Below are 57,347 nucleotides of genomic sequence, written 5' to 3' on the forward strand. Positions count from 1 at the left end.
AAGCTTTCTTACCTAGGTAAAAGTTGTTTTTTACTGGTTACTTCTATTTTGTTTTACCGTGAAAAAATTTTCACCCGTGAGGGAGACAAAAAACTGTTTCAGCTGCTCATGGCTGATTTACGCGATCGATCAAGCTCTGTTTTTTGAATCGCTCTGGAACTCACCGAACGGGAGTCAGAATCCCATTTTTTTGACTGCTTTATTAAATAATTTTTTTGAATCAAGGCAGGCCCTTTTATCTTTTATAGAATTAAAAAACCCTAAAAACCCTGAAAAAAACGACTTTTGGTGCGATCGTACAAATATAATCAAGATCGAAATTGACTGTAAATTGAAATTACCTCTTGCCGCAAAAAATCCACTGTCATAACCTAGCAACTGAGTCGCCGTTTCCAAGGGGCGAGAAAGTGATCCCGTTTCAAGTAGATGAGATCCAAACGAAGAGGAATAGTCATGCTGGAGGGGTGCAAAACGGCCAGAGAACGTTGGGGTGGCGTATCGGAAATCATTGACCGCTGGCTAAACGAGCGGCAAGCGCTGATCGTTCTCTACTGCTCAATCAATGGAGTGAATCAATTTCACGATGATAAAAGACCTGTTGCAAACAAACTGAAAGAAATGTGCCAGATTCTGGTTGATTATGTTTCAGCGGGTCATTTCGAAGTTTACGAACAACTGATTCAGGAAGGTATTGATTTTGACGATGGGGGAGTAGAAATGGCACAGTCCATTTTGCCGAAACTGGAAAAAAATACGCAGGCTTGTCTGGATTTTAATGACGGTTGTGAGTCCCTCAGCAGTGTCATTATGCTGCAGACCCACCTGTCCGAACTGGGTGAAGCTTTAGAAGAACGGTTTTCTCTGGAAGACCAGATGATTGAAGTGCTTCACGAATCCCACAGAGAATTGCTTGCCTCGCAATAATACCGCTGGCAGATAGTCCGAATATCTGCCAGCAGTATTAAGGAAACTGCTCAACCTGCGGTGGTCTGATTACTTCTTTTTCCCTTCTTTTCCCTGCGAGTCTTTTTTCACACTCAGCAACTCAACTTTAAAAATCAGCACCTCATTAGGCCCAATCCTTCCGGGAATACCTCCGGGACCATAAGCAAGCTCTGATGGAATATAAAGCTCCCAAACGGAACCTTCCTGCATCTGTTTCAGACCTTCAGTCCAGCCTTTGATGACCTGATTCAGTTTGAACGTTGCCGGTTGGTTTCTGCTGTAAGAACTATCAAAGACTTTGCCATCCAGAAGGTGTCCTTCGTAATGGACAGTCACTTCACTGTTCTCTGTTGGTTTGATGCCTCGACCGCTCTTAATCACTTTGTACTGAAGGCCACTTGCCAGTGTTTTGATACCCGACTTTTTGGCGTTATCTTTCAGGAAAGCCTGACCCTTTTCAAGGTTCTTTTTTGCCTCCTCTGCCAGTTGAGCCTGATGCTTTTTCTCCTGATCCTTACGAGCCTTTTCGATCAGCCTGAACATTTCCTGCTTGTCAAAAGCCAGTGGTTTGTTCTCCAGAGTATCCTCAACTCCCCGGGACAATGCGTCCGCGTTAATACCCTCAAACTGCTTAAGTTGCTCGGCTAAAATTGCACCCAGACTGTAGCTTAGTTTGTCTGCTTCTGTTTCCAGAGCAGCAATTGACTGCAGGGAAAAGGACATCAGAACGATGCCAGTAAGCACTTTTAGTGTCATGAAGTTTCTCTTTTTATTTTGAAAGTGCAGCTCTTTCTGACGTTGCAGTTATTGGTGTCATGTTCCGACCAAGCTGCACTTCCGGCTCATGGCTATTTGTGTTAGCTCGACTCACGAAGGGTCAGATTTTTTTTTGGTACAAGTGTTTCTCTATCTTTCTGCAAACACAGAGAGATAGCAAGTGTTATGGAACATTACTTTTACAAAAAGGCCTTAAATTAAAGGGTTAAATGACTTTCGCCGATGATAAAACGAAAGACGACAAGTTTTTTTTGAAGGAAAAAAAATAATTTTATATAAAAAAATGCATAAAAAAATTTGCAGTCGTGTGATAAGCACTCTATTTTCTAATTAAAACTGGATATAAATTATTCAGCTTTTATATAGAAGTACTTCTAAAGGCAATGACGAGGGATGACCAAATGCCTGTAGCTAAAAGGAAACCAGCCGCTAAGAAGGCTGTAAAAAAACCAGCCGCTAAAAAAACTGTGGCAAAAAAGCCAGCAGCTAAAAAACCAGTCGTTAAAAAAACTGCAGCGAAAAAAACCACTCGCAAGGTAGATCCGGTTAAGAAACTGGAAAAAGAAATTGAAGCACTCAAGAAGAAATTGGATAAGGCTAAGGAGTCTTTGAAGAAAGCAAAGACAAAAGCCAAAGCTGACGCCAAGAAAAAAGCTCCGGCTAAAAAGGCTGCTGCTAAAAAGAAAACGGTAGCGAAAAAAACCACTGCCAAGAAAAAGGCCCCAGCTCGTAAAGCAGCTGCCAAAAAAACGGTTGCTAAGAAAAAGGCACCGGCTCGTAAAGCAGCAGCCAAGAAGGCTGTAGTTAAGAAAAAAGCCCCAGCTCGCAAGACCGCTGTTAAGGCTCCAGCCAAGAAAAAAGCCAAGAGCTAATCGCTACAGCGGTATATGCAGGAGAGGGAGCCTCTCCTGCAATAATTCTAAATATCTCTCTCCCTCTCGCCATCTGTCTGCGAGTACTTTTTTGTGGCAATGATTCCGTTGCCACTTTTTTGGAAATAACCTGACCCGAATTTTGACCTCGAATTGCCTGATCACTCTGCATGATATTAACGTCTCGTTGTATAGAAATCCCTGTATCCGCAGTGGTTTGATATTCCCGTAGGAATGCCAGTGAAACAGTGTTTATAATGCGCGCCATGATTAATTTGAACTCAGTCAGTTTATTGCGCTCTGGCAAGGTTTTGCTGGAAGAAACCAGTGCAATAATTCATCACGGCCAGCATGTTGGGCTGGTAGGAGCCAATGGGTGTGGCAAGTCGAGTCTGCTGGCCCTGATTATGGGAAACCTGCAAGCGGACAAGGGCGATGTCAGTATCGACACCGGTCGCGGGATTGCTCACATGGCTCAGGAGGTTCTGGCTCTGGACCAGAGAGCCGTCGATTATGTGTTGGATGGAGATGAGACACTTCGGAAAATAGAAAAAGCCATTGAGCGTGCCGAACGAGACGAAGAGCACGGCAATCTTGCTGAACTTCACGAAAAGCTGCTTCAGGCAGATGGCTATACGGCGCGTTCTCGCGCTGAACAATTGCTCCATGGTCTTGGATTTTCCCATGAACAAATTGAGCGTAGCGTAAAAGATTTCTCTGGTGGTTGGAGAATGAGATTGAATCTGGCTCGTACCCTCATGTGTCCTTCAGACTTACTGTTCCTTGATGAGCCAACCAACCACCTTGACCTGGATGCCATTGTCTGGCTGGAAAGTTTCCTTAAACGTTATCAGGGCACACTGATTATTATCTCTCACGACCGTGATTTTCTGGATGCAGTGATTGATATCACCCTTCATATCGAGCATCAGAAACTGAATACCTATCGTGGCAATTATTCTGCTTTTGAACGCATGCGTTCTGAACGTCTTCAGCAACAGCAGGCTGCTTTTGAAAAGCAACAAAAGCAGCGTGCTCACATGGAGAAGTTTGTTGAACGGTTTCGTGCTAAAGCGACCAAGGCCAAACAGGCACAGAGTCGCTTGAAAGCGCTGGCCAGGCTGGAAGAAATAGCACCGGCTCATGTCGATTCGCCTTTCAGCTTCAGCTTTCCTGATCCTGAAAAAATATCTTCACCGCTGTTGACCCTGGAAAAAGCCGAACTGGGTTATGAAGGCAGCACACTTATCAAACTGAAAATGAATATCCTGCCTGGCAGTCGCATCGGTTTGTTGGGGGCTAATGGCGCGGGTAAGTCAACCCTGATCAGGACACTGGCAGGAGAGTTACCCCTGGTAGCTGGCCAGAGGCATGATGGAGAGCACCTGAGAGTGGGATACTTCGCCCAGCATCAATTGGAAAAGCTGGATGCCGATGCCAGCCCATTGCTTCATTTACAACGAATGTCGCCTGAGGCGCGGGAACAAGAGTTGAGAAACTTTCTGGGTGGCTTTGGTTTTCATGGTGACAAGGCCCTGGAAACGATTGCAGGCTTTTCTGGCGGTGAACAGGCGAGGCTGGCATTGGCAATAGTAGCCTGGCAAAAGCCTAACCTGTTATTGCTTGATGAACCGACCAACCATCTTGATCTTGAGATGCGTCATGCCCTGACTATGGCTCTACAGACGTTCGAAGGAGCCGTGATACTGGTGTCGCACGATCGTAGTCTCCTGCGCAGTACTACAGATGATCTTTTTCTGGTTCATGATGGCCGGGTTGAAGCTTTTCAAGGTGATCTGGAAGATTACAGCCTCTGGTTGACTCAGCAGCGCCAAGAAGATAAATCAGAAACCCTTTCTGAAACGGTTCAATTGGCGCACTCTGCACAAGCCCGCAAAGAGCAGAAGCGTCTTGAGGCAGAGCGTCGCAAACAACTCAGGCCGATGAAAAAGAAAGTGGAGTTTCTGGAGCAAAAACTGGAGAAGCAACAATCTTTGCTGGCGGATTTGGAGTCTGAGCTGGCCAGTCCGGAACTCTATGAAAGTTCAGAAAAAGAGCGTTTGAAATCTTTGTTGGATCAGCAGGCTCAATACAAAAAAACGATTGCACAAATCGAAGAAGATTGGATGGAAATGCTGGAGCAACTGGAAGCAATGGAAAGTGAGTAGGCATCTTTTGCCGCCTGATAATCATCAGGCGGCATAATCAGGGAATGTCATACAGAGGAGCAGGAGTTTTCAGAGATCGATCGTAGTCTTTCTCGCAACCCTTTTTGCCTGGCGCAAAATGGGCAGGGACTCCATTCCGGAAAAGCGGGTCATGAATCTGAAGTATGACCTTATTATGCTTGCTCGTATGCCACTTCTTCAGCTTCGTCGGATACACTGTCCAGTTTGCCCAGCAAACTACCCACCCTTTCGCTCCAGGAGCTCAGTTCCTGTTTGAGATGAGTGTTTTCATCTTCCAGACGGGTATTGGTTGAACGCAATTCCTCTAGCTCCATTCGAGTGAGTTCAAGTTTGTCGATCAGGTTCTGAAGTTTGTTTTCAAGTTGGCCTAAGGATTCAATGGACATAATTGTTACTTTTTCACCAGGAATAGTTCGGACGAAATCAGCTTGTCTGTAACCAACAGCCGCCAGCCTGTTTTGTAAGCAGCAGTCCGGCAGGCACCTGTGCAAGTTAAGGGTGGTTTTTGCACTGGCTCTACGATAGCACATACTTCTGGCTAAGTTCAGATAAGTTACTTATATGCAGGCTATACTTGCGAAGTAATTACAAAAGATTGCGAGTGATAGGGGAATGTTTATGACTCTGTTCTGAATTGAATCTATCGCTACTGAAATGCTTTAAAAACGACGATCATTTTATAATGCCCGGGCAGTCTGCTACCGACATACCGATCGTCTCTTCAAATTCTTTTCCAAAGAGGCTTTTGCGACAGCCTCCAAAGTCGGGACAGCAGGGACGTGTTCGCGGTAATTGAGACCTTGGCGTGGTCTAGCGGAGTTTTAATGACGCCAGTTAGAAATTTTGATGCTTTTCAGAGTTGCACAGGACAGCCAAGTGGGTCCTGTGCGATGAGGTGAGATGCCTCAAGGAGTTTTGCATGAGCGAAACTGCACTACCTGACGCAACCATTGTCTCTGTTCTCAATGTCGAAGACGAGGCCATGAGGGCCTTTTACATCTCCCTGACCTGTAATCAGAGTGTTGACGAATACATTCATGATCAGCATCTTTACTTTTCTTCACGTCAGGTAGAAGGTGTTTTTCTGAGTCATCTGCTGGCTTTGACGGAATTGGCCCTGGATCGCTGCTTTCTGCCCACTCGATGACGGCAATGAGTATTTTCAGGTTGAACTGACTCTTGTGATACCGGGCTTGCGTACTGACAACTACCCACCAAATAGATACACTTCCCAGCTGCGAATGTAAATGCAGATCGTGCTTTCGGGCTGACTGAGGTCAGTCTGATGTTCGTGCGTACCTGAGGACAATTTGCAAAAAGCACCATGAGCAAAAGAACCGTTTTTCATCACTTGATGTGCTGGAAAGTGTTTCACGGTAACAAGTGATAGATAAGTAACTATGCCAGAAACTATTCCCCCTGACTCGGTGGGCCTGGTCGAACCCGAAACGGTTCATTTTGATCAGCCCCTTCAGTTAAGTTGTGGCCAGACCCTGAACGAATATGACCTGGTAATTGAAACCTACGGTGAGCTGAATACCGAAAAGAGTAATGGTATTTTGATCTGCCATGCGCTCAGTGGCCATCATCATGCAGCCGGTTACCACAGCATGGAAGATCGCAAGCCTGGCTGGTGGGATAACTTTGTTGGACCGGGTAAGCCTCTGGATACCCGGCATTTCTTTGTTGTCAGTCTGAACAATCTCGGGGGCTGTCATGGCAGTACAGGCCCAACCAGTATCAACCCGCAAACCGGCAAACTTTACGGCTCTGATTTTCCCATAGTAACCGTAGAAGACTGGGTCGAGAGTCAGGCCAGACTGGCAGATCATCTGGGTATTCGACAATGGGCTGCCGTTGTGGGTGGCAGCCTTGGCGGTATGCAAACGCTTTACTGGTCTACGGCTTATCCTGAACGACTGCGTCATGCTGTTGTTATTGCTTCTGCACCGAAACTGTCGGCACAGAATATTGCTTTTAATGAAGTGGCTCGTCAGGCCATTCGCTCCGATGAAAACTTTCGGGATGGCCAATATCTTGAAGAAGGAACCCTGCCCAAGAACGGACTGGGACTGGCCAGGATGGTAGGCCACATTACCTACCTGTCGGATGACGCCATGGGACAAAAGTTTGGGCGTGAACTCAAGAATGAAGAGTACAGTTTCGACTATGGTGTTCAGTTCCAGGTAGAGAGTTATCTTCGCTATCAGGGAGAAAATTTCTCTGGCAGCTTTGATGCCAACACCTATCTGTTGATGACCCGGGCTCTGGATTATTTTGATCCGGCCCGGAAGTTTAATGATGATCTTGCACAGGCTTTGTCTCCGGCTAAAGCACGCTTTTTGCTGGTTTCATTCACTACCGACTGGCGATTCTCCCCGGAGCGTTCCAGAGAGATCACCGATGCGCTTCTCAAGGCGGGCAAGCAGGTTTCTTACCTGGAAGTGGATGCCCCCCAGGGCCATGATGCTTTCCTGATGAACATTCCCCGATACGTGAATGCCGTTTCAGGCTATATGAAACGAGTCGCTGACGAATGCAAGGAGACTGCCGTATGAGTACCCGTGTTGATTTTGCCATCATCAGTGACTGGATTGGCCAGGGCAGTCGGATTCTTGATCTGGCCTGTGGTGAGGGGGCTCTGCTGGCGGATCTGGGGAGAAACAAGCAGGTCAGGGGTTATGGACTGGAGATTAATCCACAGAATATCCAGAATTGTATTCAAAACGGCGTCAATGTTCTTGAGCAAAACATTGACCAGGGTTTGGGCAATTTTGGCGATCAAAGCTTTGATACCGTGGTGATGACTCAAGCTTTGCAGGCTCTGCAGTTTCCTCATCTGGCACTGGATGAAATGCTTAGAGTGGGTCGGGAATGCATTGTCACCTTCCCGAACTTTGGTCACTGGCGTTGCCGCTGGCATCTGGCTACCAAGGGCAGAATGCCGGTATCCAAATTTATGCCTTATACCTGGTATGACACGCCTAATATACACTTTTGCACGTTTAAGGATTTTGAAGATCTTTGTCGTCAGAAAAAGCTGAAGATCATCAATCGTATGGTAACCGATAGCGCCAACAGGGGAGGCTGGAGAACCCGCCTGCTGCCCAATCTGATGGGGGAAGTGGCTATCTATCATTTGACTCGAGGAGAGTGAAGTCATGGCTTGTGTAAGGCTGCTTAGTTTACTGTTGGCGCTTGCCGTTTTTTCAGGAGCCCATGCTGCCGGGGTGCCTGAAGCCCGTGTCATGAATGACAAACCGGCTCGGTTTGGCGATTATGAAGTCTATTACAGTGCCTTCCCCAGCACCTTTATTCAGCCGGGCATAGCCAAAACGTATGATCTGGAGCGCGGCCCAAAAAATGGTCTGGTCAATATGGTTATCAGAAACGTCAGGGACAGCGACGAAGGCAAGGCGGTAAAAGCCTCTTTTGATGGTAATGCCGTCAACCTTCTGGGTCAGCAGTCGGCTCTGAATTTCAAGGAAATAAAAGAAGGTGATGCCATCTATTACCTGGCAGGTTTCCGGTTCAGTAATGAAGAAATGCTAAAATTCACCATCAAAGTACACCCTGAAGGCTCCAGTCAGAGTCATACCATTCAGTTCAGCCAGAAATTTTACGAGGGCGGCCAGTGAGTTCGTTGGTAAAAAAAGAGCCAAAAAAAGTGGTATTGGCCAGTGGTAATCAGGGCAAGCTGAGGGAGCTTCAGCAGATGCTCTCGGGGCTCGACTTTGAAGTCTTGGCTCAAAGTGAATTCAGCGTAGATTCTGTTGAGGAAACGGGGCTGACCTTTGTGGAGAATGCTTTGATCAAGGCCAGAAATGCAGCAAAAATTTCTGGCCTTGCAGCCATTGCTGATGACTCCGGGATTGAAGTGGATGCCCTGAATGGCCAGCCAGGCATTTACTCGGCACGATTTGCCGGTGAAGATGCCACTGATAAAGCCAACAACCAGAAGCTCTTGCAGAGCCTGGACGGATTACCCAAAGAGCAGAGAACCGCTCGTTTTCACAGTGTGCTGGTTTACCTGCGTCATGCAGAAGACCCAACCCCTCTGATTTGTCACGGCAGCTGGGAAGGCTACATTCTGGGGGCGCCTGCAGGTAATCAGGGCTTTGGTTATGATCCGCTTTTTTATGTACCTGACCACAAGTGTGCAGCGGCTGAACTCAGTCGGGAACAGAAAAACAGTATCAGCCATCGGGCAAAAGCCATGGCGCAGCTTCTGGCGCAGTTAAAAGAACGCTGCTGACTGACGACTTTTTTCTTTATGCGGCCGGTGATGTCATCTGGCTGCTTTAATCATCTGACCTGATTTTCAATATGCTCGAACTCCCTCCATTGAGCCTTTATGTACACATTCCCTGGTGTGTCAAAAAATGCCCCTATTGTGACTTCAACTCCCATGCACTCAGTGATGGTATTCCTGAAGAAGCTTATGTCAACGCCCTGTTGGAAGACTTTGACAGCGAAGTGAGTTCTCTCCAGGGGAGAGCCCTGCATACGATTTTCTTTGGTGGCGGTACTCCCAGTTTGATGTCTGCCAAAGGCTTTGATCGTTTTCTCTCTGAGCTGGAAAAGCGAATCCGTTTCTCGCCGGGTATTGAAATCACCATGGAAGCCAACCCCGGCACCTATGAGCATGATCGGTTCAAAGATTATCGAAAAGCCGGTATCAACCGATTGTCATTAGGGGTTCAGAGTTTTCAGGATGAAAAGCTCAAGGCGCTGGGCCGTATTCACAGTTCGGAAGAAGCACGCAAAGCGATTGAGTCCCTCAGGGGGATGGGCTTTGATAACTTCAATATTGATCTGATGCACGGACTGCCCGGGCAAAGCATTCAGGATGGCCTGTCAGATCTGGAAAAAGCGGTTGCACTGGAGCCGACTCATATTTCCTGGTACCAGCTCACCATTGAACCCAATACGGTTTTCTATTCAAAAACGCCCATCCTGCCAGAGGATGATACCCTCTGGTCGATCCAGGAAGAAGGGTGGGATCTACTGGCAGAGGCGGGCTATCAGCAGTATGAAATTTCGGCCTACAGCCGACCCGGCAAGCAGGCAAAACATAATCTGAACTATTGGCAGTTTGGTGACTATATCGGTATTGGTGCAGGGGCCCATGGTAAGATCACCCAGCGGGAGACGGGCAGGATTTATCGAAACTGGAAAACCAGAATGCCCTCCGATTATCTGGCAATGGATAAGCCCTTTGAAGCGGGCAGCAGGATATTGGGTAGGGATGATCTGCCGATTGAGTTTATGATGAATGTTCTGCGCCTTAACCAGGGGGTTGATCACTCATTGTTTGTGCAGAGAACCGGAATGGCACTTTCTGACATAGACGTTCAATGTCAGCTGGCGATTGAAAAAGGTTTGCTGGAGCAGGATCGACTACAGCCAACAAAGCAGGGGCGACTCTTTCTGAATGATCTGTTGGCTTTGTTTACGGATGGGTGATTTTCCCGCTCGAATAACGCTGGGCGCGATTTTTTGGAATCTGTTGCGAATTGTTTACGCACTCAAAACGGAGGGTGAACTATGGAATGGATAACAGACGGCATTATTTTTCTGTCAAAGTTGGCTCGTGAACATCTTGGTGTCATCGCTATGGCCCTGACAGCGGTAGCCGTGGCATTTGTGGGGCGTTTTATTGCCTCATGGAGCAGTGGCTGGATGAATCGGCTGCATGCTGCAGTGAGAATCCCTGCAAGAGCTGTTTTGAATCTTGCCCTGTTTGGCGCCATCTTCTATTTTGTGCCTCAGTGGCTCGGCAATTTACTGGGCTACTTCAATCATTACACTCTCGCTCCGGTATTGCTGGTAATCGCAGTCTGTGTCGGGATATTGTCGGAGAAGCTGGGGCATTGAGAAGAGGAGCAGCGATTGAAACTCTGCCCCTTCTGCATGGGGTAAAGTTTATTCTGATCTCTCGAACAACAGATCCCAGACTCCGTGACCCAGCCTGTGACCGCGCTTTTCAAACTTGGTCAGCGGTCTGAAATCTGGCCTTGGTGCGTATTGACCTTCACTTTCCTGATTTTTAAACCCTTCAGCGGCCGTCATGACGTCCATCATTTGTTCGGCGTAGTTTTCCCAGTCTGTGGCCAGATGAATAACGCCACCCAACGCCAGTTTCGGTCTGATGGCTGCAATAAATTTGGGTTGAATCAGGCGACGCTTGTGATGACGCTTTTTGTGCCAGGGATCAGGGAAATAAATCTGAACTCTGGACAGGCTGCCGTCGGCAATGCAGTCGCGAAGCACTTCAACGGCATCATCGCAATAGCTGCGAACATTGGTGACGCCTGCCAGCTGGGATTCATTCAACAGACTGCCAACTCCCGGGCGGTGAACCTCAATACCGATAAAGTTTTTGTCGCTTTCGGCTTTTGCCATAGCCACCAGTGACAGTCCCATGCCGTAACCGATTTCCAATACGACAGGTGCCTCCCGGCCAAAGGCTTCACTGATGTTTAATGGCCCGTCTTCTTTCTGAAGACCCCACTTGTCCCAGCATTCATCCCAGCCACGACGCTGCCCTGTGGTCATACGACCTGCGCGCAGGACAAAACTTTTGATTTCCCGACGTTTAGTCGGATCAGGAGTGTGATCAGGATCAACTGAGCTGGTCATGAGAGGTACATAATCTGCAAATGAAAAAGTCGGCGTAAGATACCTAAACTGTGTTGACTTGGAAACCTTTGGCTACCGGATTCAGGTTTGCTCTTTATTGTCATCTGAATGGTCAGGCAGTAAGCCGTAATGGTGTTCAAGGTTCTCTGTGCCTTTGTTCGAAATATATAGCACAGTTTTTCCAACTTCTTCATAGGCAGTTTTGATTTCTTCAAGATCAGATTTGGCTTTATTTGACAGTCCTGATCCTCCCATGAGTACATGACCATTACAGTCAGGATTTCGCTTTATATCCCCAGCAAACTTCACTATGGTGTCAGGGGACAGTTTTCTATCCGTTGTTTTTACATCAATTCTTGTTTTTTCTCTTGGGGCTCTGGACAAGTCTGGCGATTGCAAATTTTCATCCCCGGCTGCAACTCTATGCAGATATGAGAGTAAGCCTTCAGGGTGCTCCAGGACTAAATCCGCACCACCATCGGCGGTATTCGTATTTGTGTGTCGGGTGACATCGCAGTCTTCTTCAGTTTTAACAATATTGGCGAGCGTTATAAGGACTCTCATTTCACCGTCCTTACCTTTATTTTTACTCATGAACCTTTATCCAACCTTGAGTACAGCGGAGTCATCCTTTCTGAACTGGTCGTGCTTTAACTTGAACACGTTTATCAAGTTGGTGAGTGTTCTAAAACGGCTAATTGAGTCTTCAATATCCTCTGAGCTAATGGGGTCAGAGTACTTGGAAGGGAGGTTTTCAGGAGCATCAGGCTCCATCTTGCCATGTAACTTTTTTCCATCTGATTTTAAAATGGATAAAAAAATTTCTTCCAGCTTTCTGATAGCGGCTTCAACATCTGAGTCATTAAAGCAGTCTATTGAATAGTGATCTTCAGAGCCCAAAGCTTCAAAGATATTCTTTTCTGTGAAGGAAAATTGATTCTTTAATTCCTCGAGTAAGGATGAAGTGACAAAAGCTGTTTCAATGAGGTCAGCATTGGTTTCGTAGAGCTTTCCATCATTGGCTGCCTCGTATTTAACGAGATTAATACTCAGTGACATGGTTGACCTCCTGTGGAGTCTGGATCAATCAAAAAGCAATGCTCACGTCTCCCTTCAACAACCGGATCAAGGCAGCCAGTCGTCTCCCATTATTTGCTCAAAAGTCCAGGGGCAATCATCCGGGAAGCTGCTGGCATTGAGTTTTCTGCTTTTTTGCTTGATGTACCTGTTCATTTGTTTGATGGCATCGATTCTGGCTTCTGCGTAAGCATCATGCATCAACTGGCTGGTTTTGGTCTGAAGAGACGGACTTTGTTTGAGTAATTTTCGGATTTCACGCCTGGGATTATCCATGCCGGGGTACCAGGTATGGACGACCATTTCAGCTATCCATCTATCCTCCAGTTGATAGGTTTGGTATTGATATTTCAATAAGTGAAGGAGAAGGGTAGTCAAGTGAGACTCTATCGATCTTGGCTCACTCTTACCCATATCCCCTACTTCCTCAATGAGGTTTTCCAAATCAAGCTGGTCAAACTGGCGGTTAATCAAGAGCTGTTTTTGCTTCTGAACCCATTGGTAAAAGTCTGTCTCGTAAAGATTATCCATAAATCACCTCCATGAACTTCCTAATGTAGGCAAAAAGTACGAGAGCATCAAAAACATTAATCATAAAGTTCGGTGACAGCAAAGATGGCCAGAAAAAGCCAACCCAGCATCAACGAGATGCCACCCAGTGGGGTGATCGCACCCAGCCAGCCAATTCCGGTGATGGCAAGAATATACAGGCTACCGGAAAAGAGGATGATACCCGCGAGAAACAGCCTGGCGCTCCATCTCAGCTTTCTGGAGTCTTTGAAGTGGAGGGCAAGAACGGCAACAAGAACCAGAGCCAGACTGTGGTAGAACTGGTAATCCGTCGCTGTTGCCCAAACGTCTATGTAGCGTTCGGACAGCTGATCTTTCAGAGCATGGGCCCCGAACGCGCCCAGAGCTACAGACAAAAAACCACAAAGGGCACCGGGTAACAGGTAGAGTCGGGTCATTTTTTATCCGTAACTTTTGTCGGCAACAGATCAACAACACTCCCCGCTGCAAGTCTCAATCCTTCCTGAAAGTACAGAGAGCTTTTTTCATGATCTTCCATATGAGCCATAAGGCGGCCCAACTCGTTATAGGTATCAATCCGTTTGCTGAGTCTCAGGCTGGCTTCAAAGTATTCCCTGGCTTTACCCCAGAGTTCATTACGGAGAGACAGACGACCCAGGGTCAGTAGCAGGTCGGCGTCGTTAGGTCTTTCATTGAGCATGGCTTCGGCAAAATGCAGCTGCTTCTTCACATCCCTGCCCTTAATCTTGCCGTAGAGCAGAGCCATGTCGCTGCAGTAGTGTTTCTTCAGGTTTTCTCTGAGCAGAGCTTCTGCTTTCTCTTCTGCTCCCAGATCTGTCAGGCACTTCGCATATCGATAGATCATGGCAGAGTTGTGTTTTTGACTGGACGACAAACTGTTCCAGATTTGAGTTGCAGGTTTTATTTTCTGCTCCAGAGAGGTAAAACTGCGGCCATTGTTAAAGGCTTGATTGAAAAGGGCCTCAAAGCACTGAAGCTCAGTGGTGCGATACTCTTTATCGGAAACGATTTTTTGCTTTTTCAGCTTGGGTAACAGGGCTGCAAGTGATTGCCAGTCATTCAGACGGGTATAAACCTGCTTCAGCATCTTCAGGACGTAGGCATGTCGTGGAACCTGCTTGTGCAGCTTGGTCAGAGTGGCCAGTGCCTGCTCCAGTTGACCCGATGACAGTTGCAGCTGAGCCTGGGTAATACCAATAGCCAACTCTGCACCGGGCTCCTTGTGATCGGCTCGGCGAAGGTATTCGGCAGAGGCTTCAGGGTCATCATTTTCATGAGCCGCTCGGGCGGCAGCAAGATAATTCAGTAAGGGTGACGAGCCGTAGTCCGCTGCCTGCGAAAGCAGTCGCTCAGCTTTTTTCCAGTGTCCCTGAGTGAACTCGACAAAGCCGCGGGTTGTTAATTTACGGGCTCGCCTTTCTTTGGCGCCCGAAGTCATTGGATAGATAAAACCAGTGACGTCGAAAATCAGTTTCAGGATAATCCAGACAAGCCATAACGCACCTATGGCAAGACCTATCAGTAGAAACAGTCCCCACAGTGTGCTTTCGAACGTAGTCGTGTTGTAAGAGATAAGCACATAGCCGCTGTCACTGATCATGGTATTTGCCAGACCAAAAGTAATGCCCAGAATCGCCAGGAAGATGATAAAACTCTTCATTTCCGGGGCTCCTCTGAAGAATTAGCAGGTGCTTCTGAGGGCTGAGAATGTTCTGTCCGGTTTTCTGTGGTTGTCTGGTCAGTCACTTCAGGTGCTTTTTCGGCTGGACTGATCTGGACAGTCTGAGCACTCTTTGCAGATTCAGTTTGTCCTGTCGTATTTTTTTTATTCTCCGGGGTATCGTTCAACTGGCTGGATTTCAGCAAGCTCAAAGCACGGCTGATATTGATGGTTACAGGTTTTACGGTGATTTTGTCTAAAACCTTCAGCTCGTCCAGCATTGCGGTCGCCTGAGACCCTGAAAGGGGAAAGTATTTTTCTATCCAGTTTGAAGCCTGATGCAGGCTACTGTTGTAGATAGCCTGGTCTCTGGAGAGGACTGACAACTTGGCCTGTTCCAGCATCAACTGAAGGTTTTGGCGAATAATAATATTCTCTTGGGGTGTCAGTAGTGAGGTGATTTTCTGATCGCGATCCGGAGTGAACCTGAACAGGCTGACAAAGCTCTCCCAGGTATTATTCAGCATTGAGAGGGCGACAGTCTGCCACTTGGCAGTTTCTGTAGATGGAGTGCCTGCGGATGGCATGTCAGAAGATTTTGATACGGTTGCTAAAGGTTGTTGCAGGGTCTTTTTTTCCATCAGGGGCAATTGGTCAATCTGCCGGGTGAGCGCTTCGAGCTTCAGGTAGAGCCCTTCCTGATCGAGATCCGGGAGACTGTTGAGAGAAGCTATATCTTCTGCCAGTGCTTCCCGAACGGGATACAAATTATAGTTGTCCAACTCAAGCAGCATCTTGTCAGCACTGTTAAGGAGAGCTTTGGCTGATTGGATATCAGATGACATGAGCAGACGCTGGTTAGCGAGACTGAGCAGGTATTCTACTTCTGCCAGCTTCCAGCCATCCAGACTGCTACCGGTGAGTTCCTGAAGGTTTTTGGTCAGGCTGTCGGTGCGACTGAGCAAACGTTCACTTCGACTTTCCTGTTCGCTCAGTTCGGTTTTGATAGGCGTGAGATCACTGTTTATTTCAGCGAGCCTGGCCTGAAGTCGCGCAATCTGGGTTTGCTGCTGTTCCTGCCCCTCAATAAGGGAGGGTTGTTTCTGCTCCCAATGAATGAGCCGCCAACCTAAACCGCCGCTCAATCCCAGTGCAATGATTGCAAGCAACACGGCCAGGACAGACAGCTTTCGTCCTGGCTTTGATGCTGATTTTTGAGGCTGTTTTCTGGAGCCTGCTGAAGTTGGCTTGCTTTCCTGTTTTTTGGAAGGCCCTGCTGACCTGGCCAGTTCTTTCGGTTCGGTCTGCTCGAGTTTACTGGCGTTCTGATCTTTCTTGCTCACGTTAACCCTTCGCTGTTAATCAGGTTCAGTACCGAGATCATGGCGTGATTGTCGGCGCCGCGAGCGGTATAAACCCGTTTGAATGCTTGAGCCTCTGGCATTCTGGCAATTCTATCGCTGGGAACCACCAGACAGCACTCTTGGCTTAAAGCCGGAGAAAGGTAGTCTGCGGTATTGGCCAGAATCTCACCACTACTGGTCAGTATGACATTAATAGCATGATCTTTGATCAGCCTGTTCAGATAATCTTCCGGGTAATCGGGCTTCTGGCGTTCATAAAGTTCCAGGCAATCCACCTGGGCTCCCCGATTTCTGAGGGTGTTCTCCAGCAGTTCTCTACCACCTTTTCCTTTCAGAATCAGTATTTTTTCTCCGCTGACCTGCTGAAGGCTCTCCAGTCGCAACAGTGCTTCACTGTCACCGGGCTTTTGTCTTATCTCCGGGTAAGTCGCATCAATGCCATTACTCTTAAGCCATCGTCGTGTTTTTGGGCCGACGGCATACCAGTGGATCTTCAAAGGCATTTGTGGCCAGTAGTTCTCTATATGTTCCAGACCCAGCCTGGCGGCATTCTGACTGATCACAACGACTTTACTGTACTGATCGAGCTGTAAAATCCGGTCTCGCAGTGTCTGGCTCTCTGCCAGCGGTTGGATTTGGATCATTGGTAAAGACCATGCCATGGCCCCCTGGTTCTGAATCATGGCAACCAGTGGCTCTGCCTGCTCCCTGGGGCGGGTAACCAAAGCCCTTATCTCACGGCTGTTTATCATGACACGGCTCACATTAATGCAGCAACTCTGCGAGAATTCGGTCTGCACCCTGTGCCAGCAAGGATTCTGCCAGCCGGACCCCGCCTTTCTCACCATCGGAAGGTGCACAATAGACTTCTGCGCTCAGTATGACTTTGCCATCCGGTTGACCCACAAGGCCCCGGATGTAGAGCTGGTCGTCGATGAGTTCAGAGTAGCAACCAATGGGTACCTGACAGCCGCCATTTAATTTTCGATTCATGGCTCTTTCTGCAAGGACTCGTGTTGCAGTTTCTTCATGATGCAATGGAGCCAGAAACTGTTTGATCGATTCATCGTCAGAACGAATCTCAATACCCACTGCACCCTGACCCGCCGCTGGCAGACTGAGTTCAGGGGGCAGGGCCGATTTGATCCGACTTTTCATCCCCAGCCTGATCAATCCTGCCGCTGCAAGAATGATGGCGTCGTATTGGCCATCGTCCAGCTTGGCCAGACGTGTGTTGACGTTGCCCCGCAGGAATTCAATCTTTAGATCCGGTCTTTTTGCAAGGATCTGACATTGGCGGCGCAGGCTGGATGTACCCACGATGGCGCCCTCAGGCAGATCGCTCAGCTGGTTGTAGGTGTTGGAAACAAATGCATCCAGTGGGTTTTCGCGAGGGCAGATAACACCCAGCTCGAGCCCTTTTGGAAACTCCATAGGTACGTCTTTCATGGAGTGAACGGCGATATCAGCCCTGCTCTCCAGCATAGCCGTTTCCAATTCTTTTACAAACAGGCCTTTGCCACCGATTTTGGCCAGAGGTGAATCCAGAATCCGATCACCCTTGCTGGTCATCTTTACCAGCTCCACCCGGATACCCGGATGAAAGTACTCCAGACGCTCTTTTACGTATTCAGCCTGCCAGAGGGCCAGGGCACTTTTTCTTGTCGCGATGCGGATGGTTTTCATGGGGAGGTTTTCAATCAATAAACTTTCAATCTACAAAAAAGGGCAACGATGGCTGAGTGGTCCTATGAAGACTGGGATAATACGATAGTCTGTAGTTGTGACCAACCGTTACTTTTCCTGAAGGCAGTTGCGGGAGGTTAAAATAGCACTAGCTTGTTATTCCAGTGGAGGCGCTTATGACAGACCTTTATAAAACCGATTACATGCTCTGGATTGAAGAACAGAAAAAGCTGCTGACTGCCAGGCGTTTTGATGAGCTTGATCTTGAAAATTTGCTGGAAGAGTTAGCTGATATGGGAAAGAGTGAGCCAAGAGCTTTCAAGAGACACCTTATTCAGCTACTTAGCCATTTGTTAAAATGGGACTTTCAGCAGAATCAGGTCAACGACCTCAGGGATATGGATCATTGGTTTCGCAGCTGGGTAGATACAATTCAAATTCAGAGGTATGCCGCAGCAGCGGTCCTGGCAGATAATCCCAACCTGCAGTCAAAGCAAGAGGCTATCTACCTTGAGGCTTACCAGCAGGCCCGAATATTGGCTGCCAAGGGGTTAAACAGTTATGTGGATTCAAGACATTTTACCGCAAAAGACTTCCCCGAAGACTGCCCATGGACACTTGAGCAGGTTATGGGCGAAGACTTTTTACCACAAGCCAGGCTCAGTTAAGCCTGGCACCCGTAGGCCTCACAGTGATTGCATAAACTTCTTCATCAGTGGCACATGCCGACGGCTTACTGAAAGAAGCTTTTCGACACCACTGAGCTGGATAGAGTAGTGACCCTGCTCGTCACGAATCATCCTCTCTATGGCTTTTCTGGCCACCAGAGCGTTCCTGTGGATTCGAACAAATCTGGAACTAAACTCGGACTCCAAGTCTTTCAGTGGGTCATCAATGAGTACTTCACCGTTCTTGTGATAAACCGTGATGTATTTGCTGTCTGCCATAAAGTAGTAGATATCATCCAGAGGAACCAGCTCTATCCCTCTGAGCGTCTTGGCTGCGATATGGCTGCGGGCGTTATCATTCAGATCATCTTTGAGGCTGGCCAGCTGCAATCGATTAACTTTAGCGGCTCCGGTCAGCGCTTGTTGCAGATCTTCAAGCTTGACAGGCTTCAGCAGATAGCCAACCGCCTGAACCTGAAAAGCTTCAATGGCGTGAGTGTCATAAGCGGTACAGAAAATGATAGCAGGTGGACGCTCCAGCTTGCTGATATGAGCGGCCGCCTCCAGGCCTCCCATAACAGGCATACGAATATCCATCAAGACAATGTCTGGCTGGTATTTACGACACAGCTCAAGGGCTTCAATGCCATTACCTGCATCGTACTCCAGAGCCTGAAAGCCCTCTAAACGTCCCAACAAATGTCGCAGACGGTCTCTTGCCAGCGGTTCATCATCGGTGATCAGTATGTTCATGGTTATCGCCACCGTAAGGGTAAGTGATCAATGTTTCAAACTCCTGGGTATTTCCACTCTCACCCTCAAACAGCTGAGCTTCTACACTGGCTTTGTTACCAAAAAGCATATTCAGTCTGGAGCGGATATTTGCCAGAGCCAACTGATTACCCTGAGCCCCTTTGGCAAAACTGGAAGGGCTACTCTGGACCGGGTTTCGGACTCTGATAGTGATGTTATCGTTGCTCCTGCGAATATCTACACTCACAGTGCCACCTTTTTCCAGTGGCTGGATGCCATGATAAACCGCATTTTCAACAATGGGCTGCAGAGTAAGGGGCGGAATGTCAACCTCTTCAGGGGTTAACTCAATATTCCACCGGGTTTGCAGGCGGTCTCCCAGCCGGTGCTGCTCAATTCTTAAATAGCGCTGACAGAGCTCGATTTCCCGACTCAGGGTAATATTCTTGCCATGATCCTGAAGGCTGGAGCGAAAGAGGTCCGATAAATCTTCAACGGCCTGCTCGGCCTTGTCCTGGTCAATATGAATCAGACTGGCAATGATATTCATCGAATTAAAAAGAAAGTGAGGGCGGATTCGAGCCTGCAAAGCCTCAAAGCGAGCGGTGTGGCTGGCTTTCTGCTCTTTTCTGGCTTCCTGTTGAACATAGAAATAGCGCAGCAGCATGGCTGTGATGATGAGGGCAACAGTGACATGTCTGATCAGCTGGGTCCATTCCGGGTAGGTGTCAATAAAAGCATCCCGCCACAGAAACCATTGGGCTGCGAGCGTGAATATCAGCGTGGTGGTAGCCACGACGCCAAGACAGCTGCTGATGATAACTGTAAGCTTCTGACGCTTCAGAATGGGCCTGAGTCGGCAAAGAACAGCACCTGAGACCAGAGAGATCCACTGGACAAACATGGAAGTCATGGCCAGACGGTTCCAGTCAAGATCACCCGGGCCGGGTAAAGTGAGTACCTGAATAAGGACAAAAAGCTCGGAGACCAGAACCAACAAAAAGACGGCACCGGGAGAGCATAAATCCGGCAGGAAAAAGTCGTCTTCATCCTGGTTCCTGGTGGTTTTAAATGGCAAGAGGGAGCATCCTGTCTCTGGTATTTGAAAATTTATAAAAATTCACAAAAATAGAATAATTATTCTTATTTGGTTGGGTGCGCTATGTAAAATCACCCGGTTACCCTTATAATGCCGCAGCCAGCTTCAGTCATCCACAGGCTGGCTATAAAAATCAGAACAATGATGCTGCTGGCATCAAGAAATCAGCCTGCAGAACGCAAAACAGCCATGAGCTAACCAACAGCCATGAGCCAACAAAGAAAGAGGTAGAACATGTCTGATAGCAGCAATCAGCAGTGGGGCGGAAGGTTCAGCGAGGGTGTGGATGCATTTGTTGCTCGATTCACCGCCTCCATTGATTTTGATCGTCGCCTTTATCGTCACGATATAGAAGGCTCGATGGCTCATGCTCGAATGCTGCAAAAATCAGGCATTCTGAGCCAGGATGAGTTGTCAGCCATTCTGGATGGGCTCGAAAGCATTCTGAAAGATATAGAAAACAACAACATCGACTGGTCTATCGAGCTGGAAGATATTCATATGAATATTGAAGCCAGACTGACAGACAGAATTGGTGATGCGGGTAAGAAACTGCACACCGGCCGTTCCAGAAACGATCAGGTGGCGACCGATATTCGTCTGTGGCTCAGGGAAGAAATTGACCATATAGGTGATGAGTTAAAACGTTTGCAGACAGGTCTGGTCAATCTGGCAGAGCAGGAAGCGGACACCATAATGCCGGGCTTCACTCATCTGCAAACCGCACAACCCGTGACATTTGGACATCACCTGATGGCCTGGTATGAAATGCTGGTAAGAGACAGTGAGCGTTTACAGGACTGTAGAAAGCGGGTCAACGTATCGCCTCTGGGAGCAGCTGCACTGGCAGGCACAACCTATCCGATTGATCGTGAATTCACTGCCAAGGCTTTAGGTTTTGATCGCCCATCCAGAAACTCACTGGACTCTGTCAGCGACAGGGACTTCGCCATAGAATTTTGTTCGGTGGGTGCACTGCTGATGACGCACCTGTCGCGTATGTCCGAAGAGCTGGTACTTTGGACATCAGCCCAGTTTAATTTTATTGATCTGCCCGATCGTTTCTGTACCGGTTCATCCATCATGCCCCAAAAGAAAAACCCGGATGTCCCCGAACTGGTAAGAGGTAAGACAGGAAGGGTGAATGGCCACCTGATCAGCCTGCTGACGCTGATGAAATCTCAGCCACTGGCCTACAACAAAGACAATCAGGAAGATAAGGAACCACTGTTTGATACCGTAGATACCCTAAAAGACTGCCTGCGAGCCTTTGCCGATATGGTTCCACATATCCAGTCCAGGAAAGAAAACATGAAAGAGGCGGCTCGCCGCGGATTCAGCACCGCGACCGATCTGGCAGACTACCTGGTCAGACAGGGCATGCCATTTCGCAACGCCCACGAAGTGGTTGGCAAAGCAGTGGCCTTCGGCATTGAGAAGAACAAGGACTTGTCGGAGATGACTCTGGAAGAACTCACGGTCTTCTCAGACTCTATTAAGGAAGATGTGTTTGATGTGTTGACGCTGGAAGGGTCTGTTGCTGCGAGGGATCATATAGGCGGGACTGCGCCGCAGCAGGTGAGGTTGGCTGTGAAGCAGGCTTTAAGTCAGTAATTTCCTTCATTTGCCTGAGCGCTGAACATGTATAAGAAGTCCTGTTTTTCTATACAGATCCAACAAATATGTATAGAGAATTTCGGTTTTCTATACATGTTCTGATAACCTGCATAGAAAATGGCACTTTCCTATACATATTGGGAGTAACTGTGGCCCCCCCTTACCAACCGACAGATCTGCCCCTGCCCCGGGAAAATGAACTGGAAACACGGCAGGTATTAAAAAAACTGGCTTTGGCCCACCGGCATCTGGCAGAACTGAAAGGTGTAGTACGCTCCATCCCCAATGAAACCATTTTGGTCAGCACCCTGACGCTTCAGGAAGCCAAAGACAGCTCAGAGGTGGAGAATATTGTCACAACTCATGATGAACTGTTTAAAAACGACCTGACAGCGTCACCCTACAACCCTGCAACCAAAGAAGTTAAAAATTACGCCAGAGCATTGAGTCGTGGCTTCGACACCGTCAGGAAAACAGGGATGCTTCGCTTTCAGGATATTCTCGATATCCAGCAAACACTGGAAGAAAACCGGGCAGGCTTACGCAAATTGCCTGGAACCGAATTAAAAAACACCTCTACGGGTGAAGTTGTCTACACCCCTCCTCAAAACCCGGAAAGGGTTGAGTCACTGATGACAAACCTGGTGGCTTATCTAAACGACCATGGGCTTTCGGACAATGATCCACTGGTAAAAATGGCGGTTATTCACTTCCAGTTTGAGAGTATTCATCCATTTTACGACGGGAATGGCCGAACAGGTCGAATTATCAATATCCTTTACCTGATCACTCAACAGTTACTGGACCTGCCAGTGCTCTACTTAAGCCGTTATATTATTCGCAACAAGGCTGAGTACTACTCACGATTACAGGCAGTGAGAGATCATGAGGAGTGGGAAGGCTGGTTACTGTTCATGCTTGAAGCCGTATCAGAAACATCGAAAGAAACCACAACTCTGATTGATGAAATAAAAAACCGGATGCAGGCTGTAAAGCATAGAATGCGTGAAGAACTCCCCAAAATTTACAGCCAGGATCTGCTCAACCATCTGTTCAGCCACCCTTACACAAAAATAGAGTTTATTGAGAAAGAACTGAATGTCAGCCGACTGACTGCCACCAAATACCTGAATCAGCTGTGTGACAAGGGGTTTTTGAACAAGCAAAAAATGGGGCGAAGCAATTATTATATTAACGAACCTCTGGTTACACTGTTTTTGAATATTGGTCAGTGATTGGAGGGCAATTCTCTGGCGAGGGGGTGTTAGGATGTCTGATTGGTTAGTGAAGGTATTTCGGATTCCTGCATGTAAGAAGTGTGGTATCAGGCTGTAAAGTCTGAGGTTACCCACATACAACAAGGACAATCAGGTAGATAAGGAACCACTGTTTTATTAAGCAGATACTTTCAAAGACTGCCTGCGAGCCTTTGCTGATATAACTCCACATATCCATTCCAAGAAAGAAAACATGCAAGAAGCTGCTCGTATTGGATTCAGCACCCTGATTGATCTGGCAGATTAGCTGGCTAGACAAGGCACGCCACTGCGCAATGCCTTCGAAGTAGTTGGCAGAGCAGTGGTCTATGGTATTGAGCAGAGCCAGGGCTTGTCAGAGATGAGTCTGGGAGAGTTGACCGTCTCGGCCTGTTTCACCCAAAATTCAAAACGAGTGCCTCTGACTTTGGACTTAAGTTTTTCCAAGTTGCTCTTGTTTATAAACTCTTTGAAATAGCGAGCAGGGCAATCATTATTGCGCACCATTTTGGCCTGTGTGGAACAGGTGATCCACTCCCAGTTTTCAGGGAAGATGTTGTTTTCAAGTTGGTAAACAACGTTTTCAAAGTTAGGCTGCATGGATTGGCTTCTTGAGGACTTTAAAAGAGTTTTACCCCGAAGCTTCTGCTGGTATGGATCAGATCGCAGGCACCTCCCATTCGCAAAAACCAGTTCTGATCGTCATGTAATCGCCGTCTCACTGTTTATGGCTTTAAAAAATACCCGGGAATGACATTTTTCGGTTGGCGCAGGCAGTTCCGAGGAAAAAACGGTACGAAAGCCATTAAGTGGCAAGAGTAATTGTCGATGGCGGATATAAGCAGCAGACAAACCAGAGGAAACTGTATGCCTGCAGTTCAGCCATCTAAAGCACAGACCCATTATCTACCCAAAGATAATGACTATGTTTATTCTCACAACCGCTTTGGTCGTGGTTGCCATTATATTGGCCGGTTTCTGTCCCGACCGGTTTCGCTGGTCGCCGATTCGGCAACAAAGCTGTTTGCCCATGAACGGCCGGGCAAAAGCAACACGACTTCCGAGAGTGAAAAACAGAAGCAAAATGTACCACTGTGGGCCAGGAAAGTAGCCCGGGCGACTGCTGTCACGCTATTTCTGGTGCCCTCGCTGGCATTGGGAATGATGGGGTTCTCCCTGCGCATGATCGGCAATCTGTTCAGGAACGAAATTTCCCTGATTCAGTCTGCAGTTCCACCCGCCGTTTATGATCCTGAGCGGGGCCTGCATTTGATGACCTATAACATTGGCCTCATGCCCTCGTTTATCCGTAATCTGAACGACCTGCGCTCATCGCAGCAGCGCAGTCAGGAGATTGCCGAAGCATTAACCCGCAATCCTGACGTTACTCCTGATGTTGTCTGCTTCCAGGAGGCATTTGACCAGCAGGCGACGAAGCAGCTCTGTAAGGATCTCAGTGGCCACTACCATCATATTGTTCACAGTGTTGCCCCCCGTGAAACCGGATTGAGTAGTGGTCTGGCCATTGCCAGCAAATATCCCGTAAAGGAGGCAACATTCCGGCCATTCTCTGATCTGGCTGCAGAAGACCAGCTGGCCAATAAAGGATTGCTGCGGATCGTGCTGGATCTCGGTAACGACAAAACGGCCGTGGTTTATAATACGCACCTTCAGGCCAAAGACGGAAAAACCTATGAGACGATTCGCTATGAGGAGTTGCTTCAGGTAAGAGACTGGGTTGAGGAGGATAGCAATAACGACAGGCGTAATGACGTACATCATCATGGCACCTTCCTGATGGGAGACCTGAACAGTGCACGGTCAGACGAGCAGGGGGTGATGAGTAAAAAGTCGGAGTATGAAAACGCCATGCAGGCGCTGGGGGAAAAGTTTTCCAACAGTTATTACGATACCCATGATAAAGAAAATGATACCCGGTTGGCTGAGCGCAGCGAGTCATTTTTTGTCAATAGCGACCAGGATACCATCAAGCCGGAAGATCGTCAGGAGCCGAATGGCTCATGGTATCTTGGAGCCGGAAACAGAATAGATAAACCTTGGGGCAGCAGGCGCTGGAAAGAACATCCCAAGGTGGCAGGGCAGTGTATTTATGACTACCAGATGGTGTATGGGGACTCCGAAGAAAAATGGGCAACCCATGCAGAAATACGGCAAATGGGACTTGATATTGATAACAACCTGGAAAGCGGGTTATCTGACCATTTGCCAGTTTCGGTTATCTACCGGGAAACGAAAGGATTTTCTGCTGCCATTGCCGGTTTGAAGCCGGAGGATTTTAACGCCCCGGAGGTCAGGGAACTGGTTAATAAACTGAAGCATGCCTATGGTCATCAGCCCAGTGATCAGATTAGTGAGAATATACGTGATCCAGAGTTCGCAGGCGTCAATCCCTTGCGTAAAATTGCTAGACTCAGGGATCAGTACAAAAGGGAATCTTTGATTGTGAACGAGCTTAACCAGCTCGAAAAAATAGTCAGGCAAAGTATGAATCCTGTTTCCGGAACGCCTGGGTCGAACACCGGGTAAACCTCAATTTCTGAAATGCGGTTTTTTACAAGTCGTGCTTTCCAAAATCCATGTTTGTTACAATAGTTGGTCTGCAAAGGTATAACGGATTCATGCATGAGCCAGCTGTTACATCAATTACTGTTTGATCAGGCCGAAAAAACACCTCTGTCTCGGGCTTTGGGGGTGAAATCTCAGTGGTATGATTATGCTTCGGCTGCCCTGCATGTAAAAAGTGTGGCTTCAGGCTTGCAGAGTCTGGGCTTATCGAGGCACGAAAGAGTCGCTGTTTATCTGCCAAAAACCGCTGAAGCAGTATTCAGTTATTTTGGAACAACGGCGGCCGGTGGCGTCATGGTTCCTGTCAATCCGGTGTTAAAAGCACCTCAGGTGTTGCATATTCTGACGGATTGCAAGGCCAGTGTTCTGATTACTAATAAGGCTCGCTTCAAGCAGATTGAGGCCAGCCTGACCGATTGCCACGATTTGAGTCATATTGTTTTGGTGGATGGGCACTCTGAAGAGGAAAGTCGTGTTCAGGTTATTGCCTGGTCAGATTTCCTGAAGGAAGAGAATACCTGGTTTCAACCCCTCTCTATTGATATGGATATGGCCGCGATTCTCTACACCTCAGGGAGTACCGGCAAGCCCAAGGGGGTCGTGCTTTCTCATCGTAATATGGTGACCGGAGCTTATAGTGTCTCAGAATACCTCGAAAATACTCATCATGACCGACTTTTGTGTGTACTGCCGTTTAGCTTTGACTATGGTTTCAGTCAATTAACCACCGCCTTTGCCTCCGGTGCCAGCTGTTATCTGCTGGAATATCTGCTGCCCGGAGATATCATCAAACAAGTGGCTCAGCAGAACATTACCGGCCTGGCTCTGGTGCCACCCCTTTGGGTTCAGCTTTCTGAAATGAGCTGGCCTGAAGAAGCAGCAGAGAGTCTGAGGTATTTCACGAATTCTGGTGGAGCCATGCCATCGTCAACCCTGGATGCGCTTAGAAATAAATTGCCACAGGCTTCACCTTATTTAATGTATGGCCTGACAGAAGCCTTTCGATCGAGTTATCTGCCACCCGAAGACGTAGACCGTCGCCCAGGCTCCATGGGCAGAGCCATTCCCAATGCTGAATTACTGGTTATCAATGAGCGTGGACAACCCTGTAAACCCCATGAGCCGGGAGAACTGGTGCATCGGGGTAGTCTGGTGGCACTGGGCTATTGGAATGATCCTGAGCGAACCAAAGAGCGTTTCAAACCCGTGCCTTTGTCGATTCAGGAAATTCCAACCCCTGAGCTGGCTGTCTGGTCGGGTGATACTGTTACTCAGGATGAAGACGGTTATTTGTATTTCGTCGGTCGCAAAGATGACATGATCAAGACATCAGGCTATCGGGTGAGTCCCGGTGAGCTTGAAGAGCTAATGTACGCATCTGAAATGGTATTGGAAGTGGCTGCTATTGGTGTTTCCCATGACCAGCTGGGTCAGGCCATCGTACTTATCGTGGTATCTGCGACAGGTGAGCCTGTTGAAGAGAAAGCAGTTATCAAGTATTTCCAAAAACACATGCCAACCTATATGGTGCCTTTGCGGGTTATTACTCAAAGTGCCTTAGACAGAAATCCTAACGGCAAAATAGATCGAAAAGCCTTGGCTGCAGAGTATGAAAATCTGTTTGTATCCGGAGAAAATAAATGAGCAAGCAGCATGATCGTCTGCAGAGAATTTCAGTCAGGAATAATCATCTTCAGGTCGCTGGCCGTCCTGCTCAGCAGCTGGTGGCCATGGCCGACGGAACACCTTGTTACATATACGACAGAAAGTCTCTCACTGAGCGGGTACAGTCCCTGCGTTCGGTGATGCCATCTGACTTAAAGTTGCACTATGCGATCAAAGCCAATCCAATGCCCGCTGTTGTTTATCATCTGGCAGGTCTTGTGGATGGCCTGGATGTGGCTTCCCAGAGGGAAATGATGGTCGCTATAAGTTCGGGTATCGATCCTGAATCCATTAGCTTTGCCGGGCCAGCGAAGAGAGTAGAAGAACTCAGGGCTGCTGTGGCCGCCAATATCGTGATTAATGTTGAATCCAGTTTGGAACTGGAGAGGCTTTACCAGCTTTCCTCTGAGTTGCAGATAAAGCCCAAGATCGCTTTTCGCGTCAATCCTGATTTTGAACTCAAGTCTTCTGGCATGAAAATGGCCGGAGGCCCGAAGCAGTTTGGTATAGATGCAGAATTAATGCCTGACGTGTTATCCGGGTTGGATACCGAAAAAGTAGACTTTTATGGTTTTCATATTTATTCCGGGTCACAGAATCTGAATCCGGATGCGTTGATTGATGCTCACGGGAAAACATTTGAGCTGGCTGCACGACTTTGTGAGTTGGCTCCAGTCCCGGTTCCGCATGTCAACATAGGTGGCGGCTTGGGGATTCCCTATTTTCCGGGTGAGCAGGCGCTGGATGTTGTCCCTGTTGCTGATCATCTGAAAAAGCTGATGGAGGCTCGCTCGGGCCGATTAAAAAACGCCGAGATAGTCATGGAGTTAGGCCGATATCTGGTCGGTGAAGCGGGCTACTACTTCTGCCAGATTACGGATAAAAAAAAATCCAGGGGGCAAACCTACCTGATGACCGATGGCGGACTGCATCATCACCTGTCGAACTCTGGCAATTTTGGTCAGGTTATCCGTAAAAACTACCCCGTGCTGATTGCAAATCGCATCGAATCGGAAGGGAAAGAAATCGTTGAGATCGTTGGACCTTTATGCACGCCTCTGGATATTGTTGGGGCTAAGCTGGAGCTGCCTATAGCTGAAGTGGGTGATCTGGTTGTTGTACTTCAGTCGGGCGCCTATGGAGCCACGGCCAGTCCGCAGAAGTTCTTGAGTCATCCCGAAGCGAAAGAGATTCTGATTTGAGACAGTTCAGTCAATAGCAACAGGTTTGTGAATAAAACAGGCGGTGTTTGTCAGCAAAGTTGTCGCCCCACCTTAAGCCGCTTTTTTAGTAAATGACTCGTTACTGGCTTCAGATCATTCAGGATTGAGCCGTACCACTTTGGGTAGTGGTGTAAATCGAAAACCCGTTATAGAAATCTGATCAAGCCAGGCGTTGATCATATCAAAGCCGCCTCGATTGGGTATTCCGGAGACCTCCGGCTAAACGATTTATGTTGTATTTGCACTGTATCCCAAATGATCTACATTACGCCGTGCGAAGCAATCTGATACGTAGAGGTACCTACAATGAGCAAGAGCCCAATGATCCGTGCCAGAATAGAACCTGATGTAAAAGAACACGCTGAGGCGATATTCAGGAAACTTGGACTGAACGCAACTGACGCAATCACTTTGTTTTATAAACAGGTGGGCTTGTGCCCGCTGTGTCAGGATAGTTGTCCCGCTCACTGATTAACCAATAAAAGCTAGACAGTGGGCGATGGACGTTGAATATGCCTCGTTTTTCAGAGGAACGTAAATCAGCTGTTTTGAAAAAACTGTTACCACCACACAATCGCTCTGTGCCGGATGTTGCCAGAGAGGAAGGTATCAGCGAACAAACCCTGTATAATTGGCGTAAAAAACTACGGGACAAAGGATTACCTGTGCCAGGGAACGAACAAAAATCAGAACAATGGTCTGCTGAAAGCAAGTTTGCCGTGGTCGTCGAAACCGCTGCTTTGTCAGAAACAGAGTTAAGTGAATACTGCCGTAAAAAAGGGCTTTATCCTCAACAAGTCAAGGAGTGGAAGCACGCTTGTATTTCAGGTGCTGTTCAGGCTTCTCAGCGTGCAGACCAGGAAAGCAAGCAATTAAAACAAGAGCGTAAGCGCAATCAGAGCCTTGAAAAAGAGCTTCGCCGTAAAGACAAGGCGTTGGCAGAAGCTGCAGCCCTGCTGGTGCTATCAAAAAAGCTCGATGCCTTCTACGGGATAGACAGCGAGGACAACTGACACCTGTCGATAAGCGCCGCCAACTGCTGACATGGTTTGATGAGGCTATAGCAAACGGCGCTTCTCGCTGGAAGGCTGCTGAACAATTGGAAATATCCCTGAAAACACTGAATCGCTGGCGCGATGACAATGGTGCAGTGTTAACGGACAAACGCCCGGATGCCTTGCGCCCGGTACCCTCTAACAAACTGACTGAGGAAGAGGAGCAACGTATTCTGACTATCAGTAATGAAGATGAGTATGCGAGCCTGCCACCATCGCAGATCGTGCCAGCCCTTGCAGACAAGGGAGTATACGTTGCTTCTGAATCTAGCTTTTACCGTGTGTTGAAAAAGTATGGTCAGTTGCACCACCGCGGTCGTTCAAGAAAGCGATCGAAAAGCAACAAGCCGACAACCTATGTTGCTACTGGCCCTAACCAGGTCTGGTGTTGGGACATCAGTTACATACCTTCCAGGGTACGCGGCCAGTTCTGGTACCTCTACCTGATACTGGACGTTTACAGTCGTAAGATTGTTGGTTGGGAGATTCATAGCCGTGAGTCTGGTGAGTTAGCCAGTGAACTGATTAACCGGACAATGGTGGCTGAAAAATGCACTAAAACACCGCTTGTACTGCACTCAGACAATGGGGCTCCAATGACGTCGAGTACCTTTAAGGCCAAGCTTGAGGAATTGGGCATTATTCCCTCTCATAGTCGCCCAAGGGTGAGTAACGATAACGCATTTGCAGAATCGATCTTTAAAACGGTGAAGTACTGTCCTCAGTGGCCATCTCAAGGTTTTCTGACGTTAGAACACAGTCGACAGTGGATGCTGAAGTTTGAGCGCTTTTATAACAATGAACACCGCCATAGCTCAATCCGCTTTGTGACACCTGCGCAACGGCATGAGAAAAGAGATCAGGAAATCCTGAATCACCGGAAACAGGTGTATACCAAAGCGCGAGAAGCTAATCCAACGCGCTGGTCAGGAGTTATCAGAAACTGGGAGCCTGTAGGTGCGGTTGCACTGAATCCTGAGCGGTTGTCTGAAGCAAGAATTAACGAGAAAAAGGCAGCCTAAAATTCAGTTTTCGGGACAACTATCTTGAAAAACTCCGTGTGTAACGGGTTGCCTTTTGATGTTCGTATACCTAATGAAGAAACCCTGAAAACTTTCGAAGATACAGACAAGGGTGTAGGTTTGACTCGATATGATTCTATGGCAGAAATGTTTGATGATCTGGACAAAGAATGATGCTTACTCCAGTAAGGTCAAAGAAATTTAAAAAGGATTATAAGAAAGTCATCGCCAGGGTAGGGATATACAGAAACTTAAAAAGATTGTTCAATGACTGATAAGGCATATCTCATTTGTTGGCCTCTTGTTTAATGCCGTCCAGCAAGCTTTCCGGCAGCCGTAAGGATATGGTCTTGGTTGAAGGCTTCAGGTTCGGCAAGGTAAAAGCTTCAGTCTTGCTCCAGTCCACATAATCACTTGAGTCGTGGTGTTCCCAGAAGGCTCGCTCTTCTTCCTCGGTTTTGAAATCAGGTCGTTTTCGTGTATCGCTCATAAGTCATCCTCTCTTTTCGGTGCATGTCCCTGGCCAGAGAGGCGTTTATCATTGATGCTTACGAGACTGGTGACGCTTCTTATATTGCCAGAGGGCTCCAGGGGTTGTTGCCTGGGCTGAGGGCATGGGCAACGTTGCCAGGCAAGCCGACCTTTCCCGGGAGCAACTGTATACCTCATTCATCGAAGACGGAAACCCAACACTGAAAACCATCCTGAGCGTTATGCAGGCTCTGGGTTTCAGTATTACTCCAAAATCTCAAAAAGCCTGTCACAGCGGGGCTGTTTCGGATCAAAAAAGGACTCAGGAAGCCTGATTAATATAGCCCAACAAACTACCAACCGTTTCGAAGATTGTCGCATCGATATCATCATCGGCAACGTTGATGCCAAAAGACTCTTCCATGGCAGTGATCACACCCACTACCGCCATGGAGTCAAACTCAGGCAGTGCACCGAGTAGCTGAGTCTTTTCATTAAAGGTTTCGGTGTTTATCTCCAGCACATCCATCAGGATTGCTTTGATTTCTTCAATTTTTACCATCTAACTTACTCGATGCTGCCAGCACTGCTGACTATGGTGCAATAGAATGATGGGCAACTTTAAAGAGTTTTGGGTTTGGCTGCAAGTTGGCCAGAGTCGCTCTCGGGCCGAACATCAGGTTTCTCAACAGAAGTAGTGGATGATTCGTACCGGCTATGGGAAGCTGAGGTTGTGGTGGGTCTGGACAATGATTAGACTAATGTTCTATTCATAGTAGGATTTTATCCTGGAGAAATTTTACCTTGGTCAATGCCTTACCAAATCAACTGAAGTCATTGGGGCTGTTTCTAAACTTTCTGGAAAATAGGGTTTTACCTGTTGGCTTTTTTGCTTTTTTGACAGGATTACTCTGGTTGCCTTCCCGTGGTGACTATAACCGTGCTGTGTACTTGCTTTTCTTGATCCCTGGGCTGATCTTGCTTCTCTCCAAAGGTAAGAAGCTGTTACGGGATGCGCGATCCATGCACCCTGCTGGTTGGTTTACCTTGCTTTTCTTAGTCTGGTACGCGACCAGTGCTGGCTGGTCAGATGGTGACACTAGCATTGCCAGAATGTTCAAATACGTTCTCTATATAGGCGTGTTATTGTTTGCAATTGCATTTTATGCCAGAAGGCATCCTAAAACACTTATGAATGTAATGGATATCGCAGCACTACTTGCTGCAGTTTTTGCTGCATATGGTGTCGGGCATTACTACTTTATTAACGACACGTTACTAGCTTTTAGGGCCAACAGATTGTTTGATGTTGGTTTAGGAGATTTTGCTAATTTCAGAAACCCCATACTATCAGGCATCTATTATGGTATGTTCTCTGTTTGGCTCTTTATAAGAGTAGGTATCTGTGAAAGATCGTGGAAAATGCCAGTAATGGTATTAGCTATTATTCTGCTACAGACTTATGTCTTTCTCACGTATTCAAGAACTGCCTGGGTAGGATGTATCGTGGCATATAGTTTTTTTTCGCTAGTACTCAGGAATAAACGTACTTTTTCACTATTGGCTATGACCATTACCCTTTTTTCTTTCTTATTGGTATTTGTTAGTGTAAATCAGGAATTGAGTAGTAATTTAGAGCATAAAAATCAGCCAATGGCATTTTTGATGGCATCAGCTATTGCAGCCGAGCAAACAGATGAATCTAAGCTGGAAAATAATATTAGGCAAGTTTCAGCTGTTTTGGAAAATAGTAAGTTTACTGGTTTGTCTTGGAGGGATGAAATATGGCTTGGTACATTGAAAAAGATAATGCAGAAACCATTTTTTGGTTATGGGGCAGATGCTAAGTTTGCAGTTTCATTTAATAATAACTCGCATTTTGCCCCTCACAGCCATAATGTCTATTTACAGTTTTTATATGAAGCAGGAATTATTGGTTTCTTACTATTAATCGGGGTAATAGTATCTTGTTTTCATGTTTTTTTTAGCTATGCAAAAAATGAATTTATCTTATGCTTCACAGGGCTCCTCTTATTCTCGTTGACTGTATTTGGAGCAGATGTTGAGAATATGGTAATTGGGCCTAGACAATACTGGATTCTATTTTGGACTCCATTGGGTGTTCTTATTGGGTGTTATCATAGACTTTCACTAGATGAATAATGGTGAGGTGAGCCTACATTGAATGATCAGTAGTGATTTTGTAGATTAGTTTTTCATATTGATGTAGAAGTCTGCTTATATTAAATTTTTCTTTGGCATTTGACGTAAGTGATTTTCCAAGTTCTTTTTGCAAATTTGGCGATAGATTGTGAAATTCTACTATCTTTTTGCTCAAAGAACTTGGGCTATCGACAGAAAAGTGGCAAATCTTGTTTGGGATTACATGCTTGAATGATTCGATATCACTGCATATAAATGGGTTTTGTGAAGTAAGCATTTCAAGCATAGCTATACTAAGCCCTTCTGAAGCAGAAGGCATAATATTTATATTAAAAGCTTTTACATAATGGCTTGCATTAGGTATTTCACCAAGAAGCAAAATATATTCTTTCAGTTCGGCATTATTAATTTGAGTCTGGAGGATTTCACGTAATGGTCCATCCCCAATAATTACAAATAACATATCAGGTGTTAAATTATTTTGCTTTCTTAGTCGCTCTACTGCTGAAATAATTATTCTATGTCGTTTAATATCAACAAGACGACCAATAGATCCAAAGATAAAAGAATTTTCAGGTAGTCCAAGTTTTCTTCGAGAAACCTTGGTAGAAAATTCTTGGTTTTGTAATTCATCAAAATCGATAGCATTATCAATTGTTAGGGTGTTTTCTTCTGTTGCACCAAAGTTTTGCTGGATCAAGTGTTGTGTGACAACATCGGTGACACCTACTATCTTCCAGCCAGTATGCAACATTTTTTTTAAATGTAAATGATGTTTTTGATGAACGTCTATGATCCCATGGATAACCCCAATACAGGGTGGTAGCGAATGTTTTTTCTGTAATTGGGTGAGCAAGAAGGTTGGGCTAAACCCATCACATATGATGCAGTCAAAGTGGTTGTTTTCTATAAACTTGATTAGTTTGTTTTTTAAAAAAATTTTGGACAGGAGTTTGGTCTTCTTTCCTTTAACAGTTGAACGTTTAACCTCCCAAAAAGAATCGTGCTCATTAGTTTTTTTTCCGGAAAGAAAAAGGTTTGTTACCTGATAGCCCTGACTTTTCATATGCTTACTGATTGCCATGTGTAGGTAAATAACAGCTGCATGGTCAGGATTGGAAGAAAACATAAGGTTAAGGATTTTGGCCATATTATTGAGTCAGAATAGCTTGATTTACAGATGGAATTTTTTTATACCAAAAAACGATGAGTACTTTTTTTCTCTTAATGGAGGGGTTAGGGCATCAGCAACTTTTATCCCTATTTCCTTAAATGAGAATCTATTTTCTGCCAACTCTTGACCAGCTTTAGCAATATTGTCTGCCTTTTCAGGGTTTTCAGTAAGGTATTCAAGCTTTTTTTCGAGCTCCTCCTTACTTTTGTACAGGACAATATTCTTCATGTCTTCAAGGCCATTAGCTTTATTTTCTTCTTCGCCTTGATCCCATGCACAGAGCACACAACCACAAGCCATCGCTTCGAAGTTTTTCTGCATATATTCACCAAAGCCAATGTCTGCACTGATAAAAAAACGGATTCTATTTAGAAGGTTATTATATTCATCAAAGGTTTTTGTTTTTGTTGTCACAAGATTATTGGTCTTTGAAAACTCTTCAATAAATTCTTTCCTTTTCCTATAAATTTTGTGTCCGATACTTCCGACAAAGCCCATTTGTATGTCACGGTGACCGTTTTTATTTTTCAGTACGCTGCTATCATATCCTTTTGGTACAAATACTGCGTCAAAGCCTTCATCTTTTAATTTTTGTGTCAGCGTATAGCCTGAGGTAATGATCCTTGCCCAAGGTAGCTTTCTGTAATGCCGTGAGAATTTTCCCTCGTACTTACCCTTGATATAATTTTGACAGGCGTCATACTCAAGAATGACAAGGTTTGGTACAGATTGAATGAATTTGACTTGTTTAATCTCTTTCTTAAATCTCAAAAAGAAGATAATTCTGTCGTATTTCTCAGTGTCAATATCTTTAAAATAGTTTTTAAGGTTGGCTTGTTGCTCACTGGTAAGCCAATGCAAATCAAATTGTTCAACAGCGTTACTCATCGCCTGATAGAGACGATCGAATGTAGTAGTGCCGTGATCACCTTGGGCAAGGAAAAGAACTTTCATATCATGATTTTCATAGTTAAGGAATTGTTACTTATGCCTTATGCTGTTTGACTTGCTAGTAATATATGTAGAGTTAGAAGGTATGTCTTTATTTACAAAGCTCATTGCACCAATTGTTACATTGTCACCAATTTTTATTCCAGTACCTATGATACAACTGTTCGCCCCAATGGATACATTGTTTCCAATTACTATTGGGGAATCACCCTTATAGTCCACGCCAATAGTTGTATTTTGCCTAATGTTAAAGTTTTCGCCAATAGTTACATTTTCACTAATAACAATACTACTGGCGTGAACAATCAAAAGACCTTTACCAATTTCGGCACCAAGCATAATCTCGACATTATATTTTCTACATATTTTTCTGTGCTTACTTCTTGCAAAAGACTTAAGTATCTTACTATTTTTTCTGTAGAGGTATTGGCAGACTCTGAACCAGAATATGTAGCTGTATCTATTGCTGCGTTTGCATCGATTGTATACTTTTATCCAAGAGAAATTTTTATTTGGGTTTCTGATTATCTCTTCACGCAAATATGACTTTAGAGAGGTTAGGTTCGTTAAACTTTGCATCATACAGCTCGCTATATAATAAATTTCAAAATCTCAGGTAAAGCCTTGACTGCTAATTAACCATTCTTCTTTTTCTGGAGGGGGCAAAAGCTCTTGGCTTTTAGGCCAAACATCATTCTTCCAATAAAGGAAGTGTAAGTATGGAAACTCTCTGTCACCATCAAGGTTGTTATTCAATTTTCCATTTTTATACAACCAAGTATCAGGGTAGTTTCTAGTTCCATCATGCCATAGAGGTCTTGTATTTGGTGTACTATAAGCTTCTTCAAAGGAAACCTTTCTTGTTAGATTGTAAAGTTTGTTTGTGATACGGCGAAGACTGGGAGGAAAGTTTTTATGTTTCACAAACAGATCGCTAAAGGACTTTTCATCGAAAGCTGTGTGATTTTGATTCTCAAACTCCTCTTTCCAAGTTTTTGCTTTAAGGAATAATTCTCTGATTTCCAGGGTGTTCCTTAAGAGGCAAAAGTGACCTGATAGCCTTCTGTAATGTGATGAAATAATGTCATACTTATTGCGTTTTTCTCTTGTAAAAAAAACGTTCAGGTTTCCACAGATTATATCTATATCACTGTACCCAAAGAATTCATAGCCTTTGATATCGCTTTCGTGAATAAATCCCAAGGCTGGCTTTATATCACAGAGCTTGTATGGGCTGCTGGGATCGAAGTTGATATTTAATTTTTTTGAAAGCAGCTTTTTATAATCATCAAAGCTGATGTTAAAAAAGCTTGTGTTCTCAGGTGGGTTTTCGGGTGATTCGCAATCAGTATAAAAAAACCAGCGATAATCTTTGTTCGGCTCACAAGACTTAAGGAAATAATTAAACCAGAAAGGCCATTTTCCAAAATAGGGGACGAGAATTGCTATTTTTGGCAAGTTGATGAACCCACTAGCGATTAATTTATATTCCAATCATCAAGAGACCTGATAAGATCTTTATTGGTACTCTCGAGACTAAACCTTTGTAACGTTAACTCGCTGATGTCAGAATCTTTTTTTTGATAAAACCCCAGAAGCGTGTCTGCAATTTTTTCAATATCTCCTAAAGGAAATAAGTCATCTCTGAGAATTTCACCAGGCCCTCCACAGTTTGATGAAGCCACAGGTATACCTGCTGCCATAGCCTCAAGAACTACCATGCCAAAGGGTTCATGATCTGAAGTAAGGATAAAACTATTGAATGCTTTGAAATATTTATAAGCATCTGGGACAACTCCAGTAAAAATAACCTTTTTCTGAATGTTTTCTTTTTTAGCTAACTTTTTCAGATCACTCTCCAGTTTTCCTTTACCAATAATAACCAGATATGCATCTGGCATTGATTTCACGGCTCTGGAAAAAGCCTTGATTAAAGAGGCCTGATCCTTATCAGGGTGCAATCGACCAACATTACCAAAAATGTAGCCGTCTGCTGGCAACCCAAGTAGTTTTCTGGATTCTTCTCTTGACAACTGTTTGTCTTGGATTGCTTTTATATCAATATGATTATATTGATACCTGATTTGTCCCGAAGGAAAAAATGGCAGGGCTTGCTTGATATTATTGCAAACAGCGTTTGATACCCCAAGAAGAAAGAGTCGTTTCCTGTTGAGATAAGCGAAGGCGCGTCGCCTCCAGCGATTGAATACACCAAAGGCATGACAAATGCCAATAACAGGTATTTCGGGAAGATGGCAGGCAATGTAAATAGCTTTATAACGTTGAGCTACAACAAATTCTGGAGTGGTCTCATTATATATTTCCTTTACCTGAGCGATCTGTTTTCTTTTAGCGCCTCTTAAGTCTTCTGAACTATTTTCCAGAAAAATCACTTTATCTGAGTCTGTATAGCGGGCTATTTTGCTGTCTTTTTTACCGGTAAGAAAGACAGTTAGTACTTTGTAGTTGAGTTTGTTCAGGAGTCGGGTGTACTGTCTGGCAATATCATGGAAGGGCATGTCATATCCATGACAGAGCTGAAGCACCCATCGTTCTTTCGTTTTACTGGTCATTAATGAAAAAACTCATGCATCTGTAATAAATAATTGTTTTGCGACAGGATAATCCACCCAATTACGGGCAAACCTTTCAATATCTTTTTTATGCAGGCGTTGGAAGCATTTTTCTGTTTTGCAAATAATGGCTTGATCAAGATCTATTGTCATCATTCGTTCTGGCGTCAACATAAAGTTGGTAGCTTTCATATCACCATGAAAAACTCTGCCACTCTTTAGTGCTTCAATAATATCCAGAAGCTTCTGGGCCTGCTTCTGGACAAAAGGCGTAGCTTCTTCCTGTTGCGTAAAAAATGAAAGTGCATCCCGGGCTTCGACGTATTCTGTTATCAGGTAGCTGCAGGTAATAAACCGACCTATTCTGTACTCGAGCAATGCAATAGGCTTGGGTGTGTCAACTCCCAGAAGGCGCAGCAGGTAGTGAGCAATGTACCAGGCATTGCGCGCACGAGACTGTCTGAATCCACGTACGTATTTATGAATGAGACCTTTCTTGCTTTTGTAGCGTTTAACAAAAACCTTTCTGCCGTTGTCCAGCAATACAACGGCAACGGTATTAGTTCGACCTCGCTTGAGTACCTGGCCTGAGTTGATAAAAGCATCAGGGCTGTTAAGAAAAGTATTGAGAGCGTCGCTGTACTCGGTTCGATCAATTACCTGGAACCGTCTGAAGCTGGATTTGGCTATGAAGTCTGTACAAGTCCTGAATACTTTTTCAAGATAACGCTCTCGCCATCTTCTCTTCTCGCGTATTGCGGTTTCAAAATCATAACGATCAACTTTAATCGGATTGATGGCCAGATAATCAGGCAGGCACTGCAGCGACAGCCTGTCATACTTTGGAAAAAGTACGGAGAGAAAAAGCGCCAGGTTATCCAGAGCTTTTCGAGGGTGTGCTGTCATTGACAGATGCTGTGTACCACCACCATCAATCAGGTAGAGTTGATGGCCTGCCACCAGAAAGTTATCAAGATGAGGGTCATTATGGATTATTTTCTGACGGTGCAGCCTGGCAATCGCTGTTACCACTTGTTTCAGATAGCTGAAGCGCTGAGCTTCAGATAAATTGCTTCGCCAGAGTTCATCCAGTGACTGACTCTTATCCAGAAACTTAGTCGTAATAAAGGCAAAACCATCTGCCTGACACTGATTCAGTATGCTCGGCGTGGACACTCCTGCTTGCTGAAAACCTTCAATACCTGAAAGCTCTCTACGAAAGTGTCGTTTTGCTGAGGAACCAATAAAACATTTCAACAATACTGTCTGGTCATTCAATAAAGCCTTGGCTACTAGCCGTTTACCGGGTAACCAGCGAAGGCTGGTAAGTATATTGATTGGTCCATGGCCAGGCAGCTCAAGTGAGAAGGGTATTGAAGGAGGGGCCGCCCTGCTGACAAGTTCATTAAAATGAATTGGGCTCATTCCCTGCCCTCAAAGAAGCCCAGTATCTTTGTAATGAGCTTTTTGTCACTCTTATTCAGTCGGTTGACTCCAGCATATTGTTTATAAAAAGAGAGACGCTGGCTTTGACTGAGTACTTCTTTTGCTACTTTATCAAGGCAAGCCAAGTCTTTTACGATATTTCTCTTCTGCAACCAGCCGGACATCTGTGCACCGGCAGGGCAATCGATCAGAGCTATTACAGGGTTTTCTGTTTTCGTAACAAGAATATTTCGCCACTTTAAGTCAGTGTGAATAAAGTTATTCTCGTGCAGTTTTCTGGTGGCAGCGGCAACTTGACTGATAACAATGCCCATCCATTGACGGCTATAAAGTTGTGGTAGATCCTGATCTACCAGCATTTTCAAATTCCAGGTGTTTTCAACTTCCCGGGTAATCAAAGCACCTCTGGTCATTACTCCATGCTTCTTTTCTTCTCCATAAGCGACTACAGGAGCTGCCGGTACACCAATTTCATGAAAAAACAGCATATTTTCCCACTCTGCCTTAATACGGCTGCGCCCGATGTAGCGTCTGAGTCCTTTGCCAGCCCTGGTATAGCGTTTCACATAATAGCCGGTGTTATCTACCTCAACTCTTCGGACATTGCTGAGGGTGTCCTTTGTGATGGGCTGCCCAGACAGGGCGAAGACTTTGTCGAGACTTGAAAAGGCCGAAGCAGCCGGAGAGTTTTGATAGTCCTGACTTATTGTCCAATGGGATTTTGTCAGCATCTATGACTCATTTCTTTTTGGCGCATTCGTTTGTACAGTTTTGTCGTTTTCATTTCTGCTGTTTTTCACCGGTTCAGATATTGTTCCAGAGCTTCTCTCAAAGGCATGCTGTTTCACGCCTCTGGTATATCGTTTCAGGTAGTAGCCTTTATCACCAATCTCAATACGGCACATTGAGCTGATAATATCCCGGGTGGTTTCGCACCAATCACGGTATGAGTGCTCTCGAGCGAAGCGACTGCATTGCCAACCGGTGTGTTATTACAGGATTTCGTCAGTGTTCAACTGGATGACTTTGGCTCCTGTTGCCAAGGGGCAGTTATTTGCCTTTGACAGAGAGAGTTATGGCTCTTATATGTTAGGGGTTTTGCCACTTGAAGCGAACTCTGTGGAAATTAGAAGTGTGAGGTAGCTTTTTGTTGTATTGAAGGCGTCCAGAGATAATACCGGGAAAAATGCCTATTGCTTGAGAGAATTGGCTGATAGCAGCTTTAGTGAAAACCCCTTCTTTCAAGAAAGCAGAGTATTCACTTTCAGGAATTAATATTGTCTGTGCAAATTTATCTGCTTCAGACTCTTGTCTGATATATTGTTGATCTTTAGAATCATTTTCCAAGAATGTAATTCTTTTATCATGTAGCAAAATGTGTCCAATTTCATGCAATAAACTAAACCAAAATATATCAGACCAACTACCTCTCATAGACATCATTATTACCGCCTTGCTTTTGCCTATCCAGTAAGTTGCACCTGTAGTATAAGTTTTTGAGAAATGCGGGATGACAACTAATGCTATGCCACAATCGGCAAGTAAATTACTCAGCTTTTCTAACAGAGTATTCGGCTCTGTTTCAAAAGTAAGCTCTCTCAAAACTGGGAGAGATTGCTGAAGTTTTACTTTATCAAACTGCCTGACTTCTGTTTTGGATGCAAGAACATGGCCAGCTCTAAGCCAAGCTGCCAGAGCTTCATGAGAAGTACTTTCTTTCTTATTCTGCCTGAATGCAGGAGCGTATTCCTTCACAGAAGTAATATGGAAGAGCGAGGAAACACCAAAAAATTTTCGGAGTTCTTTGACTTTCTCCAAAGGTTTTCTTGTTTTTTCAACAAGGCCTAATTTTGCTATCTCTGTATATGGGTAGGCAGAAGCTAATTGTAGCTCGTCTTCTGCCTTCTTTTCATCTGCATCCCTTGCCATTACCAAGCGATATTCGGACTCAAGATTGCTCCAGAAATACGCAGGCACACCGACAACTTGCTCAAGCTGAAGAGCGGTTTCTGGTGTGATAGCCTTTTCTCCTTTGAGAATCTCATTGATGGCTTGAGGAGGTCGACCCATTCTACGAGCTAGCTCTGCTTGGGTAATATCCATCTCTTCAAGCACTTCCTCCAAATACTCACCTGGGGGAATGGCCAAATCGGACACGTAAGTCTGTTCAGTCATCATAGTGCTTGCTCACTTCTTCAATCATTGCGATATTCAGCGTGTCACCTTCGACGGTGAATATCAGTCTATAAAAACCCGTCAGATTAATAGCATACTGCCCTTTTCTGTCCCCCTTGAGAGGGTGACATTTTAAGACTGACAATCTCATTAGATCATCAAGACTACCTGCTGCTTTGATCGTGTTGATACGAAGAATGTACTTCCGCGCAACCTGATCACCAAACTCTCTAACTGCCTGATTACTCTTCAAAAAGCACTTTTTAAGCTTGTTGCTTCGGAACTTGACTACCAAACCGAGACACCGTAAGTATAGACACAACTTAACCAATATAGTTCACCTTTAGGGTGAAGACTATACATCGCAGTATTGGGGGCCTCGGGAAAATACTCAGGGCCATGAGTTTGGAGAGAAGCCTAACGCCTGGGAGCCCTTCAGTCACCAGAGCACCGCACGTCATGACCCCCCTTTAGCTCGCCTGCCCATAAGCGATCACTTTGGCTGCAGGAAATGAAGGCTTAGGGCAAAGTTTTAAGCGTCATTTTTTCCCGCTTTTCGTTCCATGCGCTGATACAGTTTTACGGCTTTCTTCTCAATGCGATTGAGCAAAGCGCTGTATTTTTTTAATGTGTCTCTGAGAGACAGCCCTGTATAGGCTTTCAAAAAACGAAAAACATCATTTCGGGTGATGCCATAATCCATCGCAGAGAAGTAGAGTCCAGATAAGTCTTTCAGTCGCCAGCGCTCGGGAATTTTATCCCGAATCTGGGCCCGGTGAAGGTCAATCAGATAAAACTTCAAGTGTTTCGGATCGGGGGTCTGGGTTTCAGGCATCATGAAATGGCAAAGATAGTAATCACGATGATTGACGCCATTATCATGGAGTTTTTTGCTGATTTCTGCCAGCTTCAACGTTATAGCTTGCTTCAATCGAAAGGAAGGAGGAGCGGTTTTCCAATGCTCGCAAAAATCCTCCAGAGTGACCATATTCGCCAGCTCTTCTGTCACCAGAAAAGAGCGACGTGTGGCAGGGTTATTCCCGGTTTCTCCATAGGCGACAGGTGTCATAGTATCAATGCTAATCTCATGGAGTTTGTTCAGAGCTTCCCACTCGTTTCTGGCGCCAAGAACGGGTTTACGCAAATGCACAAAGTTTTCAAGAATTTCAAACCAGCCCACACCCCCATGTACTTTGGCAAAATAGCCTTTGCCATTCAGTTCAAATCGAAAGGTACGGCGAGCTTCAAGTGCTCTGTAGACCTCTCCATCCATTGTTTCCAACAGGGATTGGGGGTCCTTGCCTTGCCAGGCTTTTTTAAAATCGTCTCTAAGATATAGCATTAAGAAATCGAGAAGTGGCCAGACTTTCGATCAGCCTGTTCAATAATGATATCAGCGGCCCGCTCAGGCAGGCTATACAGGTCCTCAGAGCGACTGAATGCAATGGCATTGTTTTGCCATTCCAGCCAATGCTCTGAATCAAGCATTGTGCTGACAGCCTCATTCAGAGAAACCTGATTAAACGGACTTGGTAATACAGTGCCTGCTTTGGCGTCTTCGATATAGTGCGCATAGCCACAGACATCGGTGGTCAGCACAGGCAGCCCGGCAACCAATGCTTCTAGCAGAACGGTGCCGGTATTCTCGTTGTAAGCTGGATGGATCAGCAGGTCGGCACTCAGCAGAAATCGGGGGACATCATCTCGGCCAGCAAAAAAGCGAAGCTGTTGCTCAATGCCCAATTGTTTGGCCAGTGACTCAAAGGGTTTTTGTTTGTCTTGACCTATCACAAAGAAACGAGTGCTCTGTTTTTGACAAGCGGGCAATGAAGCAATAGCCCTGATGGCTCGATCCAAACCTTTGGTTTTGAAGCCTGAACCCACCATCAGAACGAGCTTGTCCCCATCAGTGAGTGAAAACTCTTTTCTGAATTCTGCCCTTACGGCCTCGGCATTTTCAGGTCGACATCGATCCTTTGAAATACCCGGAGGCAGCAAATGAATGCGCTCTTCAGGGGTATGGTAATACCGCTGAAAGACAGGCTTTTGCAGTGCAGATATCAGCAGGGAAACGGTTTTGCTTTCCTGAGAGAAAACCGCTTCCTCAAAGGCTTGGTAATATCGAAAGCGTGATGTGAGTCGATACCACCAGCCTTTTGATTGGGCTTTGTCCAGATAACAGGTGTCGGCGGCATAATAGATATCCAGCCCCGGCATTTTATTAAACCCTACCAAAATGACTTCTGGCTGGTCGGCTAATGTTTTGCCGATCTGTTGTTGGAAGCTCTTCATCCTGACATGGTTTGAATGACCGTTGACTTTAAGAACCCGGATATCAAAACCGTCAGGCTTTTCGCCCTGCCAGCAGGTGGTAAAAACAAGAACTCTATGGCCTCTTTTCTGGCATTCAAGCGCAATCCTCAGAAAATCTCTCTGTAATCCCCCAAAAGGAAAATACTTATAAAGCGCAAAAGCCAATATCATGAAGACGCCTCTTGCAGAAGCTTCTCCAGGTAGGGCCAGACATAATCCGGGGTCATAGGGGTGAAAATGTCCGGGTCGGCTTTTGGAAGCTGGCATTCAGGGCACTGGTCAACGGTCAGATGAATCTGTGAGCTTCCGTAGGCCCCCACCCGGTCAGGACGGGTCGGGCCGTATAGAGATACAGCGGGTTTTTCCAGAGCTGCCGTCAAATGGCCTAGTCCTGTATCGACAGCAACCGCCGCTTTAGCATTTGCTATGACCCCGGCAATACCACTCAGGCTGAGGCGTGGCAGCACCTCAATATTATCGGAACATTTTGCGATGCAGTTGGCTCGTTCTTGCTCTTTTTTGTTGCCCCAGGGAATGACGATATGCATTCCCGCTGCCTGAACTTTATGGGCCAGTTGGCACCAGTAAGTTTCTGGCCAGTGTTTGGTGGGCCATGTGGTGCCATGAATAAAAACGACATAGGGTTTATTTTGAATCAGGTCGCCATCGAATCGGGATTGGTCGAGCAAAAACTGTCCGGGTTCTGTTGGCAATTCGTAGTCCAGTGATTTGGCAAACAGCTGTCGTACACGCTCGACGGCGTGTTGCCCCCAGTTAACCGTTTTTGGGAAGTCATAAAACTTGGCTGAAACAGGCTCCCGTGCTGAGTTTTTATCCAGTCCGAACTTGGGTCCCCTTGCCATTCGCGTAATAAGAGCGCTTTTCAATAATCCCTGGGCATCGATAACTGCATCGTATTCTCTGAATTTAAGATCTTTGCGAAAACGACGCCACTCGCCTGAGTGGACTGTGTTCAGGATCGATTTTCGCCATCTTCTCACCGCGACAGGTATGACTTTATCGACAGCAGGGTGCCAGCGCGGGATTTCCGCAAACCCTTCTTCTACGACCCAGTCAAACCGGATGCCCGGAATCGCTTTGGCAGCATCGGTGAGGGCTGGAAGGGTGTGAATCACATCACCCATGGAGGTGGTTTTTACTATAAGAACTTTCAACCCTGAATCTCCAGAGTCTGTTCACCAGACAGTCGTTCCAGGGCGTCCAGAACCATTTCGGGTCCCAGCTTTTTCATGCAGTCCATGTGTTCCAGAGGACATTCACGTTTAAAGCAGGGGCTGCATTCCAGTCCCAACCAGAGTGTTTCACTGTTGTCGTTCATTGGCGGGGTATGAGCAGCAGTGGTCGAGCCATAAACAGCCACCAGAGGCCGAGAAAGTGCAGCGGCAATGTGCATAAGGCCAGAGTCATTGGAAACCACAGCATGGGCCAGAGACATCAGGTCAACGGCATCCGCCAAAGTGGTTTGTCCTGCCAGGTTAAAACAACGTTTATGCAGATTTCTGGGCAGGTAGCCCATGATTTCCTGGGTGACGGCATGGTCTTTTTCAGAGCCGAACAACCATATTTGCCAGCCTTTCTGAGCCATCGTCAAGGCCACTTCGCCATAGTAACCGGCAGGCCATTGTTTCGAGGGGCCAAACTCAGCGCCAGGACAAAGCGCCAGAATGGGCAAGTCATCAGACAGTTGATAGCGATGCAACGCTTTGGCAACACTCTGGCTGTCAACACTCAAGGCAGGTTTGGGTAGAGGGGAGGGCAGTGGCGACTTATCCGGATAGGCCAGAGCAACAAAGCGTTCAACCATAAGAGGGTATTGCTCTTTGTCCAGAACTCTCAGGTCGTTAAGCAGGCCATACCTCATTTCTCCCCGCCAGCCAATTCTGACAGGAATGCCGGCAAGGAATGGAATCAGGGCAGACTTTAGTGAATTGGGCAGAAGAATGGTCCGGTCATACCCTTGTGCTTTCAAGTCTCTGGCTATTCTTCTAAGCGCGGCCAGATTCAGGCTGCCATGGCCTAAGGGCATATCAATCCCGTTCCGGACTTCAGGCATGCGCTCAATGATGGGGCGGCTCCAGCCTGGTGCCAGTACGTCGATGACAGCCTCTGGATGTTGTCGTTTCAGGGCAATGAACAAAGTTTGAGCCATTACCATATCCCCCACCCAGGAGGGACCGACAATCAAGTACTTCACGTTGCTGCAGTTCCTGTTTCTGGGAGGCTCCCGTAGCCTCCTGGGGATCGATCCGGAATCGATCTCTTGTAATTGGGCACGCTACCGCCCTCAGTGAGAGCACGCTGTCACCGATGGCAGAATAAGCACACTGGACAGTGTCCAGTTTCAAATATGCAGGGGTACCCCGTCTGAAGATAGGCCGGGGATACATTATACCAATCGAACTTTCTAACTCCCTATTGCGCTGAAGATTTGAGCCTTAATCCTGCGTTGGCGATCGTCGCCATAGCTAAGGCTATGACTCCTCACGCCGCCTTGTCTTAAGGCTCAAATCTCCATGCTCATCACGGGAGTTAGAAAGCACGATTGGTATTACATCCATGTAAATAAAAAGCGGCGTAGATTATACGCCACTTTTTCTGATCAATAACTCAGTAATTCTTACAGCTTATGGAATGAAAGCCAGTGATTCAGATCACATGAGCCAGCCACTCAGCGTATGCTTCCCGCTGGCCCTGAACCTGATCAAAGTACATAGTTTGCAGCTGTTCGGTGATGGGGCCACGTTGACCACTGCCGATGATGCGGCCATCGTGCTCGCGAATAGGCAGTACTTCAGCGGCTGTTCCGGTGAAGAAAGCCTCTTTGGCAATATAAACTTCGTCACGGGTAATGCGCTTTTCCCTGACTTCCAGACCCAGTTCCCCGGCAAACCGGATAATGGTGTCACGGGTAATTCCTTCCAGACAGGAAGTCAGCTCAGGTGTGTAGAGAATACCATCTTCTTTGACAATGAAGATGTTTTCACCACTGCCTTCCGCCACGTAACCTTCGTTGTCCAGCAGCAGAGCTTCTTCGCAGCCGCTGTCCAGTGCTTCACGCAGTGCCAGCATGGAGTTCATGTAGTTACCATTGGCCTTGGCCTTGCACATGGTGATGTTAACGTGGTGACGGGTGTAGGAAGAAGTACGGATTTTGATACCTTTCTCTTTAGCGTCAGGGTCCATGTAAGAAGGCCAGTTCCATGCAGCAACGATGCAGTGAACAGTTAGCCCTTCTGCACGAAGGCCCATACCTTCAGAGCCCAGGAAGCACATGGGGCGGAGATAGGCACTGTCAAGACCGTTCTCACGAACCACCAGCTTTTGAGCTTCGATCAGCTCTTCACGGGAGTAAGGGATCTTCATACCCAGGATATGAGCACTTCTGAACAGTCGATCCGTATGTTCTTCCAGACGGAAAATAGCAGGACCCTTGTCGGTGTTGTAGGCTCGAACACCCTCAAAGACGCCCATGCCATAGTGCAGGGTATGGGTCAGAACGTGGGTTTGTGCTTCTCGCCATGGAACCAGCTTGCCATCAAACCAAATAACGCCATCTCTATCGGCGAAGGACATGCGAAAACTCCCGATGCAATCCAGTAATTTTAACCATGAGAATGTAGCTAAGTTCATCGCCAAATGGGCAGCTTTGTTTTCTCACGGTGGTATTGTGATTTTATTGAAGACCCTTAGTGAAAGTCTTGTCATCACTTTGGGTGACAAAAGTCTTTCTGTGCTCATGGTTGTTTCGTGTTCATGGCTACTCAGCCCGGTGGGTCTCAAGCCAGGCTTGCAGGCCGCTGTGGGTAAGGCGGCCATGATTCTGTCTGTGCTTCGGTTATCTGCAGGCAGACGAGTATTGGATCATACTTTGCTACTGATTCCAAACCGCCGGGACATTCATTCCAGCCATAGCTGCCAAAGCGCTTCAACCTGACGGGTGAAGGGCTCCACCAAGGGGATTTCCACAAAGGATGGCTCGTTTTGCAAAGCTTTCAAGTGAGCCGCTTTTCTCAAGACTTTATAAGCTTCTCTAAGCCCTTTGCCTTCACTGGCTGTCAGGTAGCCGACTTTTTCCAGTGACTCCGAGATTCGAATGTTATCCGGAAATTGCGCAATTTCCGGGTGGGCGTGAGCATGGGCTAATACGGCGTATTGCATAAGAAACTCAATATCGACAATGCCGCCGCGATCGTGCTTTAGATTAAAGAGGGGTTGCCCCTGTTCATCCCGTCGGGACTTTGTCAGATGCTCTTGCATTTTATGGCGCATCCTGATGACCTCTGCCTTCAAGGTGGCAGGGTCCCTGCCAATGGCCAGAATACTTTTGCGAAGTGATTCAAACTTTGCTGTCAGCTGTTTATCGCCAGCTACTGCCCTGGCCCGGACCAGAGCCTGATGCTCCCAGGTCCAGGCGTCATTGCGCTGGTACTTTTCGAAAGATGTGAGTGAACTGACCAGCATTCCTGAAGCGCCTGAAGGGCGCAGACGCATGTCGACTTCATAGAGTCTTCCGGAAGGGGTTTGAGCGGTGAGAATGTGTATGATTCTCTGTCCCAGTCGTGTATAGAAGCTAGAACTTTCTATGGAGCGCGAGCCGTCTGTTTCTTTATTGAGAGCGCCGTTATGCACGAACACCAAATCCAGGTCCGATCCCGGACTGAGTTCAATGCCACCCAGTTTGCCGTAGCCAATGATGATAAAGCCAGGATCGCAGATGGAACCGTCTTCACCCACAGGGTGCCCATGTCGCTCAACCATGGTTTTCCATGCGAGGCCGACCACTTGATCCAGCAAGGCTTCGGCAATCCAGGTCAGGTAATCGCTTTCCTTCATTAAGGGTAATGTACCAGCAACCTGTGCTGCCGCTACTTTCAAAAGATGTGACATCTTGAAGTAGCGCAGCGCTTCCATCTGGGCTTCCAGATCATCTTCCGGAATATGAGTCAGTTGTTGTCTGAGATCGTGCTCAAGTTCCGCTTTTTTGGGTGGGTTATAGAGATCACCAATATCCAGGAACTCATCCAGCAAGGCCGGATGTCGGGCAATCTGGTCTGCTATCCAGGGGCTGGCGGTACAGAGGCTGATCAGGTGCTCCAGAGCTTTGGGGTTTTCCATCAGCAAAACCAGGTAAGCCGTTCGGCGTAAAACACTTTCAATAAGCGGAAGAATTCGGGTCAGTGCCAGATCAGGCTGTTCGCTACGACCGATATGTTCCAGCAGCGAAGGCATGAAGTGGTCAAGTCGCTCACGGCTTTGGCGGCGGATTCTGGTGATGGCTCTGCCATCCCTGAGCGCTGACAGGCGTTGCCTCGATGCTTGTGGCTCTGAAAAGTGGTTCTCCTGAAATTGTTTTAATTCCTCGTCTTCGTTGAGATTGCCCTGCCAGAGTAGCTTCCAGTGCTCCTGAACCGTCTGTTCCTGATCGTTGGATGTATCCGGTAAGGACACAACCTCATCAAAGTGTCCCAGGACCTGCTCTCTGTGATGATCCAGCTTACTCATCAGGGAAGACCAGTCCTGGTGCCCTGCAATAAAAGCAATTCTTTCCTGTTGCAGGGTATCGACCGGCAGTTCCTGAGTCTGTCTGTCTTGCAGCGCCTGAATAGCATGCTCTAAATTTCGAAGGTATATGTAGGCTTCAGTTAACGCCTGTGTAACGAACTCTGGCAGGTAATGCGGCGAGAGTCGGTTGAGAATGTTGAGCAGTCCCTTTTCCTGAAGGCTTCGATCCCGGCCACCGTGGATCAGCTGAAATGATTGGGCAATAAATTCAATTTCTCTGATGCCGCCGGGACCTAATTTGATGTTGCCCTGCATGCCTTTGCGCTTTACTTCTCTTTGAATCAGGGCCTTCATATCCCTGAGGGCAGAAATAGCACTGAAATCAATGTACTTTCTAAAAGTGAATGGCTTCAGAATGTTGAGCAGATTCTGACCTTCCGGGATATCTCCGGCAATGGCCCTGGCCTTGATCATGGCATAGCGTTCCCAGTCTCTGCCCTGATCCTGATAATACTGCTCCATAGCGGAAAAACTCATGGCCAGCGCACCGCTGGTACCATAAGGCCTCAGTCGCATATCAACCCGGAATACAAAGCCGTCCACCGTTTGATTGTCCAGGACTTTGATCAGACGTTGCCCAAGCCGGATAAAGAACTCCTGATTATCCAGAGAGCGAGCTCCACCCAACGTTTCACCCTTATGAGGATAGGTGAACATCAGGTCGATGTCGGAAGAAAGATTCAGTTCCTGCCCACCCAGCTTGCCCATGCCGAGTACGATCATCTTTTGTGGTTGAGGTGTTTCTCCATAGGGAGCCCCCATCGGGGTACCCCAGGTTTTGCAGGCTTCTTCATACAGCCAGTCCATTGACTGATCGACGCAGGCATCCGCCATAGCAGAAAGATCCAGTGTGGTTTCCTGCATGGAGCACAGGCGGTTGAGGTCACGCCAGATGATTTTGACCATCTCACGGTTTCTGTAGACCCGGAGTTGCTGCATCAGGTCATTTTCGTTGAGGACTTCCTGAGTCAGCAGGCGGAGGGCATCCTGATGCCTCTCGGGTTTGGGGTTTTTTAATAAATCCGGATTCTGATGGAGTTGGAAAACAAGATCCGGATGCTTCAGGCATTGTTCAAAAGCAAAGTCGCTGCCCGCCCAGGTTTTATAAAGTTGGGAGAGAAAATCGGGAGATAATGAGTCAGATCTGTCAGCCAGATCTTTTGCTCGACAGGTTTCCAGAAACTCGTCCCATTGCTTGTTCAGGATGCTTTTTACCGATGCAGGGCAGTTCATTCGCTCAAGGCTTTTGATTGACTCAAGGCTGTAATCTGGCGACGCCATTAGTGGAAGCCCTCTTTAGCAAGGTGGGTGAGCAGTGCTCGAACTTTGGGGGTTGAGCCACGGTGACTGGGATACAACGCATATAAGTCCACAGGCTCGAACTGCCAATCGGGCAGAATATTGATGAGCGTACCTGCTGCCAGGGCATGCTTTGCCATGTACTCTGGCAGTTCGGTGATACCCAGCCCCCTGATGGACATTCTCATCAGCATGGAAAAGTCATCGCAGCGTAGACTCGGCTCAAACTTCAGGGTTCTATTTTCTTGTCCGCAAAAGAGATGCCAATCGGGGTTGCGCTCCTTTGCACTCATCAACATTAGCGGATGCTCTAATAAGTCGCCCGGCGTTTTGATTTTATGTTTTGCAAAACCCGGAGCCGCATAAAGACGCAGATGGATGGAGCAGAGTTTCCTGGCAATCAGTCCAGAGTCTGGCAAGTCTCCAATTCTAAACGCCAGATCGTACCCCTCTTCAATCAAATCAACACGTCGATTAGTCAAACTAAGATCAAGTTCAACCTCAGGATAGAGTTGGCAGTATTCGGCAAGGTGGTCACCAAGCAGTGACTGTCCAACCCCGAGAGAGGTACACACTCGCAAACGGCCCTGAGGTTTTTCCAGCATGGATTCCACTGCACTGCCTGCGGCTTCATATTCCTCTTTGATTCTTTTGCAGTACTGATAGTAGCGCAGACCGATTTCAGTCAGATGCAAGGTTCTGGTTGAACGTTCCAACAGCCGCACACCCAACCGGGACTCCAGCCGGGTGATCTTGCGGCTGATGTTGGATTTCGGTGTATTCAGTGCTTCTGCTGCCTGAGTAAAGCTGCCTCTCTCGACTACCGTTGCAAATACCATCAGATCATTAAGGTCAGTCATTTGTTATCAAATATTGAACAGTGTTTTGTATGAATGAATATATATCAACTTTGGATAACAAACTAATCTGGTTTCATCACTGACTGGAAAACAGGGATTGAGCGATGGAAATTTTGACCTTAGAGCAACTACCACAGGGCGGTTTTGCCGGACTGGAAGAAAAACAGGTCGTCACAGATCAGCGAGTATTTGGTGCTCGAAAGCGACCTGAGACGGCCAACGGCATAGGTAACTTCGTTTATCTTGCTGATGCCAGCTTCTTGCCCCACGGCGAGACAGGTATGCACCCCCACCAAGAGATCGACGTCATCAGTGTGATGGCAAAAGGCCGGATAAGCCACGCTGGATCTTTGCAACACGGCAAAGGTTTAGTGGCCCCGGAGGCGCAGGTACAACGAGCGGGAGGTGAAGGGTTTGCACATAACGAAGTGAATCCGGATGAAACCCCCAATCAATTGATTCAACTGTGGGTTCTGCCAGAAACAAAGGGCGAGCCAGCGGGTTACAAGGCTTATACCCCGGAAACCAATGTCAGAACACGCATCTATGGAGGTAGTAAAAAACAGACGAAAACGTTTGATAGCCACACCGTGGTAGAAATGGTTCAGGCCACCGAAGGATACCAGACAGAGCATAGCGGTGAGGTTTTGGCTTATCTCAGCACTGGCAAGGCAAGCATTAATGGCGAAACCATTCAGGCTGGCACTTTGGTAAGAGCGACGGAATTGAACTTTGTCGCCCAACAAGAGAGCCAGCTGATCCTGATTTTTACCGAATCTTTTCAATGAAACAGAGACACTGATAAGGACGTGATCATGACAACAAAATACTCTGAGTTTTTAACGCCGGACAACGCTGTATTAACAATGATCGACCACCAGACGGGTTTGATGGTCGGGCTGGGTGATGAACACCCGACGGTGCTGAAAAACAACATTGTTGGCCTGACCAGAACGGCAAAAGCCATTGGCTTGCCATCGGTGGTGACTGCCAGCTTGCCTGAGGGGCCAAATGGTCCGGTGATGCCTGAAATTACCGACGTACTGGGCGGGGAAGTGATTGAGCGTGAAGGGCAGATCAATGCCTGGGATAGCCTGGCGTTCAGGCAAGCCATTGAGAAAACAGGCCGCAAAAAAATCATCATGGCCGGTGTTGTAACGGACGTATGTTTATTATTTCCGGCATTGTCCGCCATTGAAGAAGGCTACGATGTGTATGCCGTGATCGATGCCTCGGGTACCTGGAATAAAACGGCTCAGGAAGTCACGATACAGCGTTTGGCTCAGGCGGGTGTGAAAGTGACGACCTGGGCTTCGGTTCTGGCAGAGCTGATGAACGACTGGCGCAGTGAATATGGTGAAGCGTTGGGGCAGGTATTGGCTGAGCATACGACCAAATACGGTTATGTGATGAACAGTTATTTCGCAAGAGGATAGTCATGGGTGGCGAGCTCATCAGCTCGCCAGTTAACCGTCATTGGGTAGCATTATTTTCACGACTTGTTGAGGCAGTGTCCTTATCTGGAATTAAAGAGTTCTTAAGCTGGTTAACCAGTCTTTGTAAATGCGTAATATCTTTTATATTTCTTACTGAATAATAAACATATTTATAAGTGTCTGTGGGTTCAGTTGTGAACAATCTGGAGTATTCAGGGGAGGGGTTGTCCTGAGTTATCCTGTTGCCATCTGCATCTTTAAAACAAGCCTCCCAGAAAAGATCAATGGCTTGATCTCGTTTGTTGGCGGAAAGGGCAAAGAAAATTAATGCAAAATTACCAACCGCCTCATACTTGTCTTCCAAGGATGAGCCTTGTTGAAGAATCATGTTTACACGCTCTGTCTCTCGACGGGCAATCTTCTCTACCAGAGCCTGTCGATCTGTATTCAAGCCTTTGATGACATTTTCTTTGAACTGATGCAAGTTAAAGCTTTTACGTGCATGAAATTTTCTTGACATTCTGGCTATACGGGTGAGGGAGTGGCAGAAGCCAAAGCGGAAGGTGTGGGTACAACTGGCACAATAATCAACAATATATTCATAGTCTTCCCCCAGGGCGTTGCACATTGCAGCAGCAAGATGTACATATACGTCGCCGATTGCCTGTTTTTCCGTGAGCCTTTTGCAATTCAGCACAAACATAATTGGATTGACGAAAGACTTTTCTAAAACTTTGAAAGGTATTTCTTCATCATCCTCTGAAAGTTCAAGATTGGGTTGATGAGTATTCGGGGACGGGTCATAACCTATATGACCAAACGACGGATGATGTATCGGATGTTCGGTCTCTCTTTGAGCACGGGAAGGAGAGTTTCGCTGGCCCCCTCCAGCCAACCCGCTACCACCGGATGGCGGTTGGACTTGACAAACGCCATGACAGGAACCGACGTAACAATTGAAACCGTACGTGTGCCGGTGTTGTTCAGGGCCCTGGTTACCGCTGCCAGAGCCGGAAAACGTAAACCTGAAAAAAGAGCCTCTTGGTTGGGTGGTTGATCCAGAGGCCTGCTGACTGGATGATGCTGATGGCGGGTTTTGTTGGCCACTATTTTGTTGGCCACTTTGTTGTTGACCCTGCCCGGGTAGCATCATAGTGTTGATTTCAAATGGGTGCTCCTGATCTGCTGACTCCGGTTGATCCATCGGGTTGAACTGCGACGAATCCTTGTTCCAATATCTTTCCAATAGCCAGCCAACGGTGACAAACACTTCTAATGGTATTCTTGAATTGGGTTTCACGTTCAGAGCGGCGTCACTGTTGGTCATCATCAGTTCATTAGCAACCAGAAAATGAGCGGCGTGAATCAATGGCCAGGAGATCGACTCAAAAAAGGCAGTTACTACCCCATAACCACCTGGTCCGAGTGGTTTGTCATCAGGCAGAAAAGTTGACTCTGCGCAGCCGTCAGTGTCGGCAAGGTGTAACGGGGTACCCGGCAATTTATGTTGGTCTGGCTTTATAGACAAGCTCTCTTTTGAAAAGGCTCCATCCTGTTGAAACCCGAGAACAAAACGTCTTGTCAATGGTTCGGCCTGACAGACGACAGACAACCATGTAGACAGTAACAGCAGTGCCATAGACAACGAGTTTTTCATTAATCCCACTTTGATAGTCTGTTGCTTGTAGTAGTGCTTAGGCATTCATTTTCTACAGGGCAAAGTTAGACCAAGAAAGTGATAGATCAAAAAATAAGCGTGTTTTTTTCAAAAACAGACAGTGTCATCCCTGACCTATGCTGGAATAAATCTATCATTCACCATCGGTTTTCTGGTTGGGCTTATTTTCACAACTTGCTGAAGCAGTGCCCTTATCCGGAATTAAATAGTCTGCAAGCTGATTAACCAGTCTTTGTAATTGAGTAATATCTTTCATATTTCTTACTGAATAATAAACATATTTATAAGTGTCTGTGGGTTCAGTTGTGAACAATCTGGAGTATTCAGGAGGGGGATTGTCCTGTGTTATCTTGTTGCCATCTGCATCTCTATAACAAAGCTTCCAGAAAAAATCACCCGCTTCTTTTAGATGATTGGCGGAAAGAGCAAAGAAAATTAATACAAAATTACCAACCGGCTCATATTTATCTTCCATCGATGAGCCTTGTTGAAGAATAATGTTTACACGCTCTATCTCTCGACGGGCAATCTTCTCTACAAGAGTCTGGCGATCTGTATTCAAGCCTTCGATGACATCTTGTCTGAACTGGTGCAAGTTCAAGCTTTTATTTGTATAAAAGTCTTTTACCACATTGGCCATACAGCTAAGGGAGTGGCTGAATCCAAAGTTGAAGTTATGGGTAATATTGGCACAACAATGAACAATGTATTGATATTCTTCGCCCAGGGCATTGCACATTGCAGCAGCAAGATGTACGTATTCGTCGTCAGTGTCGTGTTTATTCACAAGGACTCTGTAATTCAGAAAATTTAAAATTGGACTAACGAAAAATTCAGATACAAGTCTGGATATTTTTTTGTCAATTCCTGAAGGATCAAGTTGTTCAGAATCTGATAAAGCCCGGGTTTCTCGAAGAGCCATTCTGGCAGTACACTCTTCAAGGCTGGGTAAATGAGGATTTCGGGACGGATCACTACCTATGTTACCAAACAACAGACGAGCGATCGAAGGTTCAATCTCTCGTCGCGCAGGGGAAGAAGAGTCTTGCTGGCCCTCTTCATCCGAATCACTGCTATCGGGTTCTGAATCCCTGCTATCGGGAGATGATCGTAGTTTACAAATGCCATGACAGGATTCGACATGACAATTTAAACCGTATGTATGTTGGGGTTGTTCAGGGCTTTCGCCACCATCGCCAGAGTCGGAAGGCGTAAGCTTGAGAGAAGAGCCTCCAGCTTGGGTGGTTGATCCAGAGGCCTGCTGACCGGATGATGCTGATGTTGGGTTTTGTTGGCTACTTTGTTGTTGACCCTGACCCGGGAGCATCATAGTGGTGATTGCAAATGGGTGATCCTGACCTGACTTCGGTTCACCTATTGGGTTAAGCTGTGGCGAATTGTTGTTCCAATATCTTTCCAATAGCCAGCCAACGGTGGCAAACACTTCTAATGGTATCCTCGAATAGGGTTTGGCGTTCAGAGCGGCGTCACTGGTGGTCATAATCAGTTCATTAGCAACCAGAAAATGAGTGGCGTAAATCAATCGCCAGGAGATCGACTCAAAAAAGGCGGTTTTTACCCCGTAACCGCCAAGTCTGAGTGGTCTGTCATCAGGCGGAAAAATTGACTCTGCATAGCCGTTTGTGTTGGCAAGGTAGGTCGGGTTGCCCGGCAATGTCTGACGGTCTGGCTTAATAGAAAAACTCCCATCTGGCAAGCTTCCATCCTGTTGAAACCTGACAACATAACGTTCTGTCAATGGTTTGGCCTGGCAGACGACAGATAACCACGAAAGCAGTAACATTAGGGCGACATAGAACGAATTTTTCATTAGATCCCACTTTGATCGACTGCTGTTTGTATTGCATAGGTATTCATTTCCCAGAGAGAAAAGTTAGACCAAGAAAGTGATAGACAAAAAAAGAAGCGTGTTTTTTTTAGTCTGCCCTGCGCGGCAACTGCTCCAGCGTTGCTCTAGCTCCTGTATCCGTGCAGTCGTTTGGCGGCAGCAAATTGGTCTGAAAATCTGCTTTTGTCCCTCAAATAGCTCACTATTCTCCTCACAAAACCGAATTTTTGTCCTCAGTTTTATGCCATCCTCAATAGGGTTACGGTGTTGTCTGGAAGGTCGCTATTCTCGGTCAGACCAAGTTAAGTGCCAAGCTTGGCACACATGCCTGCTTCAGCTAAGCCACCGAAGGTGCCGTTGGTAGGGTCAAAGCCCCTACACGAACTGGAAGCATTTGCTATACGAAACTTACATCCGATATTAAGACCTGTGAGGAGTTACTGATTATTCTCAATCCTGAATAATTTGTCGCTTTGAGAGAGCTTAATAATAAAATAATCTTCATTATTGAGTTCTGGCGGTAATTTATCCTTCAAAATTGAAGCAACAAATTGTATACCATTTTTATTTACAACCTCTGCGATTTTAACGAGCTGGTTATCATGCATGAGTTCCTTTTTATCGTTTAGCAAGAAGTGCATACAAGGTATGTTTTCATTATCAGCAAA

Annotated in this window: 57 protein-coding genes and 1 pseudogene (1 of these 58 cut by a window edge); 24 read left to right on the plus strand and 34 right to left on the minus strand. The window is 46.5% G+C overall.

The annotated features are described in order from the left end of the window. Positions 1 to 453: 453 nt before the first annotated feature. Positions 454 to 924: a sigma D regulator gene (gene rsd, locus ACOMHB_RS24995; protein WP_422135803.1), complete on the plus strand. Its 471-nt coding sequence runs from the start codon at positions 454 to 456 to the stop codon at positions 922 to 924. Positions 925 to 993: 69 nt separating this feature from the next. Here rsd and bamJ read toward each other — a convergent pair whose 3' ends face one another. Beyond that, positions 994 to 1,701 (minus strand): BamJ family beta-barrel-assembly machinery protein, encoded by a 708-nt coding sequence (gene bamJ, locus ACOMHB_RS25000; RefSeq protein ID WP_448218785.1) that lies wholly within the window; start codon positions 1,699 to 1,701, stop codon positions 994 to 996. A 422-nt stretch (positions 1,702 to 2,123) separates the two neighbouring features. Between bamJ and ACOMHB_RS25005 the strand changes: the two genes are divergently transcribed. Continuing rightward, positions 2,124 to 2,594 (plus strand): hypothetical protein, encoded by a 471-nt coding sequence (locus ACOMHB_RS25005; RefSeq protein ID WP_422135801.1) that lies wholly within the window; start codon positions 2,124 to 2,126, stop codon positions 2,592 to 2,594. Positions 2,595 to 2,851: 257 nt separating this feature from the next. Further along, complete coding sequence (locus tag ACOMHB_RS25010; protein WP_448218786.1) at positions 2,852 to 4,762, plus strand: ATP-binding cassette domain-containing protein; 1,911 nt, start codon at positions 2,852 to 2,854, stop codon at positions 4,760 to 4,762. A gap of 173 nt (positions 4,763 to 4,935) precedes the next feature. On the opposite strand, the gene ACOMHB_RS25015 is transcribed toward ACOMHB_RS25010, so the two are convergent. Beyond that, entirely contained in the window at positions 4,936 to 5,169 is a 234-nt protein-coding gene (locus ACOMHB_RS25015) for a cell division protein ZapB (RefSeq protein ID WP_317144590.1), read from the minus strand. Between the two features lie 533 nt (positions 5,170 to 5,702). On the opposite strand from ACOMHB_RS25015, the gene ACOMHB_RS25020 reads away from it, so the two are divergent. The 7 genes from ACOMHB_RS25020 (at position 5,703) to ACOMHB_RS25050 (ending at position 10,660) form a co-directional block, all read left to right on the plus strand. Next, entirely contained in the window at positions 5,703 to 5,930 is a 228-nt protein-coding gene (locus tag ACOMHB_RS25020) for a hypothetical protein (protein ID WP_448218787.1), read from the plus strand. A gap of 253 nt (positions 5,931 to 6,183) precedes the next feature. Next, a complete protein-coding gene (gene metX, locus ACOMHB_RS25025; protein WP_422135799.1) occupies positions 6,184 to 7,341 on the plus strand; it encodes a homoserine O-succinyltransferase MetX in 1,158 nt (385 codons plus the stop codon). Continuing rightward, positions 7,338 to 7,940, plus strand: a complete 603-nt coding sequence (metW, locus tag ACOMHB_RS25030; RefSeq protein ID WP_422135798.1) for a methionine biosynthesis protein MetW — start codon at positions 7,338 to 7,340, stop codon at positions 7,938 to 7,940. Before metX ends, metW begins: the two co-directional genes overlap by 4 nt. 4 nt (positions 7,941 to 7,944) lie before the next feature. Continuing rightward, complete coding sequence (locus tag ACOMHB_RS25035; RefSeq protein ID WP_448218788.1) at positions 7,945 to 8,421, plus strand: DUF4426 domain-containing protein; 477 nt, start codon at positions 7,945 to 7,947, stop codon at positions 8,419 to 8,421. After that, entirely contained in the window at positions 8,418 to 9,038 is a 621-nt protein-coding gene (locus ACOMHB_RS25040; protein ID WP_448218789.1) for an XTP/dITP diphosphatase, read from the plus strand. The genes ACOMHB_RS25035 and ACOMHB_RS25040 overlap by 4 nt, the downstream gene beginning before the upstream one ends. A gap of 71 nt (positions 9,039 to 9,109) precedes the next feature. Continuing rightward, positions 9,110 to 10,249 (plus strand): radical SAM family heme chaperone HemW, encoded by a 1,140-nt coding sequence (gene hemW, locus ACOMHB_RS25045; RefSeq protein WP_448218790.1) that lies wholly within the window; start codon positions 9,110 to 9,112, stop codon positions 10,247 to 10,249. Between the two features lie 81 nt (positions 10,250 to 10,330). Continuing rightward, complete coding sequence (locus ACOMHB_RS25050) at positions 10,331 to 10,660, plus strand: DUF3392 family protein (protein ID WP_422135794.1); 330 nt, start codon at positions 10,331 to 10,333, stop codon at positions 10,658 to 10,660. Positions 10,661 to 10,708: 48 nt separating this feature from the next. Here ACOMHB_RS25050 and trmB read toward each other — a convergent pair whose 3' ends face one another. The 9 genes from trmB to hemC all read right to left on the minus strand — a co-directional run bounded on the left by trmB (position 10,709) and on the right by hemC (position 17,764). Beyond that, positions 10,709 to 11,425 carry a tRNA (guanosine(46)-N7)-methyltransferase TrmB gene (gene trmB / locus ACOMHB_RS25055; protein ID WP_422409920.1) on the minus strand — a complete coding sequence of 239 codons (717 nt, stop codon included), beginning with the start codon at positions 11,423 to 11,425 and terminating at the stop codon, positions 10,709 to 10,711. Between the two features lie 81 nt (positions 11,426 to 11,506). Beyond that, on the minus strand, positions 11,507 to 12,019 hold the full coding sequence (locus ACOMHB_RS25060) for a hypothetical protein (RefSeq protein WP_422139219.1): 513 nt from the start codon (positions 12,017 to 12,019) through the stop codon (positions 11,507 to 11,509). Between the two features lie 6 nt (positions 12,020 to 12,025). Then, positions 12,026 to 12,484: a hypothetical protein gene (locus ACOMHB_RS25065; protein WP_448218791.1), complete on the minus strand. Its 459-nt coding sequence runs from the start codon at positions 12,482 to 12,484 to the stop codon at positions 12,026 to 12,028. A 66-nt stretch (positions 12,485 to 12,550) separates the two neighbouring features. Further along, positions 12,551 to 13,033 (minus strand): DUF29 domain-containing protein, encoded by a 483-nt coding sequence (locus ACOMHB_RS25070; protein ID WP_448218792.1) that lies wholly within the window; start codon positions 13,031 to 13,033, stop codon positions 12,551 to 12,553. Between the two features lie 56 nt (positions 13,034 to 13,089). Then, positions 13,090 to 13,470 carry a DUF423 domain-containing protein gene (locus ACOMHB_RS25075; RefSeq protein ID WP_422135791.1) on the minus strand — a complete coding sequence of 127 codons (381 nt, stop codon included), beginning with the start codon at positions 13,468 to 13,470 and terminating at the stop codon, positions 13,090 to 13,092. Next, the gene (locus ACOMHB_RS25080; protein WP_448218793.1) at positions 13,467 to 14,714 is read right to left on the minus strand and encodes a heme biosynthesis HemY N-terminal domain-containing protein; all 1,248 of its coding nucleotides are present in this window, start codon (positions 14,712 to 14,714) and stop codon (positions 13,467 to 13,469) included. Before ACOMHB_RS25080 ends, ACOMHB_RS25075 begins: the two co-directional genes overlap by 4 nt. Then, a complete protein-coding gene (locus tag ACOMHB_RS25085; RefSeq protein ID WP_448218794.1) occupies positions 14,711 to 16,057 on the minus strand; it encodes a uroporphyrinogen-III C-methyltransferase in 1,347 nt (448 codons plus the stop codon). The genes ACOMHB_RS25080 and ACOMHB_RS25085 overlap by 4 nt, the downstream gene beginning before the upstream one ends. Next, positions 16,054 to 16,830, minus strand: coding sequence for a uroporphyrinogen-III synthase (locus ACOMHB_RS25090; protein ID WP_422135788.1), 777 nt, complete (start codon positions 16,828 to 16,830; stop codon positions 16,054 to 16,056). The genes ACOMHB_RS25085 and ACOMHB_RS25090 overlap by 4 nt, the downstream gene beginning before the upstream one ends. Before the next feature lie 13 nt (positions 16,831 to 16,843). Beyond that, on the minus strand, positions 16,844 to 17,764 hold the full coding sequence (gene hemC, locus ACOMHB_RS25095) for a hydroxymethylbilane synthase (protein ID WP_448218795.1): 921 nt from the start codon (positions 17,762 to 17,764) through the stop codon (positions 16,844 to 16,846). A 176-nt stretch (positions 17,765 to 17,940) separates the two neighbouring features. Between hemC and ACOMHB_RS25100 the strand changes: the two genes are divergently transcribed. Beyond that, positions 17,941 to 18,432: a DUF29 domain-containing protein gene (locus ACOMHB_RS25100; RefSeq protein WP_448218796.1), complete on the plus strand. Its 492-nt coding sequence runs from the start codon at positions 17,941 to 17,943 to the stop codon at positions 18,430 to 18,432. An 18-nt stretch (positions 18,433 to 18,450) separates the two neighbouring features. Here the strand turns inward: ACOMHB_RS25100 and ACOMHB_RS25105 are convergent, their stop codons facing one another. After that, the gene (locus tag ACOMHB_RS25105) at positions 18,451 to 19,185 is read right to left on the minus strand and encodes a LytR/AlgR family response regulator transcription factor (protein WP_422135785.1); all 735 of its coding nucleotides are present in this window, start codon (positions 19,183 to 19,185) and stop codon (positions 18,451 to 18,453) included. Then, positions 19,163 to 20,263, minus strand: coding sequence for a sensor histidine kinase (locus ACOMHB_RS25110; protein ID WP_448218797.1), 1,101 nt, complete (start codon positions 20,261 to 20,263; stop codon positions 19,163 to 19,165). Before ACOMHB_RS25110 ends, ACOMHB_RS25105 begins: the two co-directional genes overlap by 23 nt. A gap of 255 nt (positions 20,264 to 20,518) precedes the next feature. Here ACOMHB_RS25110 and argH point away from each other — a divergent pair, with 255 nt between their 5' ends. From argH to ACOMHB_RS25150, 8 genes are all read left to right on the plus strand, one after another. Continuing rightward, positions 20,519 to 21,898 (plus strand): argininosuccinate lyase, encoded by a 1,380-nt coding sequence (argH, locus tag ACOMHB_RS25115; RefSeq protein WP_448218798.1) that lies wholly within the window; start codon positions 20,519 to 20,521, stop codon positions 21,896 to 21,898. A 152-nt stretch (positions 21,899 to 22,050) separates the two neighbouring features. Then, positions 22,051 to 23,136 (plus strand): Fic family protein, encoded by a 1,086-nt coding sequence (locus tag ACOMHB_RS25120; protein WP_448218799.1) that lies wholly within the window; start codon positions 22,051 to 22,053, stop codon positions 23,134 to 23,136. A gap of 343 nt (positions 23,137 to 23,479) precedes the next feature. Then, positions 23,480 to 23,635, plus strand: coding sequence for a hypothetical protein (locus ACOMHB_RS25125; RefSeq protein ID WP_448218800.1), 156 nt, complete (start codon positions 23,480 to 23,482; stop codon positions 23,633 to 23,635). 389 nt (positions 23,636 to 24,024) lie between these two features. Then, complete coding sequence (locus tag ACOMHB_RS25130; protein ID WP_448218801.1) at positions 24,025 to 25,704, plus strand: endonuclease/exonuclease/phosphatase family protein; 1,680 nt, start codon at positions 24,025 to 24,027, stop codon at positions 25,702 to 25,704. A 96-nt stretch (positions 25,705 to 25,800) separates the two neighbouring features. Beyond that, a complete protein-coding gene (locus tag ACOMHB_RS25135; RefSeq protein WP_448218802.1) occupies positions 25,801 to 27,387 on the plus strand; it encodes an acyl-CoA ligase (AMP-forming), exosortase A system-associated in 1,587 nt (528 codons plus the stop codon). After that, positions 27,384 to 28,610 carry a pyridoxal-dependent decarboxylase, exosortase A system-associated gene (locus tag ACOMHB_RS25140; protein ID WP_448218803.1) on the plus strand — a complete coding sequence of 409 codons (1,227 nt, stop codon included), beginning with the start codon at positions 27,384 to 27,386 and terminating at the stop codon, positions 28,608 to 28,610. The genes ACOMHB_RS25135 and ACOMHB_RS25140 overlap by 4 nt, the downstream gene beginning before the upstream one ends. A 533-nt stretch (positions 28,611 to 29,143) precedes the next feature. Then, a protein-coding gene (locus tag ACOMHB_RS25145; protein WP_448215008.1) for an IS3 family transposase occupies positions 29,144 to 30,708 on the plus strand; the annotation gives its coding sequence in 2 pieces (ribosomal slippage) (positions 29,144 to 29,597 and positions 29,597 to 30,708; 1,566 coding nt in all). Positions 30,709 to 30,732: 24 nt separating this feature from the next. Then, entirely contained in the window at positions 30,733 to 30,882 is a 150-nt protein-coding gene (locus tag ACOMHB_RS25150) for a hypothetical protein (RefSeq protein WP_448218804.1), read from the plus strand. Positions 30,883 to 30,994: 112 nt separating this feature from the next. Here ACOMHB_RS25150 and ACOMHB_RS25155 read toward each other — a convergent pair whose 3' ends face one another. Beyond that, a complete protein-coding gene (locus ACOMHB_RS25155) occupies positions 30,995 to 31,198 on the minus strand; it encodes a BrnA antitoxin family protein (protein WP_448218805.1) in 204 nt (67 codons plus the stop codon). 97 nt (positions 31,199 to 31,295) lie between these two features. Here ACOMHB_RS25155 and ACOMHB_RS25160 point away from each other — a divergent pair. Beyond that, positions 31,296 to 31,514: pseudogene (locus tag ACOMHB_RS25160) on the plus strand (addiction module antidote protein); the annotation flags it as partial. Here ACOMHB_RS25160 and ACOMHB_RS25165 read toward each other — a convergent pair. Continuing rightward, a complete protein-coding gene (locus ACOMHB_RS25165; protein ID WP_448218806.1) occupies positions 31,502 to 31,741 on the minus strand; it encodes an acyl carrier protein in 240 nt (79 codons plus the stop codon). The pseudogene ACOMHB_RS25160 and the gene ACOMHB_RS25165 sit on opposite strands and share 13 nt — an antisense overlap. Before the next feature lie 242 nt (positions 31,742 to 31,983). On the opposite strand from ACOMHB_RS25165, the gene ACOMHB_RS25170 reads away from it, so the two are divergent. Next, complete coding sequence (locus tag ACOMHB_RS25170) at positions 31,984 to 33,342, plus strand: O-antigen ligase family protein (RefSeq protein WP_448218807.1); 1,359 nt, start codon at positions 31,984 to 31,986, stop codon at positions 33,340 to 33,342. A 13-nt stretch (positions 33,343 to 33,355) separates the two neighbouring features. Here ACOMHB_RS25170 and ACOMHB_RS25175 read toward each other — a convergent pair whose 3' ends face one another. The 14 genes from ACOMHB_RS25175 to ACOMHB_RS25240 form a co-directional block, all read right to left on the minus strand. Further along, complete coding sequence (locus ACOMHB_RS25175; protein ID WP_448218808.1) at positions 33,356 to 34,492, minus strand: glycosyltransferase; 1,137 nt, start codon at positions 34,490 to 34,492, stop codon at positions 33,356 to 33,358. Positions 34,493 to 34,516: 24 nt separating this feature from the next. Next, on the minus strand, positions 34,517 to 35,470 hold the full coding sequence (locus tag ACOMHB_RS25180) for a glycosyltransferase (RefSeq protein ID WP_448218809.1): 954 nt from the start codon (positions 35,468 to 35,470) through the stop codon (positions 34,517 to 34,519). Positions 35,471 to 35,497: 27 nt separating this feature from the next. Beyond that, positions 35,498 to 36,007 (minus strand): serine O-acetyltransferase, encoded by a 510-nt coding sequence (locus ACOMHB_RS25185; protein ID WP_448218810.1) that lies wholly within the window; start codon positions 36,005 to 36,007, stop codon positions 35,498 to 35,500. Between the two features lie 72 nt (positions 36,008 to 36,079). Continuing rightward, a complete protein-coding gene (locus ACOMHB_RS25190; protein WP_448218811.1) occupies positions 36,080 to 36,961 on the minus strand; it encodes a DUF6625 family protein in 882 nt (293 codons plus the stop codon). Next, positions 36,946 to 38,040: a glycosyltransferase gene (locus ACOMHB_RS25195; RefSeq protein WP_448218812.1), complete on the minus strand. Its 1,095-nt coding sequence runs from the start codon at positions 38,038 to 38,040 to the stop codon at positions 36,946 to 36,948. The genes ACOMHB_RS25190 and ACOMHB_RS25195 overlap by 16 nt, the downstream gene beginning before the upstream one ends. A 12-nt stretch (positions 38,041 to 38,052) precedes the next feature. Further along, on the minus strand, positions 38,053 to 39,465 hold the full coding sequence (locus tag ACOMHB_RS25200) for a lipopolysaccharide kinase InaA family protein (protein WP_448218813.1): 1,413 nt from the start codon (positions 39,463 to 39,465) through the stop codon (positions 38,053 to 38,055). Continuing rightward, entirely contained in the window at positions 39,462 to 40,217 is a 756-nt protein-coding gene (locus ACOMHB_RS25205; RefSeq protein WP_448218814.1) for a lipopolysaccharide kinase InaA family protein, read from the minus strand. The genes ACOMHB_RS25200 and ACOMHB_RS25205 overlap by 4 nt, the downstream gene beginning before the upstream one ends. A gap of 358 nt (positions 40,218 to 40,575) precedes the next feature. Beyond that, positions 40,576 to 41,664 carry a HigA family addiction module antitoxin gene (locus ACOMHB_RS25210; protein ID WP_448218815.1) on the minus strand — a complete coding sequence of 363 codons (1,089 nt, stop codon included), beginning with the start codon at positions 41,662 to 41,664 and terminating at the stop codon, positions 40,576 to 40,578. Next, the gene (locus tag ACOMHB_RS25215; protein WP_448218816.1) at positions 41,654 to 41,812 is read right to left on the minus strand and encodes a hypothetical protein; all 159 of its coding nucleotides are present in this window, start codon (positions 41,810 to 41,812) and stop codon (positions 41,654 to 41,656) included. Before ACOMHB_RS25215 ends, ACOMHB_RS25210 begins: the two co-directional genes overlap by 11 nt. 381 nt (positions 41,813 to 42,193) lie before the next feature. Beyond that, a complete protein-coding gene (rfaP, locus tag ACOMHB_RS25220; protein WP_448218817.1) occupies positions 42,194 to 43,003 on the minus strand; it encodes a lipopolysaccharide core heptose(I) kinase RfaP in 810 nt (269 codons plus the stop codon). Then, entirely contained in the window at positions 43,003 to 44,145 is a 1,143-nt protein-coding gene (locus tag ACOMHB_RS25225; RefSeq protein ID WP_448218818.1) for a glycosyltransferase family 4 protein, read from the minus strand. Before ACOMHB_RS25225 ends, rfaP begins: the two co-directional genes overlap by 1 nt. Then, on the minus strand, positions 44,142 to 45,149 hold the full coding sequence (gene waaC / locus ACOMHB_RS25230; RefSeq protein WP_448218819.1) for a lipopolysaccharide heptosyltransferase I: 1,008 nt from the start codon (positions 45,147 to 45,149) through the stop codon (positions 44,142 to 44,144). Before waaC ends, ACOMHB_RS25225 begins: the two co-directional genes overlap by 4 nt. Further along, positions 45,146 to 46,189: a lipopolysaccharide heptosyltransferase II gene (waaF, locus tag ACOMHB_RS25235; RefSeq protein WP_448218820.1), complete on the minus strand. Its 1,044-nt coding sequence runs from the start codon at positions 46,187 to 46,189 to the stop codon at positions 45,146 to 45,148. Before waaF ends, waaC begins: the two co-directional genes overlap by 4 nt. Positions 46,190 to 46,641: 452 nt before the next feature. Continuing rightward, entirely contained in the window at positions 46,642 to 47,568 is a 927-nt protein-coding gene (locus ACOMHB_RS25240; protein ID WP_448218821.1) for a branched-chain amino acid transaminase, read from the minus strand. On the opposite strand from ACOMHB_RS25240, the gene ACOMHB_RS25245 reads away from it, so the two are divergent. Then, positions 47,567 to 47,929 (plus strand): hypothetical protein, encoded by a 363-nt coding sequence (locus ACOMHB_RS25245; RefSeq protein ID WP_422492150.1) that lies wholly within the window; start codon positions 47,567 to 47,569, stop codon positions 47,927 to 47,929. The genes ACOMHB_RS25240 and ACOMHB_RS25245 overlap by 2 nt on opposite strands. Here the strand turns inward: ACOMHB_RS25245 and glnE are convergent. After that, positions 47,893 to 50,838 (minus strand): bifunctional [glutamate--ammonia ligase]-adenylyl-L-tyrosine phosphorylase/[glutamate--ammonia-ligase] adenylyltransferase, encoded by a 2,946-nt coding sequence (glnE, locus tag ACOMHB_RS25250; RefSeq protein WP_448218822.1) that lies wholly within the window; start codon positions 50,836 to 50,838, stop codon positions 47,893 to 47,895. The genes ACOMHB_RS25245 and glnE overlap by 37 nt on opposite strands. Further along, positions 50,838 to 51,716, minus strand: coding sequence for a LysR family transcriptional regulator (locus tag ACOMHB_RS25255; protein ID WP_422409973.1), 879 nt, complete (start codon positions 51,714 to 51,716; stop codon positions 50,838 to 50,840). The genes glnE and ACOMHB_RS25255 overlap by 1 nt, the downstream gene beginning before the upstream one ends. A 104-nt stretch (positions 51,717 to 51,820) precedes the next feature. On the opposite strand from ACOMHB_RS25255, the gene ACOMHB_RS25260 reads away from it, so the two are divergent. Continuing rightward, positions 51,821 to 52,504: a pirin family protein gene (locus tag ACOMHB_RS25260; RefSeq protein WP_448218823.1), complete on the plus strand. Its 684-nt coding sequence runs from the start codon at positions 51,821 to 51,823 to the stop codon at positions 52,502 to 52,504. 27 nt (positions 52,505 to 52,531) lie between these two features. Further along, on the plus strand, positions 52,532 to 53,152 hold the full coding sequence (locus ACOMHB_RS25265) for an isochorismatase family protein (protein ID WP_448218824.1): 621 nt from the start codon (positions 52,532 to 52,534) through the stop codon (positions 53,150 to 53,152). A 37-nt stretch (positions 53,153 to 53,189) separates the two neighbouring features. Here ACOMHB_RS25265 and ACOMHB_RS25270 read toward each other — a convergent pair whose 3' ends face one another. The 3 genes from ACOMHB_RS25270 to ACOMHB_RS25280 all read right to left on the minus strand — a co-directional run. Further along, the gene (locus ACOMHB_RS25270; protein ID WP_448218825.1) at positions 53,190 to 54,809 is read right to left on the minus strand and encodes a hypothetical protein; all 1,620 of its coding nucleotides are present in this window, start codon (positions 54,807 to 54,809) and stop codon (positions 53,190 to 53,192) included. Positions 54,810 to 54,963: 154 nt separating this feature from the next. Continuing rightward, complete coding sequence (locus tag ACOMHB_RS25275; protein ID WP_448218826.1) at positions 54,964 to 56,661, minus strand: hypothetical protein; 1,698 nt, start codon at positions 56,659 to 56,661, stop codon at positions 54,964 to 54,966. Positions 56,662 to 57,116: 455 nt separating this feature from the next. After that, positions 57,117 to 57,347: the 3' portion of a DUF2326 domain-containing protein gene (locus tag ACOMHB_RS25280; protein ID WP_448218827.1), read on the minus strand. Its footprint extends 603 nt past the window's final position; the window shows 231 of its 834 coding nt (coding positions 604–834); its start codon lies off the right edge, out of view; the stop codon is at positions 57,117 to 57,119.

Source organism: Endozoicomonas sp. 2B-B, from assembly GCF_053470045.1.

Coding starts and splice junctions, on each gene's coding strand:
- ACOMHB_RS25265 (WP_448218824.1), top strand. CDS start 52,532: ATGACAACAAAATACTCTGAGTTTTTAACGCCGGACAACGCTGTATTA.
- metX (WP_422135799.1), top strand. CDS start 6,184: ATGCCAGAAACTATTCCCCCTGACTCGGTGGGCCTGGTCGAACCCGAA.
- trmB (WP_422409920.1), bottom strand. CDS start 11,425: ATGACCAGCTCAGTTGATCCTGATCACACTCCTGATCCGACTAAACGT.
- ACOMHB_RS25060 (WP_422139219.1), bottom strand. CDS start 12,019: ATGAGTAAAAATAAAGGTAAGGACGGTGAAATGAGAGTCCTTATAACG.
- ACOMHB_RS25050 (WP_422135794.1), top strand. CDS start 10,331: ATGGAATGGATAACAGACGGCATTATTTTTCTGTCAAAGTTGGCTCGT.
- bamJ (WP_448218785.1), bottom strand. CDS start 1,701: ATGACACTAAAAGTGCTTACTGGCATCGTTCTGATGTCCTTTTCCCTG.
- rsd (WP_422135803.1), top strand. CDS start 454: ATGCTGGAGGGGTGCAAAACGGCCAGAGAACGTTGGGGTGGCGTATCG.
- hemW (WP_448218790.1), top strand. CDS start 9,110: ATGCTCGAACTCCCTCCATTGAGCCTTTATGTACACATTCCCTGGTGT.
- ACOMHB_RS25200 (WP_448218813.1), bottom strand. CDS start 39,465: ATGAGCCCAATTCATTTTAATGAACTTGTCAGCAGGGCGGCCCCTCCT.
- hemC (WP_448218795.1), bottom strand. CDS start 17,764: ATGAAAACCATCCGCATCGCGACAAGAAAAAGTGCCCTGGCCCTCTGG.
- ACOMHB_RS25180 (WP_448218809.1), bottom strand. CDS start 35,470: ATGAAAGTTCTTTTCCTTGCCCAAGGTGATCACGGCACTACTACATTC.
- ACOMHB_RS25225 (WP_448218818.1), bottom strand. CDS start 44,145: ATGATATTGGCTTTTGCGCTTTATAAGTATTTTCCTTTTGGGGGATTA.
- ACOMHB_RS25035 (WP_448218788.1), top strand. CDS start 7,945: ATGGCTTGTGTAAGGCTGCTTAGTTTACTGTTGGCGCTTGCCGTTTTT.
- ACOMHB_RS25175 (WP_448218808.1), bottom strand. CDS start 34,492: ATGGCCAAAATCCTTAACCTTATGTTTTCTTCCAATCCTGACCATGCA.
- ACOMHB_RS25010 (WP_448218786.1), top strand. CDS start 2,852: ATGCGCGCCATGATTAATTTGAACTCAGTCAGTTTATTGCGCTCTGGC.
- ACOMHB_RS25255 (WP_422409973.1), bottom strand. CDS start 51,716: ATGACTGACCTTAATGATCTGATGGTATTTGCAACGGTAGTCGAGAGA.
- metW (WP_422135798.1), top strand. CDS start 7,338: ATGAGTACCCGTGTTGATTTTGCCATCATCAGTGACTGGATTGGCCAG.
- ACOMHB_RS25240 (WP_448218821.1), bottom strand. CDS start 47,568: ATGTCCTTCGCCGATAGAGATGGCGTTATTTGGTTTGATGGCAAGCTG.
- ACOMHB_RS25135 (WP_448218802.1), top strand. CDS start 25,801: ATGAGCCAGCTGTTACATCAATTACTGTTTGATCAGGCCGAAAAAACA.
- glnE (WP_448218822.1), bottom strand. CDS start 50,838: ATGGCGTCGCCAGATTACAGCCTTGAGTCAATCAAAAGCCTTGAGCGA.
- ACOMHB_RS25210 (WP_448218815.1), bottom strand. CDS start 41,664: ATGATGACTGAACAGACTTACGTGTCCGATTTGGCCATTCCCCCAGGT.
- ACOMHB_RS25075 (WP_422135791.1), bottom strand. CDS start 13,470: ATGACCCGACTCTACCTGTTACCCGGTGCCCTTTGTGGTTTTTTGTCT.
- ACOMHB_RS25070 (WP_448218792.1), bottom strand. CDS start 13,033: ATGGATAATCTTTACGAGACAGACTTTTACCAATGGGTTCAGAAGCAA.
- ACOMHB_RS25245 (WP_422492150.1), top strand. CDS start 47,567: ATGCGAAAACTCCCGATGCAATCCAGTAATTTTAACCATGAGAATGTA.
- ACOMHB_RS25065 (WP_448218791.1), bottom strand. CDS start 12,484: ATGTCACTGAGTATTAATCTCGTTAAATACGAGGCAGCCAATGATGGA.
- ACOMHB_RS25005 (WP_422135801.1), top strand. CDS start 2,124: ATGCCTGTAGCTAAAAGGAAACCAGCCGCTAAGAAGGCTGTAAAAAAA.
- ACOMHB_RS25260 (WP_448218823.1), top strand. CDS start 51,821: ATGGAAATTTTGACCTTAGAGCAACTACCACAGGGCGGTTTTGCCGGA.
- ACOMHB_RS25130 (WP_448218801.1), top strand. CDS start 24,025: ATGCCTGCAGTTCAGCCATCTAAAGCACAGACCCATTATCTACCCAAA.
- ACOMHB_RS25275 (WP_448218826.1), bottom strand. CDS start 56,661: ATGAAAAATTCGTTCTATGTCGCCCTAATGTTACTGCTTTCGTGGTTA.
- ACOMHB_RS25165 (WP_448218806.1), bottom strand. CDS start 31,741: ATGGTAAAAATTGAAGAAATCAAAGCAATCCTGATGGATGTGCTGGAG.
- ACOMHB_RS25100 (WP_448218796.1), top strand. CDS start 17,941: ATGACAGACCTTTATAAAACCGATTACATGCTCTGGATTGAAGAACAG.
- ACOMHB_RS25080 (WP_448218793.1), bottom strand. CDS start 14,714: ATGAAGAGTTTTATCATCTTCCTGGCGATTCTGGGCATTACTTTTGGT.
- ACOMHB_RS25155 (WP_448218805.1), bottom strand. CDS start 31,198: ATGAGCGATACACGAAAACGACCTGATTTCAAAACCGAGGAAGAAGAG.
- argH (WP_448218798.1), top strand. CDS start 20,519: ATGTCTGATAGCAGCAATCAGCAGTGGGGCGGAAGGTTCAGCGAGGGT.
- ACOMHB_RS25215 (WP_448218816.1), bottom strand. CDS start 41,812: ATGAGATTGTCAGTCTTAAAATGTCACCCTCTCAAGGGGGACAGAAAA.
- ACOMHB_RS25105 (WP_422135785.1), bottom strand. CDS start 19,185: ATGAACATACTGATCACCGATGATGAACCGCTGGCAAGAGACCGTCTG.
- ACOMHB_RS25020 (WP_448218787.1), top strand. CDS start 5,703: ATGAGCGAAACTGCACTACCTGACGCAACCATTGTCTCTGTTCTCAAT.
- ACOMHB_RS25015 (WP_317144590.1), bottom strand. CDS start 5,169: ATGTCCATTGAATCCTTAGGCCAACTTGAAAACAAACTTCAGAACCTG.
- ACOMHB_RS25270 (WP_448218825.1), bottom strand. CDS start 54,809: ATGAAAAACTCGTTGTCTATGGCACTGCTGTTACTGTCTACATGGTTG.
- ACOMHB_RS25090 (WP_422135788.1), bottom strand. CDS start 16,830: ATGATAAACAGCCGTGAGATAAGGGCTTTGGTTACCCGCCCCAGGGAG.
- ACOMHB_RS25195 (WP_448218812.1), bottom strand. CDS start 38,040: ATGACCAGTAAAACGAAAGAACGATGGGTGCTTCAGCTCTGTCATGGA.
- rfaP (WP_448218817.1), bottom strand. CDS start 43,003: ATGCTATATCTTAGAGACGATTTTAAAAAAGCCTGGCAAGGCAAGGAC.
- ACOMHB_RS25140 (WP_448218803.1), top strand. CDS start 27,384: ATGAGCAAGCAGCATGATCGTCTGCAGAGAATTTCAGTCAGGAATAAT.
- ACOMHB_RS25205 (WP_448218814.1), bottom strand. CDS start 40,217: ATGCTGACAAAATCCCATTGGACAATAAGTCAGGACTATCAAAACTCT.